Origin of the sequence: Pseudaminobacter soli (ex Li et al. 2025) (assembly GCF_029892515.1) — a bacterium.
GTDB lineage: Bacteria > Pseudomonadota > Alphaproteobacteria > Rhizobiales > Rhizobiaceae > Pseudaminobacter > Pseudaminobacter soli_A.
Genome location: NZ_JARXVF010000001.1, coordinates 1,750,851 through 1,806,596, shown reverse-complemented (window position 1 = coordinate 1,806,596; position 55,746 = coordinate 1,750,851). Strand labels below are relative to the sequence as shown.

The 55,746-nt window shown below is 63.5% G+C and carries 55 protein-coding genes, 1 other RNA gene and 2 pseudogenes (2 of these 58 running past the window's edge); 26 read left to right on the top strand and 32 right to left on the bottom strand.

Translation table 11 applies throughout. From position 1 onward, the window contains the following. A protein-coding gene (locus M2281_RS08665) for a sensor histidine kinase (RefSeq protein ID WP_280820653.1) crosses the window boundary here: on the bottom strand, positions 1–959 show its 5' portion. It extends 397 nt beyond the left edge of the window; only the first 959 of its 1,356 coding nucleotides appear in the window; it begins with the start codon at positions 957–959; the stop codon falls past the left edge of the window. A 313-nt stretch (positions 960–1,272) separates the two neighbouring features. On the opposite strand from M2281_RS08665, the gene M2281_RS08660 reads away from it, so the two are divergent. After that, on the top strand, positions 1,273–1,464 hold the full coding sequence (locus M2281_RS08660) for a DUF1059 domain-containing protein (protein ID WP_280820652.1): 192 nt from the start codon (positions 1,273–1,275) through the stop codon (positions 1,462–1,464). 42 nt (positions 1,465–1,506) lie between these two features. Here M2281_RS08660 and M2281_RS08655 read toward each other — a convergent pair whose 3' ends face one another. The 4 genes from M2281_RS08655 to glmM form a co-directional block, all read right to left on the bottom strand. Further along, positions 1,507–1,704, bottom strand: a complete 198-nt coding sequence (locus tag M2281_RS08655) for a hypothetical protein (RefSeq protein WP_280821185.1) — start codon at positions 1,702–1,704, stop codon at positions 1,507–1,509. 159 nt (positions 1,705–1,863) lie between these two features. Then, entirely contained in the window at positions 1,864–2,562 is a 699-nt protein-coding gene (locus M2281_RS08650; protein ID WP_280820651.1) for an outer membrane protein, read from the bottom strand. Between the two features lie 186 nt (positions 2,563–2,748). Then, positions 2,749–3,525, bottom strand: a complete 777-nt coding sequence (locus tag M2281_RS08645; RefSeq protein ID WP_280820650.1) for an outer membrane protein — start codon at positions 3,523–3,525, stop codon at positions 2,749–2,751. Between the two features lie 276 nt (positions 3,526–3,801). Then, entirely contained in the window at positions 3,802–5,154 is a 1,353-nt protein-coding gene (glmM, locus tag M2281_RS08640; protein ID WP_280820649.1) for a phosphoglucosamine mutase, read from the bottom strand. Positions 5,155–5,584: 430 nt separating this feature from the next. On the opposite strand from glmM, the gene M2281_RS08635 reads away from it, so the two are divergent. After that, positions 5,585–6,415, top strand: a complete 831-nt coding sequence (locus M2281_RS08635) for a hypothetical protein (RefSeq protein ID WP_280820648.1) — start codon at positions 5,585–5,587, stop codon at positions 6,413–6,415. 55 nt (positions 6,416–6,470) lie between these two features. Here the strand turns inward: M2281_RS08635 and M2281_RS08630 are convergent, their stop codons facing one another. The 9 genes from M2281_RS08630 to tolQ all read right to left on the bottom strand — a co-directional run bounded on the left by M2281_RS08630 (position 6,471) and on the right by tolQ (position 16,389). Continuing rightward, positions 6,471–7,166, bottom strand: coding sequence for a class I SAM-dependent methyltransferase (locus M2281_RS08630; RefSeq protein ID WP_280820647.1), 696 nt, complete (start codon positions 7,164–7,166; stop codon positions 6,471–6,473). A 113-nt stretch (positions 7,167–7,279) separates the two neighbouring features. Continuing rightward, positions 7,280–9,220, bottom strand: a complete 1,941-nt coding sequence (gene ftsH / locus M2281_RS08625) for an ATP-dependent zinc metalloprotease FtsH (protein ID WP_280820646.1) — start codon at positions 9,218–9,220, stop codon at positions 7,280–7,282. Positions 9,221–9,324: 104 nt separating this feature from the next. After that, a complete protein-coding gene (gene tilS / locus M2281_RS08620; RefSeq protein ID WP_280820645.1) occupies positions 9,325–10,698 on the bottom strand; it encodes a tRNA lysidine(34) synthetase TilS in 1,374 nt (457 codons plus the stop codon). Next, a complete protein-coding gene (gene ybgF, locus M2281_RS08615) occupies positions 10,692–11,762 on the bottom strand; it encodes a tol-pal system protein YbgF (protein ID WP_280820644.1) in 1,071 nt (356 codons plus the stop codon). Before ybgF ends, tilS begins: the two co-directional genes overlap by 7 nt. A gap of 305 nt (positions 11,763–12,067) precedes the next feature. Continuing rightward, positions 12,068–12,574: a peptidoglycan-associated lipoprotein Pal gene (gene pal, locus M2281_RS08610; RefSeq protein ID WP_280820643.1), complete on the bottom strand. Its 507-nt coding sequence runs from the start codon at positions 12,572–12,574 to the stop codon at positions 12,068–12,070. 206 nt (positions 12,575–12,780) lie between these two features. Next, entirely contained in the window at positions 12,781–14,097 is a 1,317-nt protein-coding gene (tolB, locus tag M2281_RS08605; RefSeq protein ID WP_425537686.1) for a Tol-Pal system beta propeller repeat protein TolB, read from the bottom strand. A gap of 39 nt (positions 14,098–14,136) precedes the next feature. Then, complete coding sequence (locus M2281_RS08600) at positions 14,137–15,207, bottom strand: hypothetical protein (RefSeq protein WP_280820642.1); 1,071 nt, start codon at positions 15,205–15,207, stop codon at positions 14,137–14,139. Between the two features lie 6 nt (positions 15,208–15,213). Continuing rightward, complete coding sequence (gene tolR, locus M2281_RS08595; protein WP_280820641.1) at positions 15,214–15,666, bottom strand: protein TolR; 453 nt, start codon at positions 15,664–15,666, stop codon at positions 15,214–15,216. Positions 15,667–15,678: 12 nt separating this feature from the next. After that, entirely contained in the window at positions 15,679–16,389 is a 711-nt protein-coding gene (tolQ, locus tag M2281_RS08590) for a protein TolQ (protein ID WP_280820640.1), read from the bottom strand. A 352-nt stretch (positions 16,390–16,741) separates the two neighbouring features. Between tolQ and ssrS the strand changes: the two genes are divergently transcribed. From ssrS to M2281_RS08555, 7 genes are all read left to right on the top strand, one after another. Continuing rightward, positions 16,742–16,898: non-coding RNA, 6S RNA (ssrS, locus tag M2281_RS08585), on the top strand. Between the two features lie 114 nt (positions 16,899–17,012). After that, entirely contained in the window at positions 17,013–17,597 is a 585-nt protein-coding gene (locus M2281_RS08580) for a 5-formyltetrahydrofolate cyclo-ligase (protein WP_280820639.1), read from the top strand. Positions 17,598–17,655: 58 nt separating this feature from the next. Next, positions 17,656–18,480 carry a TIGR00282 family metallophosphoesterase gene (locus M2281_RS08575; RefSeq protein WP_280820638.1) on the top strand — a complete coding sequence of 275 codons (825 nt, stop codon included), beginning with the start codon at positions 17,656–17,658 and terminating at the stop codon, positions 18,478–18,480. Positions 18,481–18,549: 69 nt separating this feature from the next. Next, a complete protein-coding gene (locus tag M2281_RS08570; RefSeq protein WP_280820637.1) occupies positions 18,550–19,311 on the top strand; it encodes a TerC family protein in 762 nt (253 codons plus the stop codon). Between the two features lie 125 nt (positions 19,312–19,436). Next, on the top strand, positions 19,437–20,186 hold the full coding sequence (locus tag M2281_RS08565; RefSeq protein ID WP_280820636.1) for a YebC/PmpR family DNA-binding transcriptional regulator: 750 nt from the start codon (positions 19,437–19,439) through the stop codon (positions 20,184–20,186). Next, complete coding sequence (locus M2281_RS08560; protein WP_280820635.1) at positions 20,186–20,488, top strand: SelT/SelW/SelH family protein; 303 nt, start codon at positions 20,186–20,188, stop codon at positions 20,486–20,488. Before M2281_RS08565 ends, M2281_RS08560 begins: the two co-directional genes overlap by 1 nt. Positions 20,489–20,591: 103 nt before the next feature. Next, positions 20,592–21,668 carry a D-alanine--D-alanine ligase family protein gene (locus tag M2281_RS08555; RefSeq protein ID WP_280820634.1) on the top strand — a complete coding sequence of 359 codons (1,077 nt, stop codon included), beginning with the start codon at positions 20,592–20,594 and terminating at the stop codon, positions 21,666–21,668. Between the two features lie 86 nt (positions 21,669–21,754). Here M2281_RS08555 and rpmE read toward each other — a convergent pair whose 3' ends face one another. After that, on the bottom strand, positions 21,755–21,976 hold the full coding sequence (rpmE, locus tag M2281_RS08550; RefSeq protein WP_106723512.1) for a 50S ribosomal protein L31: 222 nt from the start codon (positions 21,974–21,976) through the stop codon (positions 21,755–21,757). Between the two features lie 193 nt (positions 21,977–22,169). Between rpmE and M2281_RS08545 the strand changes: the two genes are divergently transcribed. Then, complete coding sequence (locus M2281_RS08545; protein WP_280820633.1) at positions 22,170–23,972, top strand: ABC transporter transmembrane domain-containing protein; 1,803 nt, start codon at positions 22,170–22,172, stop codon at positions 23,970–23,972. Between the two features lie 154 nt (positions 23,973–24,126). Here the strand turns inward: M2281_RS08545 and M2281_RS08540 are convergent, their stop codons facing one another. The 10 genes and pseudogenes from M2281_RS08540 to M2281_RS08495 form a co-directional block, all read right to left on the bottom strand. After that, a complete protein-coding gene (locus M2281_RS08540; protein ID WP_280820632.1) occupies positions 24,127–24,882 on the bottom strand; it encodes an outer membrane protein in 756 nt (251 codons plus the stop codon). 513 nt (positions 24,883–25,395) lie between these two features. After that, a pseudogene (locus M2281_RS08535) lies at positions 25,396–26,451 on the bottom strand (FAD-binding protein); the annotation flags it as partial. A gap of 197 nt (positions 26,452–26,648) precedes the next feature. Beyond that, on the bottom strand, positions 26,649–28,133 hold the full coding sequence (locus M2281_RS08530) for a carboxypeptidase M32 (RefSeq protein ID WP_280820631.1): 1,485 nt from the start codon (positions 28,131–28,133) through the stop codon (positions 26,649–26,651). A gap of 86 nt (positions 28,134–28,219) precedes the next feature. Next, positions 28,220–29,248, bottom strand: coding sequence for a peptidoglycan -binding protein (locus tag M2281_RS08525; RefSeq protein ID WP_280820630.1), 1,029 nt, complete (start codon positions 29,246–29,248; stop codon positions 28,220–28,222). 1 nt (position 29,249) lies between these two features. Further along, the gene (locus tag M2281_RS08520; protein WP_280820629.1) at positions 29,250–30,272 is read right to left on the bottom strand and encodes a MotA/TolQ/ExbB proton channel family protein; all 1,023 of its coding nucleotides are present in this window, start codon (positions 30,270–30,272) and stop codon (positions 29,250–29,252) included. A 148-nt stretch (positions 30,273–30,420) separates the two neighbouring features. Further along, complete coding sequence (trhA, locus tag M2281_RS08515) at positions 30,421–31,125, bottom strand: PAQR family membrane homeostasis protein TrhA (protein WP_280820628.1); 705 nt, start codon at positions 31,123–31,125, stop codon at positions 30,421–30,423. A 131-nt stretch (positions 31,126–31,256) separates the two neighbouring features. Further along, positions 31,257–32,057 carry an inositol monophosphatase family protein gene (locus M2281_RS08510; protein ID WP_280820627.1) on the bottom strand — a complete coding sequence of 267 codons (801 nt, stop codon included), beginning with the start codon at positions 32,055–32,057 and terminating at the stop codon, positions 31,257–31,259. A 23-nt stretch (positions 32,058–32,080) separates the two neighbouring features. Continuing rightward, the gene (gene efp, locus M2281_RS08505) at positions 32,081–32,647 is read right to left on the bottom strand and encodes an elongation factor P (protein WP_280820626.1); all 567 of its coding nucleotides are present in this window, start codon (positions 32,645–32,647) and stop codon (positions 32,081–32,083) included. 202 nt (positions 32,648–32,849) lie between these two features. After that, entirely contained in the window at positions 32,850–33,944 is a 1,095-nt protein-coding gene (locus M2281_RS08500) for a tetratricopeptide repeat protein (RefSeq protein WP_280820624.1), read from the bottom strand. A 14-nt stretch (positions 33,945–33,958) separates the two neighbouring features. Beyond that, positions 33,959–34,624: a thiamine phosphate synthase gene (locus M2281_RS08495; RefSeq protein ID WP_280820623.1), complete on the bottom strand. Its 666-nt coding sequence runs from the start codon at positions 34,622–34,624 to the stop codon at positions 33,959–33,961. Positions 34,625–34,903: 279 nt separating this feature from the next. Between M2281_RS08495 and M2281_RS08490 the strand changes: the two genes are divergently transcribed. From M2281_RS08490 to M2281_RS08440, 11 genes are all read left to right on the top strand, one after another. Beyond that, on the top strand, positions 34,904–36,106 hold the full coding sequence (locus tag M2281_RS08490; RefSeq protein ID WP_280820622.1) for an OpgC family protein: 1,203 nt from the start codon (positions 34,904–34,906) through the stop codon (positions 36,104–36,106). A gap of 220 nt (positions 36,107–36,326) precedes the next feature. Then, on the top strand, positions 36,327–37,967 hold the full coding sequence (locus M2281_RS08485; protein ID WP_280820621.1) for an acyl-CoA synthetase: 1,641 nt from the start codon (positions 36,327–36,329) through the stop codon (positions 37,965–37,967). A 210-nt stretch (positions 37,968–38,177) separates the two neighbouring features. Then, positions 38,178–38,579, top strand: a complete 402-nt coding sequence (locus tag M2281_RS08480) for a hypothetical protein (protein WP_280820620.1) — start codon at positions 38,178–38,180, stop codon at positions 38,577–38,579. Between the two features lie 448 nt (positions 38,580–39,027). Further along, a complete protein-coding gene (locus M2281_RS08475; RefSeq protein ID WP_280820619.1) occupies positions 39,028–39,555 on the top strand; it encodes a DUF1465 family protein in 528 nt (175 codons plus the stop codon). A 172-nt stretch (positions 39,556–39,727) separates the two neighbouring features. Further along, complete coding sequence (ruvC, locus tag M2281_RS08470) at positions 39,728–40,240, top strand: crossover junction endodeoxyribonuclease RuvC (protein WP_280820618.1); 513 nt, start codon at positions 39,728–39,730, stop codon at positions 40,238–40,240. Positions 40,241–40,301: 61 nt separating this feature from the next. Next, on the top strand, positions 40,302–40,565 hold the full coding sequence (locus M2281_RS08465; protein WP_280820617.1) for an AbrB/MazE/SpoVT family DNA-binding domain-containing protein: 264 nt from the start codon (positions 40,302–40,304) through the stop codon (positions 40,563–40,565). Further along, a complete protein-coding gene (locus M2281_RS08460; RefSeq protein ID WP_280820616.1) occupies positions 40,543–40,977 on the top strand; it encodes a type II toxin-antitoxin system VapC family toxin in 435 nt (144 codons plus the stop codon). Before M2281_RS08465 ends, M2281_RS08460 begins: the two co-directional genes overlap by 23 nt. After that, positions 40,978–41,598: a Holliday junction branch migration protein RuvA gene (gene ruvA, locus M2281_RS08455; RefSeq protein WP_280820615.1), complete on the top strand. Its 621-nt coding sequence runs from the start codon at positions 40,978–40,980 to the stop codon at positions 41,596–41,598. 43 nt (positions 41,599–41,641) lie between these two features. Next, positions 41,642–42,679 (top strand): Holliday junction branch migration DNA helicase RuvB, encoded by a 1,038-nt coding sequence (ruvB, locus tag M2281_RS08450; protein WP_280820614.1) that lies wholly within the window; start codon positions 41,642–41,644, stop codon positions 42,677–42,679. A 194-nt stretch (positions 42,680–42,873) separates the two neighbouring features. Next, complete coding sequence (ybgC, locus tag M2281_RS08445; protein ID WP_280820613.1) at positions 42,874–43,347, top strand: tol-pal system-associated acyl-CoA thioesterase; 474 nt, start codon at positions 42,874–42,876, stop codon at positions 43,345–43,347. A 72-nt stretch (positions 43,348–43,419) separates the two neighbouring features. Then, positions 43,420–44,058, top strand: a complete 639-nt coding sequence (locus M2281_RS08440) for an HAD family hydrolase (protein ID WP_280820612.1) — start codon at positions 43,420–43,422, stop codon at positions 44,056–44,058. 39 nt (positions 44,059–44,097) lie between these two features. On the opposite strand, the gene M2281_RS08435 is transcribed toward M2281_RS08440, so the two are convergent. The 4 genes from M2281_RS08435 to M2281_RS08420 form a co-directional block, all read right to left on the bottom strand. Beyond that, positions 44,098–44,865: a class II aldolase and adducin N-terminal domain-containing protein gene (locus M2281_RS08435; RefSeq protein WP_280820611.1), complete on the bottom strand. Its 768-nt coding sequence runs from the start codon at positions 44,863–44,865 to the stop codon at positions 44,098–44,100. 134 nt (positions 44,866–44,999) lie between these two features. After that, positions 45,000–45,593 carry a hypothetical protein gene (locus M2281_RS08430; RefSeq protein ID WP_280820610.1) on the bottom strand — a complete coding sequence of 198 codons (594 nt, stop codon included), beginning with the start codon at positions 45,591–45,593 and terminating at the stop codon, positions 45,000–45,002. A 123-nt stretch (positions 45,594–45,716) separates the two neighbouring features. Continuing rightward, a complete protein-coding gene (locus tag M2281_RS08425; RefSeq protein ID WP_280820609.1) occupies positions 45,717–46,262 on the bottom strand; it encodes a peroxiredoxin in 546 nt (181 codons plus the stop codon). Positions 46,263–46,469: 207 nt separating this feature from the next. Continuing rightward, complete coding sequence (locus M2281_RS08420) at positions 46,470–47,258, bottom strand: PhzF family phenazine biosynthesis protein (protein ID WP_280820608.1); 789 nt, start codon at positions 47,256–47,258, stop codon at positions 46,470–46,472. A gap of 331 nt (positions 47,259–47,589) precedes the next feature. Here M2281_RS08420 and M2281_RS08415 point away from each other — a divergent pair, with 331 nt between their 5' ends. Beyond that, a complete protein-coding gene (locus M2281_RS08415; protein ID WP_280820607.1) occupies positions 47,590–48,081 on the top strand; it encodes a hypothetical protein in 492 nt (163 codons plus the stop codon). 54 nt (positions 48,082–48,135) lie between these two features. On the opposite strand, the gene M2281_RS08410 is transcribed toward M2281_RS08415, so the two are convergent. Next, entirely contained in the window at positions 48,136–48,396 is a 261-nt protein-coding gene (locus M2281_RS08410; protein WP_280820606.1) for a DUF1272 domain-containing protein, read from the bottom strand. 342 nt (positions 48,397–48,738) lie between these two features. Here M2281_RS08410 and M2281_RS08405 point away from each other — a divergent pair, with 342 nt between their 5' ends. The 3 genes from M2281_RS08405 (at position 48,739) to M2281_RS08395 (ending at position 51,018) form a co-directional block, all read left to right on the top strand. Further along, positions 48,739–48,993, top strand: coding sequence for an acyl carrier protein (locus tag M2281_RS08405; protein WP_280820605.1), 255 nt, complete (start codon positions 48,739–48,741; stop codon positions 48,991–48,993). 1 nt (position 48,994) lies between these two features. Further along, positions 48,995–50,206, top strand: coding sequence for a beta-ketoacyl-[acyl-carrier-protein] synthase family protein (locus M2281_RS08400; RefSeq protein ID WP_280820604.1), 1,212 nt, complete (start codon positions 48,995–48,997; stop codon positions 50,204–50,206). 107 nt (positions 50,207–50,313) lie between these two features. Then, the gene (locus M2281_RS08395) at positions 50,314–51,018 is read left to right on the top strand and encodes a glutathione S-transferase N-terminal domain-containing protein (RefSeq protein WP_280820603.1); all 705 of its coding nucleotides are present in this window, start codon (positions 50,314–50,316) and stop codon (positions 51,016–51,018) included. 9 nt (positions 51,019–51,027) lie between these two features. Here M2281_RS08395 and M2281_RS08390 read toward each other — a convergent pair whose 3' ends face one another. Further along, positions 51,028–51,660, bottom strand: coding sequence for a nucleoside triphosphate hydrolase (locus M2281_RS08390; RefSeq protein ID WP_280820602.1), 633 nt, complete (start codon positions 51,658–51,660; stop codon positions 51,028–51,030). Between the two features lie 195 nt (positions 51,661–51,855). On the opposite strand from M2281_RS08390, the pseudogene M2281_RS08385 reads away from it, so the two are divergent. Continuing rightward, a pseudogene (locus M2281_RS08385) lies at positions 51,856–52,800 on the top strand (D-alanyl-D-alanine carboxypeptidase family protein); the annotation flags it as partial. 46 nt (positions 52,801–52,846) lie between these two features. Here the strand turns inward: M2281_RS08385 and M2281_RS08380 are convergent. Next, a protein-coding gene (locus M2281_RS08380; RefSeq protein ID WP_280820600.1) for an efflux RND transporter permease subunit crosses the window boundary here: on the bottom strand, positions 52,847–55,746 show its 3' portion. Its footprint extends 193 nt past the window's final position; the window shows 2,900 of its 3,093 coding nt (coding positions 194–3,093); its start codon lies beyond the right edge, outside the window; it ends in the stop codon at positions 52,847–52,849.

Here is a 55,746-nt window from a genome sequence, read left to right as displayed (position 1 = left end):
AGCGTCACGCCCCGTCCCTGGTTGCTGACGATGAGGTCGTGGGTCGTGGCAAGCGCATTCAGCCGCGCCGCGAAGGTCGAAAGGAAGCTGTCGAGGGAGGTCGCCTGGTGCGCCGTCTGGCGGGCAAGGGCCTGCACGATCGCGAGAACATTTTTCACGCGATGGTGCATCTCGCGCACGATCTCCTGCTTGCGCTCGTCTTCCCTGAAACGGTCGGTGACATCGAGCGCGAAGCCGTCGAGCCCGACTGGCGTGCCGGTGCTGTCCCGGGTGGCGGTGACGGAAAACTCCAGCCAACGAACCGCCTTGTCCGGTCTGACAACGCGGTAATGGGTCTTGTATGTCTCCGTTTTGGTTGCCAGAGCCTCTTCCAAACTGGTCTGGGCGATATGCCGATCGTCCGGGTGAACGAGCTCCAGCCATTCCGAGAAACTCATGGCAGTCACCGGTTGACCGATCATCTTGGCGAAGGCCGGCGACCAGCGGCCGCGATCTTGCGACAGGTTGTATGAAATGGTTCCGAGGTGACCGGCCTCAAGGGCGCCGCGCAACCTGCGTTCGCCTTCGCGGACATCCTGCAATGTCTGGTCGGCGCGTATCACCGCGGCCTGCAGAACTCTGCCCACAACGATCATTGCAGCACCGCACAGGGCGAACAGCGTCAGGTCGATTACGGCTGCGGCCGTGTCGACCCCGAAGCTGCGGAGTGGCTCGAGAAAGAAGTACCACGCCGACAGGGCGGAAAGCACAAGCGCCAGCGCCCCTGGGCCTGCGCCGCCGAGAACGGCTGCCATCAGCACCGCTGGAAGTAATGTCACGAAGGGCGCGACGTCGGTCGTTATGAGCCCAGCACCTAGGCGCAGGAGAGTGGCGACGGCCACGCAAACTATGGCGAACGCATAGGCATAGGTCCGGTTTGTAATGAAGATGGTGTGGTATGCTCTGATGAGGCGGTCCATTGCCGGTCCTTTGCAATGACAGGTTGCTGATATGCGCCAGAAGCGGCCAACCGGCATTGCTCTCGGGTGCGGGATGAGACCACTCGGGGCAGGCTCAAGCGGGCGTGGTGGACCTGCTACAATTGCGAACTCGGCAGTTTGTTCCGCCGTGTTCTCCGAAGCGCCGTACCAGGCGAAATAGTCCGCACGGGCTGTTGGCGATGCCGCGCGAAGTTTCGATTCCGTGGTATAATTCTGGGGCGACCGGAGAGCGTAGTGGGGGCAGGCGGGAGCAGCGCGCGAGGCGCGTTGCGTCGATCCATGGAGACAAACCATGCGCAGATATATCGACTGCCGCGAGTTCCCGAGCGAAATGAAATGCACTGTCGCGATCGCGGCGGATAGCGAGGAAGAGCTGATCAACGCTGCCGTGCAGCATGCCGTCGCCGTTCATGGCGAACACGACACGCCGGAATTCCGTGCCGAGATCAAGAAAGCCATTCATGAGGGGTCGCCGCACGCCTGACAGCAGCGGTGCGCCGCCTCGGCAAAGCGTTGATGCAGGCGGCTATTGGCGAGGCTGCTTGGGTCGCCCGGGAATGGCGGTGACGATCACGGAAACCGGGTCGCTGCCGGGAAAGGTGTCTTCAAGGCCTTCTTGAAGCTGTTCCTCGAGGGTTGCCCGATCTTCCGCGCGGCCTTCCGTGCGCCGTTTGGCGGTGCGGGTTTCCTTGGCCTCTGGGGCCGGATGTAGCGCACTGGTCATGCTAGTCTCCTGCCCCCCCTTCAGGAAAGGTTGTGCTTCGCGCGACAGTATTCAAGCGTTTGCTGTCGCGAGGCATCGGCGGGGACCGGCGCGGAGGAATAGTCCAAACACAAATGGCGGGCCATGGCCCGCCATTCGCGTCGTTCGAGGATTGCGTTCTTACCAGAGGTCGTAGCGCAGGCCGAGCTTGACCTGGTGATAGTTGACACCCTTCCGGATCGTCTGGGAATCCATGTCGAGATGCTGCAGGTCTGGCGCGCTCAGGAAGCGGTAGGCGAGGTCGACCGAAGTATTCGGGGTGAAGCGGTAGCTCAGGCCGGCGTTCAGTGCATAGGCGAAGCTGTACTTGTGCTCGCTCCAGTCTCCCTTCACGCCGAGGGTTGGAGAATCGATATCGATCTCGCGATGCGCATACAAGAAGCCGAGGCCGGCGCCGAGATAGGGCGTGACACCGGCATAGGTGCCGAGGTCGACATAGCCGTTGGCCAGGCCGCTCCAGACATGGTTCTTGGCCTCAAACCTGTCGGTACGATCATCGAAACTGAACTTGTCGCGAGAGACGAAGCCGCTCGTCAGATCGGCGCGCAGGTAGTCGGTGAAGTGATAGCCGAAGCCGACTTCGCCGCCGAAGCGGCTGTTGTCGGTGTCATGGCCAAGCCAGGAGAACCTGTTGACCGGACGGTTGGTGTTGTAGGTTACATCGCCGCGCAGGTACCAGCTCGAGCCGATTTCGACCGGCACATATTCGGGGCCGCTCTCGACATAGATGGGCGGCTCATAGTCTGCGGCCATGGCCGGTGCCGAATGCCACAGCAGCGCTGCGGCAAGGGGCAGGAAAATACGCGAATGCAGGCTCATGATCACAAACTCCCGAATGCGCTGGCGTAGGGACGGGTCCAGTCATCTTTCGGGGTTTATTGTTAACCATATTGGTTAAGTGCCGGTTAAGGATAACGAAAGGTTTTCGGGCGCTTCGCGGGAGGCTTGAGACGGCAAAAGGCCCCGACGAAGCGGGGCCTTTCTCGATAATTTCGCAGTCTGAGCTCAGTTGAAGGCGTAGCGGATGCCGAGTTTCAGATCATGCGACGTCAGCTTGTGGAACTCCATGCCGTCGCCATTGGTGTTGGGGAAGTTGACCGGATCGTAGTTTACTGCCGGCCCGGTGCGGGCGTTGCCGAGATTGACGTAGCTGTAGCCCAGGTCAATGGTCATGCGATCGGTTGCCTTGATGCCGAGACCGGCGTGCAACGCCCAGGCGAAGTTCCACTGCGAGTCGGTGGAGGCCCAAGCACCGCCACCGTTTATCACATTGACGTCCCGGAAATTCGAAATGGTATTGCGGGATGTACCGATACCGGCGCCGACATAAGGAACGATCGGGCCATATTCGCCGAGATCGACATAGCCATTGGCCAGGAACAGCCATTCGGATTTCTTGGCGTGGAACTCGTTGGTGTAGGCGCTGCTGGTGGTTTCGACCCAATCGAGCGCGTTGAAGTTCGCCCCGCCACGATATTCGATGGTCGCGTCGCCGCGGAACCACTCGTTGAACTGGTAGCCGACGCCGCCGCCGAATAGCGGCGAGGAGGCGAAGCCGCCCTTGTCGTGCCAGCCATAGGCCAAGATGTCCGGATCGTTGTAGAGGTCCGAACGCAGCTCGTCCAGCCGCTGGTTGGTCATGCCCAGATAGCCGCGGAGGTACCAGCCGCCGATAACCGGCGCCACTACGACCGGCTGCTCGACGAGATCGGCCGCCATTGCGGGAACCGACATGCCGCTGGCCATCAGCGCGGCGAGTGTCAGTTTAAGAAACTTACGCATCTTCATCCCCCTTGCCATTCCCCGCACCGGACGGCCGAGGACGATTGAATTTCGCATGGACAATGAACTGGAAAGATTAAGGCCGGCTTAACCACGTTTATTCACCAAGATCGTGAAAAACGTTCAGAGCAATGCTGCTCTAATTGCTGCGGTTAATACTTGCTTATGGATTTGTCTGGGCAGCGCTAGACGCGCTGCGGAGGAGCGCAATCTCAACAAGCCATGCCGAAAAGCCCGCCGTAGGGCAGGCTTTCGCGCATCAATGGCATTTGTGGATCAGGCGGCCGTCTTGACTTCGGCAATCACGCCGACGATCTCGTCGACCACGCTCTCGACCAGCTTGGGGTCGTCGCCTTCGGCCATCACGCGGATCAGCGGCTCGGTGCCGGACGGGCGGATGACGAGGCGTCCCGATTTGCCGAGGCGCCCGCGGGCATCCTCGATCGCGGCCTTGACTGGTTCTGCCTCCAGCGGCTTGCCGCCCGAGAAGCGCACATTCTTTAAAAGCTGTGGCACCGGCTCGAACTTTTGGCACAGCTCGCTCACCGGCTTGTTCTGGCGCTTGACGCAGGCCAGAATTTGCAAGGCCGACACGAGGCCGTCGCCGGTGGTGGAGAAATCCGACAGCACGATGTGGCCCGACTGCTCGCCGCCGACATTGAGGCCGTGCGCGCGCATGTGCTCGACCACGTAGCGGTCGCCCACCTGGGTGCGATGCAGCTGCAGGCCGATGTCGCCCAGGAAGCGCTCCAGGCCGAGATTGGACATCACGGTCGCCACCACGCCGCCGCCGGCGAGGCGGCCGCTCTGGTGCCAGGACTCGCCGATCAGCGCCAGGACCTGGTCGCCTTCGACGACATTGCCGCGTTCGTCGACGATGACCATGCGGTCGGCGTCGCCGTCGAGTGCGATGCCGATGTCCGCGCGCACTTCATGCACCTTCTTGGCGAGGCTCGCCGGATGGGTCGAGCCGCATTCCTCGTTGATGTTGAAGCCGTTGGGGTCGTCGTGGATGGTGATGACCTCGGCGCCGAGTTCCCACAGGGCGGCAGGCGCCACTTTGTAGGCCGCGCCGTTGGCGCAGTCGATCACGATCCTGAGGCCCGTCAGCGACATGGAGCGCGGCAGGGTGCGCTTGGCGAATTCGATGTAGCGGTCATGCACGCCGTCGATACGCTTGGCGCGGCCGAGCGCATCGGCATCCGCCAGGGCGATGTCGATGTCCTGGTCGAGCAGCGCCTCGATGCGCATCTCGATCTCGTCCGAAAGCTTGTAGCCGTCGGGGCCGAACAGCTTGATGCCGTTGTCGTAGTAGGGGTTGTGCGAGGCCGAGATCATGACGCCGATGTCGGCGCGCAGCGAGCGGGCGAGCATGGCGACCGCCGGCGTCGGCACCGGGCCGAGCAGGAAGACGTCCATGCCCGCGGCGCAGAAGCCGGAAACCAGCGCGTTCTCGATCATGTAGCCGGAAAGGCGCGTGTCCTTGCCGAGCACCACGCGGTGGCGATGATTGCCCCGCTGGAAGGAAAGGCCGGCCGCCATGCCCACCTTCATGGCGACCTCGGCAGTCATCGGAAATTTGTTGGCCCGTCCCCGGATTCCATCCGTTCCGAAATAGCGTCTGCTCATACCTATCCAGTTTCCCCAGCCGTGGGCTCGCTCCCGCCACTCAGCTTCTGCCACAGCCAGCCAGCGCGCACAGATCACATTGTGTGATTATTTGTTACGAATCCTTGGAATTATCTTACGTCTCCCTTTATTTTTCTTGAACTTGGCGGATCACGAAAACGCCGGTCACATTTGGCGCCAAGGGAATTTTTCGGCTCAAGCTGGCCTGAAATGATTGTAGCTGGCTCCCATTTTCCTGCCGACGGCGCTTGCCGCGTGGCTACAGCCGCTGAATTCCACGAAATTGCACTAGAAAAGTGACGATAGTCTGCAATTGTTGCGGAACACGTCGCGGTTTTGCGCATTACCAGACATCTGGCGCCTTCGGACGTTGCAGGCACAGTTTTGTGCACGGTGCTTGTGGGGGCGGCAGCAACGGAGAGAAAACGCCATGCTTATCATGCGAATTGCCACCTTGTCGGGCCTCGCTCTTGCAGCCGCGTTGTTCGCGGCGCCGGCGAGCGCGCTCACGATGAAAGAATGCAGCGCCAAATATCATGCAGCCAAAGACGCCGGCACTCTAAACGGACAAACCTGGAAGGAGTTCCGCAAGACCGAATGCGCGGCTGATGCGGGCGCTGCGGCGACCGAACCGACTGCGCCGGAAAAGAAATCTTCGAGGTCCAAGAAGGCAACCGACACCAACGCCACTACCACGGAAGGCGCCAAGGGCCTGTCGATGCAGGAGTGCAGCACCAAGTACAACGCTGCGAAGGATGCAGGCACCCTGGGCGGCAAGACCTGGAACCAGTTCCGCAAGGCCGAATGCGCCCCGGGCGCTGGTGCTGCGGCTGCGACCAAGCCCGAGAACAAGCCGAATACCGCTGCGGCTGCTGGTGGCGGCAAGGGCCTGACCATGAAGGAATGCAGCGCCAAGTACAGCGCCGCCAAGACCGCCGGCAAGCTGAACGGCCAGAACTGGAACCAGTTCCGCAAGGCTGAGTGCAGTGCTGCGGCGGCTGAGGACGAGACCCTGCCGAGCCCCGACCAGGCAACCTACCAGGGTGAGCCGGAGAAGCCCACCACGGTGGCTCCGAGCAGCGTCAAGTTCCCCACCGCGATCTCGCAGAAATATGCCAACGAGACCCCCGGCAAGGCCCGCCTTCACACCTGCCTCGATCAATACTATGCCGCCAAGGACGCCAACCAGCTGGGCGGCCTGAAGTGGATCCAGAAGGGCGGGGGCTACTACAGCCTGTGCAATGCCAAGCTGAAGGGCTGAAACCCGCCTGAACCAAAAACCCGCGAGATATGCCTCGCGGGTTTTTCTTATCTCTTCAGGGCTTGATTGCCGAGAAGAAGAGAAAGCGGGGCGTGGTCGTCAGGCTCCGGTAGGCGTCGGGAAAAAGATCGCGCGCCCGGGGATCCGGTTGCGGCTCGCTCAGCCTTTCAAGGCGAAAACCGACCGTCAGCAAAGCATCGACCATCGCATGCAGCGACCGGTGCCAGAAGCGCATCTTGATCGTCCTGTCGCCCCGCTGCCACTCGTCTTCGAAGCTATAGGTCGCGAAGTAGTCGTCGGCGTCGGTCAGCTGATGATCCATGAAAGGATGGTGGGTGGAAAAGACCAGACGTCCACCGTTCCGCAGCAGGCGGTAGAATTCCGACAGCGGCTGCGACCAATCACGCAGATAGTGCATGACCAGCGCCGACAGGATCAGATCGAAGGACCCACCCTCGAAGGGCAGTGGCTTCTCAAGATCAGCTTGAACGAGACGACCCTGGTCTCCGAGCCTTTCCTTAGCGATGGCTAGAAGACCTGCACTCTTGTCGATGCCGGTCACGACCGCGCCCCGCTCGATGAGCGCCTGCGAATGGGCACCTCCGCCGCAGCCGGCGTCTAGCACGCGCAGGCCCGAAACGTCGCCGGCAAGCTCAAGGATCGCTGGGCGCTCGTAATAGGCATTCCAGGCATTGGTCTCGTTGTCGGCCACGTAGGACGCCGCAAAGGAATCATAGTCGTTCTCGGACATCGCTCCGCTCCTCTCCAATGCAAGTTCGGCCGCAGAAAGGCGGCGCCCCGAACGAAAACACCGCGGCAATGCCGCGGTGTTTGATTGTCAGGAAAACGCTGATTTGTGGAGCCTTAGCCCTGCGGCTGAGGTTCCATTCCGCCTTCGGGCTCTTCGCCGCCCTTCTTGCGGCGGCCGCCGCTGGAGCCGGCCTTCGGCACGGCCGAGCCGCGGCTCGGCGGCGTGTCGTCGCCCATGTCGCGGGCAGGCTTCTGACCAGCGATCAGCTGCTTGATCTCGTCGCCCGACAGCGTCTCGTATTCCAGCAGGCCTTCGGCCAGCGCGACCCAATCCTTCTTCTTCTTGGTCAGGATGGTGCGCGCGGTGGTGTAGGCCTCGTCGATCAGGCGGCGCACTTCGGCGTCGATGATCTGCGCTGTCTCTTCCGAGACGTTCTGGGTGCGTGCCACCGAATGACCCAGGAACACTTCTTCCTGGTTCTCGCCATAGGCAACTTGGCCGAGCTTGTCGGAGAAGCCCCAGCGCGTGACCATGGCCCGGGCGAGCTTGGTCGCCTGGTCGATGTCGGAGGACGCGCCGGAGGTGATGTTCTCCTTGCCGAACTTGATCTCTTCGGCAACGCGGCCACCCATCATGATCGCGAGACGCGAGACCATGTACTTGTAGCTCATCGAGTAGCGGTCGCCTTCCGGCAACTGCATGACCATGCCGAGCGCACGGCCGCGCGGGATGATGGTGGCCTTGTGCAGCGGATCGGCAGACGGAACATTGAGCGCCAGGATGGCGTGGCCGGCCTCGTGATAGGCGGTCAGCTCCTTTTCGGCCTGGGTCATGGCCGAAGAGCGGCGCTCCGCGCCCATCATGATCTTGTCCTTGGCGTCCTCGAACTCGGCCATAGTGACGAGGCGCTTGTTGCGGCGCGCGGCCATCAGGGCAGCTTCGTTGACGAGGTTGGCAAGGTCGGCGCCCGAGAAGCCGGGCGTGCCGCGTGCCAGCACCTTGAGGTCGACATTGGGCGCCAGCGGCACGTTGCGCACATGCACCTTCAGGATCTTCTCTCGGCCGACGATGTCGGGGTTCGGCACCACGACCTGGCGGTCGAAGCGGCCCGGACGCAGCAGCGCGGGGTCGAGCACGTCGGGACGGTTGGTCGCGGCAATGAGGATGATGCTCTCATTGGCTTCAAAACCGTCCATTTCGACCAGAAGCTGATTGAGCGTCTGCTCGCGTTCGTCGTTGCCACCGCCGAGGCCAGCGCCGCGATGACGGCCGACCGCGTCGATTTCGTCGATGAAGATGATGCAGGGCGCGTTCTTCTTGGCCTGCTCGAACATGTCGCGGACGCGGCTGGCGCCGACGCCGACGAACATTTCGACGAAGTCCGAACCAGAGATGGTGAAGAAGGGCACATTGGCTTCACCGGCCACCGAGCGGGCCAGCAAGGTCTTGCCGGTGCCGGGAGGGCCGACGAGCAGCACACCGCGCGGGATCTTGCCGCCCAGGCGCTGGAACTTCTGCGGATCGCGCAGGAACTCGACGATTTCCTCGAGATCCTGCTTGGCCTCGTCCACGCCCGCAACGTCCTGGAAGGTCACGCGGCCATGCGCCTCGGTCAAAAGCTTGGCCTTCGACTTGCCAAAACCCATGGCGCGACCAGAGCCGGACTGCATCTGGCGCATGAAGAATATCCATACGCCGAGGATCAGGATCATGGGCAGCCAAGACAGCAGCATGCCGAAGATCGAGCTCGAGCCGTCGTTTTCAGGGCGGGCATTGATGGTGACGTTCTTGTCCTGCAGGCGCTGGACCAGCGACGAGTCGCCCGGCGAATAGGTCTGGAAGCCGTTCGAGCTGTCGGTATAGGTGCCGGAGATGCGCTCGCCCGAAATCGTCACCGCCTTGACGCGGCCGGCCGCCACATCTTTCAGAAAATCCGAATAGGCGACGTCGCTGGAGGCACCCCGCGTTTGCGGCGTCTGGAACAGGTTGAACAGGGCAATCAGAAGCACTGCTATGATCGCCCAGAGCGCGAGGTTGCGATAATTCGGATTCATCGAGTTTCCCGTTGTGCCCGAGGCCGGGCACCTGTCGTTGTTGGAAGCGTGGACCTAACATAGGCAGCCCCATGGGCTATGCCAAGCAGTAGAGCACGGTTCGGTTAAGCTTTACTCCCAATATGGCTTCGCAATGGCGGCGCAGGCGGTGTTTCCGCCAAGATCAATTCGGCAATGGTCGTAGCCGGCGAAAGATCGAAGCCGGGCAGGAACAGCGCCCAGGGAGCGGCAATCGGCGTCGCCGAAACGCCGTGCGGCTCGGTTTTCGCAGTCAGGACGCCGAGGCATTCGCCGCCGCGCCAAAGCGCCGGCAGGGTCGCTTGGGCGGCGCGGATGAGGCTGGCGGGGGCGTTCACGCCTTCGATTCCGGCCTTTTTTGCCTCGGCCGAGCCCAATGGCGCAACGAGCGCGTCGCCTAGCGGGCCTCGCACGCGAAGGCGGAAGCGTCCATCCCAAGCCACGTTGCCGGCCGGTGCGAGCGGCGCTGGCAGATTGCGCGCCTCGCGACGCAGGAAGATGCCGTCGCGCCTGGCATCCAGCGCCGTCCGCGACAATGTGGCGCAAAAGGATTCCTGGCCGAGCCGCGCAAACAGCGCCTCGGTGCGCGCCGCGTCGGGCAGGTGAGGGGTGCCGCCGACGACGCCGAGCAGAATGCGAAGCGCATAGACGGTTGTCGAGGTTTCGGCTCCCGCGAAGTCCGGATCGAGGCGGATAAGCCCCGGGCAGGGCAGGCTTGCATGTACGCGAATGAGAGCCGCAGCACTCCCGCCCAGGCGCAGGCGCTCCTCGGCGGCTTGCGCAGCCATATCCAGCGCAGTCTCGATGCGCCCGTCCTCGGCGCTTCCGAGTGCTGCGCGGACCCGCGGCCGCTCGAAGAGCTGATTGATGTTGGTGGGGTCGTCCAGCCACGATTCGCCGATGCCGCGCAGATAGTCGCGCAGCTCCTGCCGGCGCGTGCCGAGCAGCGGGCGCACGATCCATACCGTGCCGTCGAACAAGGTGACGGGCGCCATGCCGGCCAGCCCGCGCGCATCGTCATCGGAGGTGCCGCGCTGGCTGCGCATCAGCACGGTTTCGGCCTGATCGTCGGCGGTGTGGCCGGTCAGGATCACGTCGGTGCCCTCGAGCCGTGCAGCCTCGGCAAGCAGGAGATAGCGCGCCATTCGGGCGGCGGCCGGAACGCCGGTCGTCGGCTTGGCGCCGGTCCAGGTCATGGTGCGATGGGCAATGCCGTGCCGGGCGGCAATTTTAGCCACTTCCTCGGCCTCGGCGGCGGAGCCGGGCCGCAGGCCATGATCGACGGTCACCGCCACGAGCTTGGTGCCGGGAGCAATGCGGTCGAGCCAGGATTTGGTGAGAAAGAGAAGAGCGAGTGAGTCGCTGCCGCCGGAAACCGCCGCGACAAGCGCGCGGCGCTCGGCAAAATCAAAGGTTGAGTAGAGCCGAAGGGGGTCGAGATCGGCTCGCTGCGTCAGCACGCCGAACGCGCCTGTTCCTGCTTGACGCGGTCCTTGAGCGCGGAGGTGATGTCGGGGTAGCGCTTGCCGATTTCATTGAAGGTAGCGCAGGCCACGTCGCGCTGGTTCAGGCCGACGAGCGAGATGCCGAGCTTGAGCAGCATTTCGGGGGCCTTCTTGGACTTCGGGTAGGCCTTGTTGGCGGCCAGGAACGTTTCCGCCGCGTCGCGGTACTTCTGCTGGCCGAGCAGGGCCTCGCCGAGCCAGAAATGCGAATCGGGGGTCTTGGGGTCGTTCGGGAACCGCTCGATGTGCTGGCGGAAGCCGGTCTCGGCCGTGCCGTAGTCGCCCGAAAGAATGAACTGGTAGGAATTGCGGTAGAGCTCGTCCGGACTGTTGGTCTCGGGCAGGGCGGCCACGACGGCGCCATTGCTAGCCGGGGCCGTGTTGTTGTCGGCCGGAATGGCTTCGGCGGAACCCGCATCGCCGATGCTGCCGCTCTTGACGTTGCCGTTGGCGTCGAAGGTGATGGTGCCGAAGCTCTTGGGCGGGATGCCCTTGCCGGCCGTGCCGGCGGCGGTCTGCTGGCCGCCATTTTCGGTGATGATTTCGCCCACGCTGGTCGAGGAGCTGCTCGCCGCCTGGCCGGCAGAAGTGGCCAGCGGCTGCTGGGTGGAAGACGCCGCGGAATTATCCGCGACGCTTCTGTTGGTGTGGCCGGACCCGGCGTCCGACTTCTTCTTGTTTTCCAGCTCCTGGAAGCGGAACTCGTTGTCTTCCTGCATCTTGCGCAGCTGTTCCTGCATCTGCAGGACCTGGAAGTTGAGTTCCTCAATGGTGCCGTTCAGGGTGCGGACCTGCTCCTCGAGCGTCTGCACGCGCGGATCGCTGGCCTGGGCGACCTGAATGAGGCCGGCCTGCTGGCCGGTGAACACGCCGGGAAGCCCTGACTTGGGCATCGGAACGGCAATGCCGTGATTGCCGGTGGTTGCCGGTGCCGCGGTCGTTGAAATGTCGCGCGCATAGGCTGCACCCGACAGAAGAAGCGCGGCCAGGGTGCCACTCAGGATTGATCGAAAATACATGTGCCTCTCGCCAATAAAACGGGAATTGCAAATCGCAACGATTGCGCTCTGCCTTTTATCAGCGCCAGAGACTTCGGCCAAATTTTGTTTACATGAGTGGCCGAAGCGGCAGCAAAAATGGCTTCTTGGGTCAGTGATGCAAGAAGGCCACAGTGCCGCATGACGCGTGGTATCGATCGGGCAGATCGCAAGGAAAAGGCGGCCACTTGGGCCGCCTTTTTTGTCTAAGCCATGGACTGGCTGTCGGCTTCTGTGCCTGAAGCATGATCTTGTCCGAAAAGTCTGCAACTTTTCGGTATCATGCTTTAGCTGCCGGCGCCGCCAAGCGTGGTGACGGCGCGACGGTTCTGCGACCAGCAGGAGATGTCGTCGCAGACGGCAACCGGGCGTTCCTTGCCATAGGAGATGGTGCGGATGCGGTTGGCGGGAACGCCGCGGCCGACCAGGTAGTCGCGGGTGGCGGCCGCACGGCGAGCGCCTAGCGCCAGGTTGTACTCGCGGGTGCCGCGCTCGTCGGCGTGGCCTTCGACCACGATCGCATACTGCGAATACTTGTTCAGCCACTGCGCCTGGCGGGCCAGGATGCCCTGGGCGTCAGCGCGGATCGACGTGGAGTCGGTGTCGAAGAAAATGCGGTCGCCGACATTGACGGTGAAGTCCTGTGCCGAGCCGGGGGTTGCCGCACCGGCGCCGCCCAGGCCGAGATCGGCCGCGCTGTTCGGAGTCTTCTTGGAGGCGCAGCCGGCGAGCGCCAGCGACGCTACCAGGGCAACGGCCACGGGGTTGGTTGCAAGTTTAGCGATGCGGCGCATCCCGCCTCTCCTTCGCATTCGAGTGATTTCGTTGATCGACCAGTAACCACATTGAGGTTAACCGGCGTACAAGAAACATGGTTAACGTTTGATTGCGGCCGCCCGTCCGCGACCCTGTGCCTATGTCTCATTTCGCGCGCACCCTAGGCCTAAATGCGGCGGAAGCGCGGCGATTGCGTGAATCGTCGCGCTTCGCAAGCTGGCTGCTACTCGAGCAGCGGCGACCAGGCCGGGTCGGAGGCGAAGTTCGCCGTCGGGACCGGCTGCTCGTTACGACCGGTCAGGTCGATCGAGTAGAGACGCGGTCCGCCCGAGCCGGCGGCCTCGCGGAAGAACATCAGCACGCGGCCGTTCGGCGCCCAGGTCGGGCCTTCCTGCTGGAAACCGCTCGTCAGGATGCGCTCGCCCGAACCATCGGTTTTCATGACGCCGATCTGGAACTGGCCGCCCGACTGCTTGGTGAAGGCGATCAGGTCGCCGCGCGGCGACCACACCGGCGTCGAATAGCTACCTTCGCCGAAGGAGATGCGGGTCTGACCCGAGCCATCTGCGCCCATCACATAGATCTGGGGCCGGCCGCCGCGGTCGGAGGTGAAGACGATCTTGGAGCCGTCCGGCGAATAGGAGGGCGAGGTGTCGATGGCGCTGGAGTTGGTCAGGCGCGTGGTGGTGCGGCTGCGCAGGTCCATCGAGAAGATGTTGGAGTTACCGTCGTCGCGCAGCAGGCTCATGATCACCCGCTGGCCGTCCGGCGAGAAGCGCGGCGCGAACGTCATGCCCGGGAAGTTGCCGACGAGCTCGCGCTGGCCGGTTTCGATCTGCAGCAGGTAGACCTGCGGCTGACCGCTCTCATAGGACATGTAGGTGATTTCCTGGCGCGTCGGCGAGAAGCGCGGCGTCATGGCGATCGCGCGGCCGTCCGACAGGTAGCGCACATTGGCGCCGTCCTGGTCCATGATGGCGAGGCGCCGCTTGCGCTGGGTCTTGGCGCCGGATTCGTCGACAAACACCACGCGCGTATCGAAATAGCCCTTTTCGCCGGTCAGGCGCGCATAGATGGCATCGGCGATGATGTGGGCCACACGGCGCGAATTGGCCTTGGAGGAAAAGAACTGCTCGCCCACCAGCTGCTGGCCGGCAAAAGTGTCCCAGAGGCGGTACTGCGCGCGCAGGCGGCCGTCGGCTTCCTGGGTCACGCGGCCGGTAACCAGCGCCTGGGCATTGATGACCTTCCAGTCCTCGAAGCGCGGCTGGGCGTCGGGGTTTGAGATCTTCTCGATGAAGGCGCCCTTGTCGATCGGCGCAAACAGGCCCGACCGCTTCAGGTCAGCGGAAACGATGCTGGAGATTTCCGCGCCGATGCCGTCACCCGACAGGAAGTCGGTGATGGCGATCGGCAGCGGCTCGACCGTGCCCTTGTTGACGTCGATCTCCACGCGCGCACGCGCCGGCAATGTCGTCACGGCGCTCATCCCGGTGGCCAGCGCCCCCATCAGCATGATCGTTTTCAAAAGATGTTTCATACAGTTCAGCCTCTTTTGTTCAGACGCGCGGACGCGGGATCAGAACATGTCGCTTGGATCGAAATTCACAACCACCTCGGACCAAGTGTCATACTTGTCAGCCGGGAGGTTGAACGGTGCACATTTTTGGACGGCACGGACGGCGGATTCCGCTGCAATACGAGCGGGGCCGGATGCGGCGCCACCGGACACGATTTCCGGGCGGCCTTGCAACATACCGGACCGATCGAGCTGGAACTTAACGGTCACCTTCAGCGCATTCGCATCGTCTACGCCGGCAGGGATGTTCCAGCAGCCAGCGAGACGACCGCGCAGCGCGTCCATCTCGGTCTGGGAGAGTTTGTCGCCCTTGTTGTTGCTCTTGTTGCCGCCCAGTGAAGCCTGTTCGCTCGAGCGCTTGGCGCCGCCGCCGGACGCTTTCTCCTTATTGAGAACAGCCATGATCTCGTCGTCGAAGGACTTATCATCCGACTTCGGGGCGGAAGAGGCCTGCTTGGTCGGCTTGTCGGCCTCCTTGCGGTCCGGCTTCTTCGCGGTCTCGGGCTGTTGCGGCTTAGGCTTGGCCTCCGGTGACGGGGCCGACTTGGGCAACTGCACGGCCTCCGCGTTCGGGCTCTCGGCGGCGATCGCCTCGGCCACCGGGTCGGCCTTGCTCTCTTCCTTGGGCTGCGGCTGCGGCGGCGTCGGCTCCTTGACCGGTTCCGGCTTGGGCTCTGGCTTTGGTTCGGGCTGCTTCACCGGTTCGGGCTTCGGCTGATCCGCGGGCTTGGGCGTCGGCTCGGGGGCCGGCGGCGGCGCATCGGCCGTTTCCACCGGCTTGGGCTTGGCGTCCGGCGTCGGCTTCTTGTCGGTGTCGACGGTGTTGTCGCCGACCTTCTGCGCGTCGGGCACGACGTCGGGCCGCTTGGTCGGCTTGGGCGCGGGCTTGTCCTTCATGGGCGATTTCTTGTCGCCCTGCTGGATCTGGGTAAGCGATTCGATCGGAACGATATCGACGGGCATGGACTCGACGTCCGTCACCTCGAAGGCGCGCGGCGCCGACAAGGTGAACAGGCCGAGGCCCAGCGCCACGGCATGCAAGACAACCGATGTTGTAAGACCGGCTCGCATGCCTGGTTACTTGTCCTGTTCCTGAAGCGTCACCAGGCCGAGATTCTTGTAGCCGGCCGCCGAAATGCGGGCCATCACCTTCATCACGGTGCCATAGTCGGCGCTCTTGTCGCCGCGCACGAAGATGCGCTCTTCATAGCCGGTCTTGGAGATCGCCTCGAGCTTGGCCACGATTTCCTCGAGCTGGATCTCGGTTTCCTGCAGATAGATCTGGCCCTTGTCGTTCACCGAAACGGTGATCGGCTGGGTGTCGGAATTCATCGCCTTGGCCTGTGTGTCGGGCAGGTCGATCGGCACGCCGACAGTCAGCATCGGCGCTGCGACCATGAAGATGATGAGCAGCACCAGCATCACGTCCACCATCGGCGTGACGTTGATTTCGGAGATGGGGCCCTTGCGGCCGCGTCGTCTGCCGCGTCCCCTGCGCCCGGCCCCGCCTGCGCTTACAGACATACCCATGATTGCGTCCCCTTAGGCCTTCGGGCCCACCTTCTCATCGATTTGGCGCGACAGTATGGCGGAGAACTCGTCCGCGAAGCCTTCCATGCGCATGCCGAGCTTGCCTGCGTCCGCCGACAGCTTGTTGTAGGCGATGACCGCCGGGATAGCGGCCAGAAGGCCGATTGCCGTGGCCAGCAGCGCCTCGGCGATACCGGGGGCGACAACGGCAAGGTTGGTCGATTTCGAGCCGGCGATGGCCTGGAACGAGGTCATGATGCCGACCACGGTTCCGAACAGGCCGATGAACGGAGCTGCCGAGCCAATGGTCGCGAGGAAGCCGAGCCGGCCCTCCAGGCGTTCCATCTCGCGGGTCAGCGCCAGGTCCATTGCCTTGTCGATGCGGGTCTGCAGCGCCAGCGGCGACTTGGCGCCCTTCTCAAAGCTCTTCTTCCACTCGCGCATCGCGGACACGAAGATCGCGCCCATGCCGGTCGTCTTGCGGTCGGAGAGGGTGCGGTAAAGCTCCTCCAGCGACTGGCCGGACCAGAAAACCTGCTCGAAGCGGTTCAGCGCCGCGCGCATGCGGTTATAGGCGATGGTCTTGTCGACGATGATGGCCCAGGTCCAGATGGAGGCGCCCAGCAGGCCAAGCATGACCAGCTTGACGACCCAGCCTGCCTGCCAGAAAAGCGCCCAGATAGACAATGATGCGCTCGGTTCGGCGAGTGCGAGATTTTCCATGATTAGACAGTCCTTAATACTTTCCGGGCCCGGCTCGTGGCTTTGCCCATGCGCATCATCCCATGTGTGGTCCGTTCGCGCGAAGCTTCCGGAATTGTCCCCAAATGCGCCGTTATCGGCCTTTTCGGGGCGAAATTTGGTGAAAGGAAGGCGCCAAATCCGCGCAATCCTCGTCAAGTTCTTCATGGACCGTTATGGTTAAGGATGAGTTAGGAATAGGGCGGGGAAGCGTTTCGCCGGTAAGATTATCGGCGTCGCTTGCTGGCCTCATTTGGTTGCCGTTGCGAGACGTCTGTCGATTTCGTGCGGCTTGCTCTGGCGTCGGGCCGCGCGGCATTCTATATTTGCGATTGGCGGTCTGCGCCTCGCGGCAGGAGTAACATTTCCCCGGGGCCTTATCGATCCTTAAGGGAGCTGTCCCTGGGAAGACCCGTGGGTTTTCTCACACGGCGCCCACCTACTTTGTAGGTTCCCGGGATCGACTTCTCCACCGGTTGTGTGGATCGCCTCTTTCCCGAAAATTCGGCGGCGGAATGGATGCAGGGTGTCGCTCTCGCGATGACTTGCGTTGATTACATCTTTTATTCTGTGCCGAAGATTGGCCGACAGGAGTGGATGAAGCAGTGACCGAGATGAAGGCCCTCAAGAAGGAACTGCGCAACCAGGCGCTGGCGCGCCGCGACGCGCTGCCGGTCGATTGGCGCATCGAGGCGTCGCTGCAGATGGCCGAGATGGCCGCCAGTATTCCCGTCGAACCCGGCATGATCGTTTCGGCCTTCTGGCCGATGCGCTCCGAGGTCGATTCCCGCCCGATGATGTTTGCCCTGCGCGACAGGGGCGCGCGCATTTGCTTGCCGGCCATCCTCGACAAGACGACCATCGTGTTTCGCGAACTGGTGCGCGGCGCCGAGATGGTCGAGATGAGCTTTGGCACCGCCGGCCCGGCCGAAGACGCCGAAGTGCTCGACCCGGAACTGATGCTCATTCCGCTTGCCGCCTTCGACAGGCGCGGCCATCGCATCGGCTATGGCGCCGGCTACTACGACCGCGCCATCGCGCGCCTGCATGAAAGGGGCATGCGGCCGCGCATGATCGGCATTGCCTTCGATTGCCAGGAGGTTCCGCTGGTGCCCGATGAGCCGCATGACGTGATCATCCCGGAAATCCTGACCGAAAGCGGGTTGCGCCGTTTCGGCTCCGCCCTATAGAAGGGAGGCCGGCTGCCCGGCAGCGACATTTTCCGCGGGATCAAGGCTTTCAGTTTATATGAGACTTCTCTTTCTGGGTGACATGGTCGGCAAGTCCGGTCGGACGGCGGTGTGGGAAAAGCTGCCGGGACTGATTGTCGACCTCCGGCTGGATTTCGTCATCGTCAACGGCGAGAACGCCGCCGGTGGCTTCGGCATCACCGAGGAGATCTTTCGCGAGACGGTGAATGCCGGCGCCGACGTCGTCACCACCGGCAACCACGTCTGGGACCAGCGCGAGGCGCTGGCCTTCGCCCCGCGCGAGGAGCGCTTCCTGCGCCCGGTCAATTTCCCGAAAGGCACTCCGGGCCGCGGCTCGGGCCTCTACATCGCCAAGAACGGCGCGCGCGTGCTCGTCTCCAACATCATGGGCCGCGTCTTCATGCATCCCGAGCTCGACGACCCGTTCCAGGCGGTCGAGCGCGAGCTTGCAGCCTGCCCGCTCGGCGAACAGGCGGATGCGGTGGTCATCGACTTCCATGCCGAGGCGACCAGCGAGAAGATGTGCTTTGCCCATTTCGTCGACGGACGCGCCAGCCTTGTCGTCGGCACCCATACCCACCAGCCGACTGCCGATCACCAAATCCTCAACGGCGGCACCGCCTATATGACGGATGCCGGCATGTGCGGCGATTACGACTCCTCGCTCGGCATGGACAAGGAGGAGCCGCTCAACCGCTTCCTCTCCAAGGTGCCCAAGGGGCGCTTCGAGGCAGCCAGCGGCCCGGCCACCATCTGCGGCGTGGGCGTCGAGATCTCCGACCGCACCGGCCTTGCCGAAAAGGTCGCGCCTCTGCGCCTCGGACCCCGGCTGGAAGAAACCGTACCTTCCTTCTGGGCCTGACGTTGACGTAAGGCGCGCGCGTTCCTACCTCTGCCGGAAATCTTCACCGGACAGGGGACAATTCCGCAGATGCCGATCGTTGAATTTCTAGCGCCGCACTTCGCCTTCCTGAGCGAGCCTACGGCCTGGGCGGCCCTTGTCACGCTTGTGGTGATGGAGGTCGTGCTCGGCATCGACAACCTGATCTTCATCTCGATCCTGACCAACAAGCTGCCCAAGGAGCAGCAATCGCGCGCCCGCCGGCTCGGCATCAGTGCCGCCCTCGTCATGCGGCTCCTGCTGCTTGCGACGATCTCGTTCATCGTCCAACTCACCACGCCGGTCTTCACCGTGTTCGACCATGGCCTTTCCTGGCGGGACATCATCCTAGTCGCCGGCGGCCTGTTCCTGGTGTGGAAGGCCACCACCGAAATCCATCACTCCATGGACCCCAACCACGAGACGGACGGGGGCCAGGTCAGCGGCACGCTGAAACTGTCGATGGGTGCGGCGATCTTCCAGATCCTGCTGCTCGACCTTGTGTTCTCGGTCGATTCCATCATCACCGCCGTAGGCATGACCGACGAGATCGTCATCATGTATATCGCCGTGATCGCGGCGGTGACCGTCATGCTGGTGGCCGCCGATCCGCTGGCCAAGTTCATCGGCGACAACCCGTCCATCGTCATGCTGGCGCTGGCCTTCCTGTTGATGATCGGCATGACATTGATCGCCGACGGTATGGGCTACCACGTGCCCAAGGGCTATATTTACGCAGCGATGGGCTTCTCGGCGCTGGTCGAGGCGCTCAACATGCTGGCCCGGCGCCGAAGGGCAAGCGGCGAACAGTGACTTTTTTGCCGTTTGCCGGTGTCTTCAAAACGCCGGCAAACCGGTTTTTCTGGACGTTGGACGGCGATTTATCTATAAGCGCGCCCATTCCAGATAGCCAAAATCCTATAGCCAACAGGGGTGCCATGGCCGGCCATTCACAATTTAAGAACATCATGCACCGCAAGGGCCGCCAGGACGCGGTGCGGTCCAAGATGTTTTCCAAGCTCGCGCGCGAAATCACGGTAGCGGCCAAGCAGGGCCTGCCAGACCCGGCGATGAACCCGCGCCTGCGCCTTGCCGTGCAGAACGCCAAGGCCGAGTCGATGCCCAAGGACAACATCCAGCGCGCCATCAACAAGGCCGCGGGCGGCGACGCCGAGAACTATGAAGAAGTGCGCTACGAGGGCTATGGCCCGGGCGGCATCGCCGTCATCGTCGAGGCGCTGACCGACAACCGCAACCGCTCCGCCTCCAATGTTCGCGCCGCCTTCACCAAGGCCGGCGGGGCGCTCGGCGAAACCGGTTCGGTGTCCTTCATGTGGGATCGCGTCGGCGAGATCGTCTATCCGGCCTCGGCCGGCAACCCCGACAAGGTCATGGATGCGGCCATCGAGGCCGGCGCCGAGGACGTCCAGTCGGACGAGAGCGGCCACACCATCCTCTGTGCCTTCGAGGACCTCGGCGACGTCTCCAAGGCGCTCGAAGCCTCGCTGGGCGAAGCCCAGTCGCTCAAGGCGATCTGGAAGCCGCAGAACAACATCCCGGTCGACGAGGACCGCGCCCAGTCGATCCTCAAGCTCATCGCCACCCTCGAAGACGACGACGACGTGCAAAACGTCTACGCCAATTTCGAGGTCGACGAAGCGACCATGGCCAAGCTCAGCGCGGCCTGATGACCTCTGCGCCAAAAGCCCGCATAGCCATCACCTACTGCACGCAGTGCATGTGGATGCTGCGTGCGGGCTGGATGGCGCAGGAACTTCTTTCGACATTCGGCACGGAGCTCGGCGAAGTGGCGCTGGTGCCTGGCACCGGCGGCGTCTTCGAGATCACCTGCAACGGCGAACTCATCTGGGAACGCAAGCGCGACGGCGGTTTCCCGGAGGCCAAGGTGCTCAAGCAGCGCGTTCGGGACATCATCGATCCCGAGCGAGATCTCGGCCACTCCGACCGCAAAGCGGGGGATCAGGCCTGATTTCGCCCCGGGAGCCGCAAACGCCACAGATAAGCGCGAATCGCCGTCCATTCGATGTGCTTCCTGATCATCAGGCAGCACCTTGTCGAGAGCGGAGCCAGGCATGACATCGAGACCACGCGTTGCAGTTCTCTTCGGCGGTCGCTCCGCCGAACACGAAGTTTCCATCCTTTCGGCAAGCAATGTGGTCAAGGCGATCGACCCTGCCCGGTACGAGGTCGTGCCGATCGGCATCACCCGCGACGGCCGCTGGTTCCTGGCCTCGCTCGGCCCGGACGGCGCATTGCCCAAGACGGTGCCCGAAACCGGCCCTGAGGTGAGCCTGCTGCCCGGCGGCAAGGGCCGGCTCGTTGCTGTCCCCGACGCTGGCGCGCCGTTCGAGCTGCCGAAGATCGACGTTCTTTTTCCGGTGCTGCATGGGCCCTTCGGCGAGGACGGCACGGTGCAGGGCCTGGCCGAGGTCGCTAACGTGCCTTACGTCGGCTGCGGCGTGCTGGGCTCTGCCAATGCAATGGACAAGGATGCCGCCAAGCGCCTGATGAAGGAGGCGGGGCTGCCCGTAGCGCGCGCCGTCACAGTCCACGCCGGCGAGCGGCCTTCCTTCGAGGCGGTGAAGGCGGAACTCGGCCTGCCGGTCTTCGTCAAGCCGGCGCGCCAGGGCTCTTCGGTGGGCGTGAGCAAGGTCGAGACGGCCGCGCAATTCGAGGTGGCGCTTGGTGAGGCCTTCAGGCACGACCGCAAGGTGCTGGTCGAGGAATTCGTCGCCGGCCGCGAAGTCGAGTTCGCCGTGCTCGAGCAGGTCGACGGGACGCTGGTCACTTCAGTGCCGGGCGAGATCGCGCCGGCCGCGAGCCATGGCTTCTATACCTATGAGGCCAAATATGTGGATGCCGCGGGGGCTGCCCTGCGCATTCCCGCCGAGCTGACCGAGGCGGCCACCAGGGCGCTGCAAGAGATAGCCCGAAAGGCGTTCCTGGCGCTAGGCTGCGAGGGCATGGCGCGCGTCGACTTCTTCGTCCGCGCTGATGGCAGCGCGCTCGTCAACGAGCTCAACACCATCCCCGGCTTCACCAATATCAGCATGTATCCGAAGACGCTTGCCGCCAGCGGCATCGCCTATCCCGACCTGGTCGGCCGGCTGATCGAGCATGCTGTCGCGCGCTGGCAGAGGCAGGGCTGACACCCCTGCGGTGACGTTCTCGCGGCCAACAAAAAAACCCGCCCTTGGGGGCGGGTTTTGTAATCGTCGGCGCGAAGCAGGTCGGCTTAGATGCCGAGGCCTTCGTAGCGCTTCTTGAACTTCGACAGACGGCCGCCGCGGTCGAGCAGCGTCTGCGTGCCGCCGGTCCAGGCCGGATGGGTCGACGGATCGATGTCGAGGTTCATCGTGTCGCCTTCCTTGCCCCAGGTCGAGCGGGTCGTATACTCGGTGCCATCGGTCATGACGACCTTGATGACGTGGTAGTCGGGATGGATATCGGCCTTCATCGCACTTTTCCTGCTTCTGGTGGCGCGGTTCGCGGCTTGCGCCTGCGGCGATGCGCCTCTTTTGAAAATTCGAAGCCGCAGCTATTGAGGAGCCACGGCTTCTAAAACGGTCGGCGTCGCTATACATCAGGCCGATTTGAATCACAAGGCCGCACCGGCGGTTTCGCGCCGCGCGACCGAAAGGACGGACAAGATGGCTGAGAGCGGGCGCAACACGGAAAAAGACAACCGCCGTTCGCTCAAACCATTGCAGCGTCTTTCGCCCTATATCACGCGTTATCGCGGCCTCGTCGTCGGCGCGGGCGTGTCGCTGGTGGTGGCGGCGGTGACCACACTAACGCTGCCGATCGCGGTGCGCCGAATGATCGACCACGGCTTTTCCAATTCCGATTCCGGCTTCATCGCCAACTACTTCTCGATGCTGGTGATCATGGCCGCGCTTCTGGCGGCGGCCTCGGCCGGCCGTTACTATTTCGTCATCACGCTCGGCGAACGCGTGGTGGCCGATATCCGCCGCGACGTCTTTTCCCACGTTACCAAGCTGTCGCCGGCCTTCTTCGACACCGCCCAGTCGGGTGAGATCGTGTCGCGGCTGACCGCCGACACCACCCAAGTGAAATCGGCCGTCGGCGCCACGGCCTCGGTGGCGTTGCGCAACGTCATCCTTTGCATCGGCGCCATCGGCATGATGGTGGTGACCAGCCTGAAACTGTCCGGCCTGGTGCTTATCGCGATTCCGCTGGTGGTATTGCCGCTGGTCGCCTTCGGCCGCTCGGTGCGCCGCAAGTCGCGCGCAGCACAGGACACGCTTGCCAACGCCACGGCCTATGCCAGCGAGCAGATCGGCGCCATGCGCATCCTGCAGGCCTTCACCAATGAGAAGCTGGTGACGGGACGTTTCGCCCGCGCGGTGGATATCTCCTTTGAGGCGGCACGCTCATCGATCCTGGCGCGGTCCATCCTCACCTTCGTCGCCATCTTCATCATCTTTGGCTCGGTGGTGGCTGTGCTGTGGTTCGGCTCGCGCGATGTGCTCTCCGGCGCGCTTTCGGCCGGCACGCTCGGACAGTTCCTCCTCTATTCGGTTTTCGCCGCTGGCGCGCTCGGCGCGCTGTCGGAAGTCTGGGGCGATCTCAGCCAGGCAGCCGGCGCCGCCGAGCGGCTGACCGAGATTCTGGCCGAAAGGCCGCAGATCACCGCGCCCGCAAATCCGCTGCCGCTACCGGCGAAGCCCGAGGGCAGGGTGGAGTTCCGCGATGTCTCCTTCGCCTATCCGGCGCGGCCCGACAGGCCGACGCTCCACAATGTCAGCTTTGCCATCGAGCCGGGCGAAACCGTAGCCATCGTCGGCCCTTCGGGAGCGGGCAAGAGCACCATCTTCTCGCTGCTCCTGCGCTTTTACGATCCCGAATCGGGATCGGTGCTGGTTGACGGTGTCGATGTCACCAAGGCTGACCCGCAGGATGTGCGCGGCCGCATGGCCATCGTGCCGCAGGACATCACGATTTTCGCCGCGACCGCAGGCGAAAACATCGCCTTTGGCAGGCCCGGCGCCTCGCAGGACGAAATCCGCGCGGCGGCGCACGATGCGCTGGCCGACGAGTTCATCGAAAAGCTCGCGAACGGCTACGACACCGAAGTGGGCGAGCGCGGCGTCATGCTGTCGGGGGGGCAGCGTCAGCGCATGGCAATTGCCCGCGCCATTCTGCGCGATGCGCCGATCCTGCTGCTCGACGAAGCGACTTCCGCGCTCGATGCCCAGAGCGAAACGGCGGTGCAGACCGCGCTCGAACGGTTGATGAAGGGCCGCACCACCATCGTCATCGCCCACCGCCTTGCGACGGTGCTCAAGGCCGACCGCATCCTGGTCATGGATGGCGGCCAAATCGTTGAAGAGGGCACCCACGCCACGCTGGTGCGCAAGGGCGGCGTCTATGCCGAACTCGCCCGGCTGCAGTTCGAAAACGGCGCGACGGCTTTCCAGGCGGCGGAGTAGGGCGGGCGCTCTTCGAGCCTTAGGCAACGTGCCGGCCAAGTTCAAACGGCGGACCGCGCAAGACAGGGGCGAAGACTCAGAGCTTCGCAATGGAGTCATATTAATAATAAAAGAAGCCCCGGTCGCCCGGGGCTTTTTTTGACCTGCCGATCGATCAGAACTTGTAGTTCAGGCCAGCTCTAACGGTGTTGAACTTGAACTTCCTATCAATACTTAGATGAGTGCCTTCGGCGATGTCGCCATCGAAGACGTTGGAATTGCCCAGATCGGTGTAGAGATATTCGGTTTTGAAGGTGAGGTGGTCGGTGATGGCATATTCCGCGCCGGCACCAATCGTCCAGCCAGCTTTGGTCTTCGAACGGCTCTCATGAAAGTTGAAGCCAGGAGCGTCTACGTCGATGAAGCTCTTGGTTCGACCGTAGGCGAGACCGCCAGTTGCATACACCAAGAAGCGTTCGGTCGCGAGAACGCCGGCCCGAGCGCGCAGGGTGCCATACCAGTCGAGCTTGGTACCGACGCTGCCGCTAATCGAGTTGCCGAAGTCGTCGGACAAATCGAACGAGCCCTCACCCTTGATATTGGCGCCCTGGAAGTCCGTTTCCACGCCGAGGACCCACTGGTCCATCTGCCAGTTGTAGCCGGCCTGGACGCCGCCCAGGAAGCCGCTGGATCTAAAGTCGAGATTGCCGTTCATGTGATCGGTATGGCTGATCTCGCCTTCCCACCAAGTTTGAGAAATGTCGAATGAATGCTTGGCCTTGTCGCCACCGTAGCCGAGATTCACGCCGACATAGGCACCGGTCCAGCTGAACACCGGAATGACTTCCGGAACCACGACGTCAGCCGCAAAGGCCGCAGACGAAAAAAGAGTTGCGGCGATAGCAATGCCGCCAACGTACTTCAGCTTCATTATTCTAGCCCTCCAGGAAACAGATATACTGTTCTTATACGCGACGTCTGGTGAGTCGGATGTAGTAAAAGTGCAACAAATTGGAAATTGGTGAGAGTCTAGGGGGTTTGGCGTGCTTGATTGCCTTTGGTTTCGATTCGATAGCAAGAGATAAATCGTAGGTGAGGGTGGATTAGAAAGTACTTTTTTTATCTAGTTGCTTTACAATTCTTGTATATGCAAGCATTGAAATCACGCAAAGGAATCAAGTGCTTACGAGCGCGCTCACGACTCTGTGATCGAAAGGTGATGCGTAAAGCAATGCGCTGAAAGAGTTGCCATTTTCGGCAGAACCAATGCATCCTGGCGGTCAATTATGATGCCGCCCAATGATGCTTGTTTTTTTGAAACCTAACGTTCAGATCGGCCTTGAACCCGCCATGTAGGCGCAGCTGAACAGATAGTCGGCGCAAAAAGAGGCCGAGGTTGCGGTCGGCTGAGTCGGAAATTCGGACCAGCCGGGCCGCGATCCAGTCACCGCCCCGCGGCGTGGCGGCCGGCGGCGCGGCCCGAAAATATGCAACCGCCGAGAAAAGTGCCTTCGAGCGCGTTGTAACCGTGATAGCCGCCGCCGAAGCCGGCCATTTCGCCCGCAGCATATAGGCCCTGGATGGGCTCGCCGCTGTCGTCCAGAACCTGTGCGTTCACATTGGTGTGCAGGCCGCCCAGCATCTTGCGGGTGAGGATATTGAGCCGCACGGCGATCAGGGGGCCGTTGGCCGGATCGACTGGGTCAGCACGAACCAGGAATAGTCGTAGCGGGAGGCCAAAATCGTCTTCAGCGTCGAGAGCGTGTCGAAGCCGGGCAGGCAGGGTACCGGCAGCCGGTTGCCACGCGCATCGAACCACAGCGAGGATGGCCCGGGCAGAATGTGGATGCCGTGGTTCGGCCAGATCGGCGCCCAGTTTTTCACGCCCTCCGTATAGTGCCACATGCGGTCGCCATTGATGACCACCGCGCCGGCTTGCTGAGCGATCGCCACCATGCGCCCGTCGACGTGGTGCGGCACGCTGGCAACCATGTTTTTCGGCGGCGGGCCGAGGCGATCCCGCGGCCAGTTCTTGCGTACCAGCTCGAAATTGCCGCCGATGCCGCCGGAAGTGACCAGCACCGCGCCAGCGCTAACTTCGGAATCGCCGACGACTGCGCGTCCGGATTTCTGGCCGCGCTCAACGGTCGAGGGCTCCAATATTTCGCCGGCAACGCCGGTAATTCGGCCGTTGATCCTTATCAGCCGGCTTGCCTGATGGCGGAATTTCAGCTCGATCCGTCCCGCCGAGACGTGTTCGCGCACGCGTCGCAAAAAGAGTTCCAGCACGCCGAGCCCGGTGCCTCAGGTGATGTGGAAACGCGGCACGGAATTGCCGTGGCCTGTGGCGAGGCCCCACCGCGCTCGGCCCAGCCTACGACCGGAAACCAGCGCATGCCCTGCGCATGAAGCCAGGGGCGCATTTCGCCGGCCGCAAAGTCGATGAAGGCTTCAGCTACCTTGCGCGGCCAATATTCTCGGGGCGGTCGAACTGTGCCGATCGAGGTGAGGGCAGTTTCGGCGAAAGGCGGGGGAGATCAAGCGGGAAATTCGGGAGAACTATGGCCTCGCCCGTGCAACAGCCCCCTCCGGTTTGCCCGGCAAGCCACCTCTCCCCCGTTTGGCAGGGGAGAGGTGCCGACGAAGCGAGGCGGAGAGGGGGGATTTTCCACCGCGCGGACAAATGCCGTGGAAGGATCAAGCCCCGTAGCGCTGCTTCAGATGCTCCGTGAAATACCGCGCATTGAGCTTTTCGCCAGTCGCGCGCTCCAGCATCTCAGGCGTCGAATAGCGCGAGCCCTGCGACCAGATATTGTTGCGGCGCCAGGCGTTCACCGTCTCGAAATCGCCCTTGGTGATGTCGTCGTCCACCGCCGGATGCTGCCGCTTCAGCGCCGCCCATTGCTGCGCGGCCATCATGGCGCCGAGCGTATAGGACGGGAAATAGCCCAAGGCGGCGCTCGGCCAGTGCACATCCTGCATCGGTCCGTCGGCGGGGTTGTCGATAGTGGAAAGGCCGAGATAGTCGCGCATCTTGGCGTCCCACGCCTCCGGCAGGTCGACCGGACTCAGCTTGCCGCTCACCAGCTCCTGCTCAAGCTCGAAGCGCAGGATGACGTGCAGCGGATAGGTCACCTCATCGGCGTCGACGCGGATCAGGCCGGGCTCCACCCGGTGGACATGGGCAAGGATGTCGGCCTTGTTCCAGTGTTCGCCCAGATGCTGCTCGACCAGCGGCAGGGCCCAGTCCCAGAAGGCGGGGTTGCGGCCGAGCTGCTTTTCCACGAACAGGCTCTGGCTTTCGTGCACCGCCATGCCGCGCGCCTTGCCGAGCGGCCAGTGCGCCCATTCCTGCGGCAGGTTCTGCTCGTAGAGCGCGTGGCCGGTTTCATGCAGCACGCCCATCAGCGAGGACAGGAAATCGGTGGTCTTGTAGCGGGTGGTGATGCGCACATCGGTCGGCACGCCGCCGCAGAACGGATGGTGCGAGACCGAGAGGCTGCCGCGCGTCAGGTCGAATCCGACGGCCGCCATCATGGCAAGGCCCAGCTCGCGCTGCCGCTCGATCGGATAGACGCCCGAAAGCGGTTTGAGTGGCGTTTTCGCCAGCCGCTGTGCCTGCGCTTCCAGCGCCTCCGGCACGAAGCCTTTCAGGAAGGCCTTCAGCTCGTCGAACACGGGCGCGATGTCGGCCGCGCGGTTGCCTGGATCATACTGCTCCATCAGCGCGTCATAGGGCTGAAGCTTCAGCGCGTCGGCGCGCATGGCAGCTTCCTCGCGCACCAGCGCGATCACGCCTTCCAGTGCCGGTAGAAAACCCGCCCAGTCGTTCTTGGCGCGCAGGTCGCGCCACAGCTGCTCGCAGCGCATGCGCGCCACCGTCTGCCGCTCGACAAATTCGGAAGGCAGGCAGGTCATGTTGGTGTATTGCCGCCTGAATTCGCGCAGTGCGGCCTTCTGGTCAGCATCCAGGGCCTCGCCTTCGGCGGCGCTTATCCAGTCGGCGATTTCGGGCGCGGTCGCCTGCCGGTGATGCATGCCCGCGAGGGCCGCAATCGCCTCGGCGCGCTTTTCGCCGCCGCCAACGGCCATGTGTGTCGCCTCGTCGGCACCGAGGATTGCGAGCGCGTGCTCCAGCGCCTCCAGCTTGCGGCCGAGCTGGTCGAGTTTAGCGAATGACATGGTGCCTCCGGATATCGTTGCAGGCCGGCGAGAGGACACGAATGCGCCCTCGCTGGCAAGCCCTTCGCCGGCGCCGGTGGGGCGCCTCAGCGCTCGGTCAGCTTCAGCTCGATGCGGCGGTTGCGTGAGCGCGCCTCGTCGGTGCCGGCGGTGTCGAGCGGCTGGTATTCGCCGAAGCCGGCGGCCACGAGCCGGTTGGCCGGCACGCCGTTCTCGATCAGGAATTTCACCACCGAGGTCGCGCGCGCCGAGGAAAGCTCCCAGTTGTCGCGGTAGCGGCCGGTGCCGGAAAGCGGCCGGTCGTCGGTGTGGCCATCGACGCGCAGCACCCAGTTGATCTCCGGCGGGATTTCCTTCTGCAATTCGATGATGGCGTCGGCCAGCTTCTTCATCTCGGTGCGGCCGGCGTCGTTGATCACGTCCGAGCCGATCGGGAACAGAACTTCCGACTGGAATACAAAGCGGTCGCCGACGATGCGGATGTTTTCGCGGTCGGAGAGGATTTCGCGCAGCCGGCCGAAGAAGTCGGAGCGGTAGCGGTTCAGTTCCTGCACGCGCTGGGCCAGCGCCACATTCAGCCGCCGCCCGAGATCAGCGATCTTGGTGTTGGATTCACGGTCCTTGGCCTCGGAGGCGCCCAGCGCATCCTCCAGCGCGGCGATCTGCTTGCGCAACGCGGAGATCTGCTGGTTGAGCAGTTCGACCTGCGACAGCGCGCGCTGGCTGATCTGGCGCTGGTTGTCGAGTTCGCCGCTCAGCGTGCCGATGCGCGCATCGGCAGCCGCGCCGGCGCCGGCGCCCTGGGACAGAAGCTGCTCCAGCCGGCTCTTCTCGGCTTCGGCGGCCGAAAGCGAGGCCTGCAGGTTGGCGAGCGAATCCTGCGCGTCCTGGGTGTTGGATTTTTCGAGCGCCAGAAGCTGCGTCAGCTCGTTAATCTGCGAGTTGAGGCGGTTCAGTACCTGGTCCTTGCCGGTGATCTCGCGGCTGAGCAGGAACTGCGCCAGCACGAAGACCGACAGCAGGAACATGATGGCCAGAAGCAGCGTCGACAGCGCGTCGACGAAGCCCGGCCAGTAATCGATGCGGCGGTCGCTGCGCCGGCGGCTCAGCGCCATCTCAGCTGTGCTCCCGCTTCTTCAGTGCATCGGCGATCTTGTCGAGCGTCACGCGGATCGCTTTCTGCTCCTGCGCCTGTGCCTCCACCCAATCGCGCATGATCTGCTGCTCGCTGCGCATGTTCTTGACCAGACCGGAAATGCCGTCGGCCAGATTGGCCATGGCGGTGGCCACGCGCGGGCTGGCGCCGCCGCTCTCCTGAAGGCTGCGCAGCCGCTCGGTCAACACCTTCAGCTCCTCGGACGAGCTCGTATTGGCGGGGTCGATGGTCTGGACGGGCTGGATGTCGGAGGAAAGATCGGTCACCGAGGACAGCCAGTCTTCAAGCTCGGTGTAGAAGCGGGTCTGAGCGCGGCCCGCCTGCAGGTCGAGGAAGCCCAGAACCAGCGAGCCGGCAAGACCGAACAGCGAGGACGAAAACGCCGTGCCCATGCCCGCCAGCGGGGCCGCAAGGCCGGCCTTCAGCGCTTCCAGCACCGCGGCGGTGTCGCCGGTTCCGGGGTCGAGCGACTGGATGGTATCGCCGATCGAACCGATCGTGTGCAGCAGGCCCCAGAAGGTGCCGAGCAGGCCAAGGAACACCAGAAGCCCGATGAGGTAGCGCGAGATGTCGCGCGTCTCGTCAAGGCGCGTAGCGATGGAGTCGAGCATGGTGCGCATCGAGCTGGTCGAGAACGCCATGGACGAAGAGCGGCTGAGCAGTGCCTTCATCGGCGCCAGCAGCACGGGTTCGGTCGTCTCCTCGCCGGCGCGGAAGGAATTCACCCAGCGCACTTCGCGGAACAGTCGCGTCACCTGCAGAAAAGCGAGCAGGATGCCGATCAGCAGCACGCCGAGGATCAGGCCGTTGAGGCCGGGATTGGTGGAGAATGCAGACGTGATCTGGCGGGTCAGGATCGCCGCGACGAAGCCGGCGATCGCCAGGAAGATCAGCATCGAGAGAAGGAAGACCTGCGGGCTCGATAGCTTGTGCGGATCATAATCCGTATCACCGCCAGCCCTTAATTGTCTCATAAATGCCATTCGCACCCCGGTTTGTCCGATGCGCCCGCGCGCCCACGCCTTATTGCCCCGTGACTCTAAACGGAAATGTGACGAAATTGAAAGACGCTTGCTGGCATTGCCGGGCAACAAGCGAAACTTAGCGCAAATCGGGACCGGATCGACCGCTCTAGAGCCGGTTCACCACCAGGCAGTCGATCAGCGCGGCGAAATGCAGGCCCGCGCCCGTCACCACGAAGCCGTGCCAGACCGCGTTCTGGAAGCGCAGGCTTTGCCAGGCGAAGAACACCACGCCGCAGGAATAGACGATACCACCGGCCAAAAGCAGGCCGAGCGTCACCGGCGGCAGCGTTTCGAGCATGGTCTGCGCCACCATCACCCCGCTCCAGCCGATGGCGAGGTAGAAGACGACGGCAAGGCGGTCGAAACGGCCGGGAAAGAACATTTTCAGCGCAACGCCGACAGCCGCGGCCGACCAGACCAGCACGATCATGCGGGTGGCCAGGCTCGTGTCGGCAAGCTGGGTGAGAAACGGCGTATAGGTGGCGGCGATCAGCATGAAGATTGCCGCGTGGTCGAAGCGGCGCAGGATCCATTTCACCGGCGAGATCGGCCACAGATTGTAGGTCAGCGAAATCGACAGCACCGCAAGCAGCGACACGACGTAGAAGATTGCGGCGATATATTCGCCTGGGCCGGTAAGGAAGGCCGCCAGTGCCAGCATGGCCGAACCGGCTGCGATCGCCAGCACGATGCCGACCGCGTGCACGATGCCGTCGGCGATCAGTTCGGCGCGCGAATAGTGGAAGCGTCCTCCAAAGGAGGCGCCGGCATGGGCCGTCGGGCGCTGGCTCGGTTGGGGTTCGGCTTCCATGGCCGCCGACTATGCCTCGGCCTTGGACTTTTTCAAGGCATTACAGCGCCGCGCGCCCGATCGGGCGCGCAAAGGACGCTGTAACACTTTGAATCGTGCCGGATGCGCCGGCACGTCGCGCTAGAAACCGATCAGCGCGAGGTCACCGGCTTCTTCAGCGTCTTCAGCAGCGCGCGGTGGATCAGCTCGTTACCGGCCACGATGGTGCCGTTCTCGAGCATGTTGTTGCCGCCCTGCTTGTCGGAAACGAAGCCGCCGGCCTCGCGGATCATCAGGATGCCCGCTGCCATGTCCCAGGGCGACAGCGGCTCTTCCCAAAAACCGTCCATGCGGCCGGCCGCGACATAGGCGAGGTCCAGCGCCGCCGAGCCGAGGCGGCGGACGCCCGCGGTCTCGCCCATCACATTGCGCAGCTCGACCAGGAAATTGCCGTGGTGGCCGCGGCCAAGATGCGGGATGCCGGTGCCGATGACGGCGTCGGAAAGCTTGCTGCGGGCGGCCACGCGAAGACGGCGGTCGTTGAGGAAGGCGCCGCCGCCGCGCTCGGCAGTGTAGAGCTCGTCCATAGCCGGGTTGTAGATGACGCCGGCGACGAGCTGGCCCTGACGTTCCAGCGCAATCGAGATCGAGAAGATCGGCAGGCCGTGCAGGAAGTTGGTGGTGCCGTCGAGCGGATCGACGATCCAGCGGTGCTGGTCGTCCTCGCCTTCAACGGCGCCGCGCTCTTCCATCAGGAAGGAGTAGCCCGGGCGTGCCCGCGACAGCTCGGTGTAGATGATCTCTTCGGCCTTGCGGTCGGCCTGGCTGACATAGTCGCCGGGGCCTTTCAGCGAGACCTGAAGGTTCTGCACCTCGCCGAAATCGCGCGCCAGCGAACGCCCGGCCTTCATGGCGGCCTGAACCATGACATTGAGGATCGCTGAACGCGCCATTTGTGAGACTCCAGAGGCCGCGCTTAGTCGGCGCGGCGGATATAGGTGATTTCGTTGGTGTCGACGATGATACGCTCGCCGGATGCGATGAACGGCGGCACCAGGACGCGGATGCCATTCTCGAGCACCGCCGGCTTGTAGGACGAAGCGGCCGTCTGGCCCTTCACCACCGGGTCGGCCTCGGTGATCAGCAGCGTCACCTGGTCGGGCAGCGCAATGCCGATCGGCTTCTCTTCATAGAGCTCGACGGTGACCATCATGCCGTCCTGCAGGAAGGCAGCGCGCTCGCCGACGAAATCCTTGTTGAGCTCGAGCTGCTCGTAGCTCTCGGTGTCCATGAACACCAGCGATTCGCCCTGCTCGTAGAGGAACGAGAAGTCCTTCTGCTCAAGGCGCACCTTTTCGACCGTTTCGGCCGAGCGGAAGCGTTCGTTGAGCTTGGTGCCGTTGATCAGGTTCTTCAGTTCGACCTGATTGTAGGCGCCGCCCTTGCCGGGCTTCACGTGGTTCGTCCTGACCGCTACCCAGAGACCGCCGTCATGCTCGATGACGTTGCCGGGACGGATTTCATTGCCGTTGATTTTGGCCATAGTCCTACTGTTCCGGAGAGTTTGCCCGCCCGAGCGGCGGTTTCGGAGCTTCCAAGACCACAAAACGCCGGTTGAGGCAAGAGAGGGGCGCCCCGCCGCGGCTTGCTTCGGCGCAAAAAGACGCCGGATCGAGGTCAATCCGGCAAACGTTTTTTATCAGCCGGTATGGTGCCGCGAGGGCGAGGGGAAGCTCGCCCGGGCGTCAGCGCAATCTGTTGGCCTTCTGCAGGGCCTGTTTCAGCTGATCGCTATCGAGGCCGTCGAGGAAGCTGTCCATGACGGGATCCTTCAGCCCCGCGCGCCGCGCCACGATGTACCAGGCGGCGGCGCTGATCAGGTCGGGATCGGTCCCGAGGCCGTTCATGTAGAGCTTGGCGAGCCGGTTCTGGGCGGCGACATTGCCGCCGGCGGCGGCCTGCATCATCCAGGCGAAGCCGCCTTTCTCGTCCTTGGGGCCGCCGCGTCCCTGGACCAGCCAGGTGCCCAGATCCAGCTCGGCGGTGTCAAAACCCTGACGCGCGGCCAGAAGCAGCCAGCGCCGCGCCTCGACGTCGTCCTTGTTCTTGCCGCCAACGCCATTGGCATAGATCTGCGACATCGCATATTGCGCGTCGGCCAGCCCGGATTGGGCGGCGCGCTCGTAATAGACGGCTGCCTTTTCGAGCCCCTTGTCGCCCGGGTTCACCTCGATCAGCATCTGCGCGTAGTTGAACTGCGCAAGCTGATTGCCCGCTTCGGCGGCCGATTGCATCAGGGCGTAGGCGGCCTTGCGGTCCTTGGGTGCGAGTTCCCCGTCGAGCAGAATGAGCGCGTATTGGAATTGGGCCTCTGGCACGCCCTGTTCGGCGGCCTTGGCGTACCATTTGGCCGCTTCCTTGTCGTTGCGGGCCACGCCGAGGCCGCGCGACAAAATCTCGGCGATCAGCGTCTGTGCTGCGGCGTCGCCCGCCTCGGCCCGCGGCAGTGCCAGATTATAGGCGGTCTTGTAGAGCCCGCGCTGGAAGGCGCCATAGGCTGGGTCCGTCTTCGGGCCGCCGAAGCGGTCGGCGTCGGGCTGGCCGTCCTTCGAATTGCTGCCGCCGAAGCGCTGTGGGTCGAAGCCATCGGTAGGCGCCGGCAGGTGCTTCATCTCGGACGGCATCGGCGTCGTCGTGGGCAGCGGCGCTGCGCCCTGTTCCGGCTTGGCGGCCTCCGGGGCCGGCGCCTGCGGATCGGCCGCCGCATGAGCTGCCGCCGGCGCAAACACAATTGCCAGCGCCAGATAGAAAGCAGAGCGGGAGTTTTGCGAAGCCGTCACGAAAATTCCCTCGGTTACTCTTCGTAGTCGAAGATGGGCGCGGTTTCGTCGAGGATGGCATTGGCGCGCTCGATCGCCTCGCGGGGATCAACGCCTTCGCCGAAGATCGCGCTCGACAGGGCCACGAATTCGGCGCCGGTTTGCGCCACTGCCTCCACCGAGGCGATATCGGATCCGGCCATGACGATGCAGGGGATCTCGACTACCTCGGCCCACCAGCGTCCGAGCGTCAGGTTGCGGTTGTGCGGCTCGGGCTTGGTGTCGTAGCCGAAGCGGCCGAAGAACATGTAGTCGGGCCGCGTCTCGCCAAGATCGAGGGCGTCGTCGCGCGTCTTGGCGCCGCCGGCACCCACCATCATCTTGGACTGATAACGCTCGATCGCTTCCTCGAGGCCGCTGACATTGGTTTCGAGATGGATGCCGTCGGCGCCGATGCGGCCCGCAATGCGCGTGTCGTCGGCGACGATGACGGCGATGCCGGCATTTTGCGCGACCTTCGCCACGCGCTCGGCGAAAGCCTGGAAGGAGGCTTCGTCGCGCCCATAAGGCGGCAGGATCAGCGAGGCGATGTCGCCGCCGGCAATGGCCTGGCGAAGGCGTTCCTCGAACCGATTAGGCGTTTCGCCATCGGGGGCGATCAAAACGATGCGGCAGCGATTGGGCGTCTTGGCTTCGGTCATCATGGCGTTCCGGTGTTCAAACCCATGCAGGGCGATCATGGTTGGATTTGGGCATAGAGGAAGACGAAGGCCTTGAACAGCCTTGGCAGAGCTCGCGTGGCATCACGGCAACAGGGCCTCATTGTTTCAGCCGGATAACATATTTTGACGGCAAAAAGCCGAACTTTGCCTTCTTCTCGGCGTTTGACCGCCTTAGAGCCTAGGCCCGATTGGCATGCATTATCGCCGCGCGCGTTGGGCTGTCTGACTTTTTTGTACGTAGCGAACTTCAAGGCTGCCATGACAACCACGAATGCACCATCTCAGCGGGACACCCGCATCGACGTGTTTCGGGCGCTGTCGCTGCTGACGATCTTCATCAATCACGTGCCGGGCACCATCTACGAGTATGTCACGCACAAGAACTTCGGCTTTTCCGATTCGGCCGAGGCTTTCGTCCTCATTTCGGGCATTGCCATAGGCATTGCATATGGGCCCAAGTTCAAGCCCGGCAACCGCCTGCTGATGACGCTGAAGGCCTGGCGCCGCGCCGGCGTGCTCTATGTCACCCACATCATGACGACCGCCGGCACGTTGGGCATCTTCGCGGCCGCGGCGATCTATTTCGCTCGGCCCGACCTCTTGAACATGATCAACATCGAGACGGTGATGGCCGACACGCCGCGCGCATTGGTCGGCATCGCCACGCTCGGCCATCAACTCGGCTACAACAACATATTGTCGATGTATGCCGCCGTGCTCCTGATGCTGCCGCTGTTCCTGCTGCTCGGCAATGTCAGCCTCAAGCTGACGGTGGCGATTTCCGGCCTCATCTGGCTGGTGGCCGGCATCTGGCAGATCGCGCCGATCAATTACCCGACGCCCGGCTACTGGTTCCTCAACCCGCTATCCTGGCAGTTCCTGTTCGTCATCGGCTTTGCCGCGATGCTGCATGTGAAGCGCGGCGGCGAGATCGCCTTCAAGCCCTGGCTCGCCGGCCTGGCCGCCGCTTATCTGGTTCTTTCGCTGTTGTGGGTGCGTGTCCCGCTGTGGGGCGTGGACGTCTCGTTCGGCCTGCCGTCAGTCCTGACCGGCTTCGACAAGACCTTCCTGTCACTGCCGCGTCTCGCCCATGTGCTAGCGCTCGCCTATCTCATCGCGGTGATCCCCGCACTTTCCAACATGGCGCGCACCCGCGCGGACAATCCGCTGGCCGTGCTGGGCAAGCATTCGCTGCCGGTCTTCATCGCCGGCACGCTGCTGGCCATGATCGGCCAGGTGATGAAGACGGTCAGCCCCGGCGGCTTGGTCTACGACACGGTGCTGATCTCCACCGGCGTGGCGCTGCAGTTCGCCCTTGCCTACTATCTGGAATGGCTGCCGAAGATCGGCTGGGGTGGGCGCAAGCCCGCCGCGCCGGAACCGACCAGGACCATGACCGGCCCGAGACCGCTCGGCGGCAAGTCGCCAAGCCCGCTTCCTGCGCGTTCGCCGGTCCGCTAGAGCATTTTGCAGCGAGGTGGAAACACGTCGCGTCGCACAAATGCGGCACAATCTATTAGATAGACCATGATGTCGGCCGAAAACCGATTTCCACTTTTCGGCATCATGGTCTAGCCGCAGGCCACCCAATGGTTGCCGAATGCCGCAGGCTGCTCAATTGAGGTGACGGCGGTGATTGCTGCCGTTAAAGTCCCGGAAAACATTGCTTCCGGGAGTCATCGTGCCCAGCATTTATGACGGCGGCCTTGACCGCAATCCAGCCAATTACCAGCCCCTGACGCCGCTCACCTATCTCGAACGCGCCGCCGCCACCTATCCCGACCAGGTCGCCATCATCCACGGCTCCAGCCACGTGACCTATCGCGACTTCTGGCGCCGCTCGCGCCAGCTTGCCTCGGCGCTGGCCGCTGAGGGCATCGGCAAGGGCGACACCGTGACGGTGATGCTCTCCAACACGCCGCCCATGCTCGAGGCGCATTTCGGCGTGCCGATGGTGAAAGCGGTGCTGCATTCGCTGAACACGCGGCTCGACGCGGCCATCATCGCCTTCCAGATCGACCATGCCGAAAGCAAGATCGTCATCGTCGACCGCGAGTTTGCCGGCGTGATGAAGCAGGCGCTGGCAATCGCGAAGCACAAGCCGCTGGTCATCGACTATGACGACCTCGAATATCCCGACGATGCGCCCTACCCGAAGAGCGAGCGCATCGGCACGCTCGACTATGAGGACTTCATTGCCGCCGGCGATCCGGATTTCGCCTGGTCGATGCCCGACGACGAGTGGGATGCGATCGCGCTCAACTACACCTCCGGCACCACCGGCAACCCCAAGGGCGTCGTCTACCATCATCGCGGCGCAGCACTGATGGCCTACACCAACACCATGCATGCCGGCATGGGCAAGTTCCCGGTCTATCTCTGGACGCTGCCGATGTTCCACTGCAACGGCTGGTGTTTTCCGTGGACGCTCGCCGTCCAGGCTGGCACGCATGTCTGCCTGCGCTGGGTCCGCTCCAAGGCGATGTATGACGCGATCGCCGACCATGTCGTGACGCATCTGTGCGGCGCGCCCGTCGTCATGTCGCTGCTGATCAACGCCAAGGACGACGAGAAGCGCGAGTTCCCGCAGACGGTCACCTTCAACACCGCCGCTGCCCCGCCGCCCGAGGCGGTTCTGGCCGGCATGGCCGAGGCCGGCTTTGCCGTCACCCATCTCTATGGCCTCACCGAGACCTACGGCCCGGCCGTGGTCAATGAGTGGCACAGCGAGTGGGATGCTCTTCCCGCCGCCGAGCGGACGGCGAAGAAGGCGCGCCAGGGCGTGCGCTATGCTGCGCTCGAAGGCCTTGCCGTCATGGACCCCGAGACCATGCAGCGCACTCCGGCCGACGGCACGACGATCGGCGAGGTCATGTTCCGCGGCAACATCGTCATGAAGGGCTATCTGAAGAACAAGCCGGCCAGCGACGAGGCCTTCGCCGGCGGTTGGTTCCATTCAGGCGACCTCGGCGTCATGCACCCCGACGGCTACATCCAGCTCAAGGATCGCTCCAAGGACATCATCATTTCCGGCGGCGAGAACATCTCCTCCATCGAAGTGGAAGATGCGCTCTACAAGCATCCGGCCGTCGCCTCCTGCGGCGTTGTCGCTCGTCCCGACGAGAAATGGGGCGAAACGCCGGTGGCCTATGTCGAGCTGAAGCCCGGACGCAGCGCGACCGAGGAAGAAATTCTCGAGCATTGCCGCGCGTTGCTTGCGCGTTTCAAGGTTCCCAAGGCGATCATCTTCGCCGAAATCCCGAAAACCTCGACCGGAAAGATCCAGAAATTCAGGCTTCGGGAAATGGCCAAGAATCCGTAAGGCGTTTCTTTAGCTGGGATCGCAGAAACTCCTTGAACTGATGCCAAAATCATCTGCATCGGAGCAACGAAAGCCTCTGCCGCGCGAACTTGCGTGCGGCTCTATTCGACAATTTCTGTCTGTGCTAATTTAGACCTGTGCCGGAGGGGCATTTCTCCGGGCGCTTGGCTGTTTCCCTGTCTGGGGGAAGCAAAGAGAGAGGGGATGAATATGCAAGGCGTAGCACGCAATTTCTTCATACTGGCAATCATCTACGCACTCTGCGGGATGTTGCTTGGACTGGTCATGTCGATCAGCGGTGATCATACGGAAATGCCGGTGCATGCGCACATCATGGTGGCGGGCTGGCTGATGTCGGCGGTGTTTGCGTTCTTCTATCATCTGTTCCCGGTCGCGCGTGCCTCGCGGCTTGCGCCGGCGCATTTCTGGCTGACGGCCGTCAGCGGCATCTTGCTGCTGGTGGGGCTCTTCTTCCTGCTGGCCGGCAACCCGGCAATCGAGCCGGTCGTGGCGCTGGGCTCGCTCGGCTTCTTCGCGGGCATGCTGCTGTTCGCCTGGATCGCGGTCCCGGCAACCCGCGCATATCAGGTCCAGCCTGCCCCTGCGGAATGAGAGGGCTTGAGCCGGATCCCGAAAAGCGGAGGCCGCTTTTCATGCTCCACCAAACAGCTGGGCCGTGAGGACGATTCAACGAAGCGGCATCATGGCCCAGGCGTCCCTTTTTGAGACAGGAAGGTCGAAAAAAAGCGGCTTCTTAACCAAGCATTAAGGTTTACGGGTGTTTACTATAACCGTCCAGTGATCTGGATTCTTACCGAGTGGCTGGAGCCACTTCGTTTGACGCCTCCCTGTTAACTCCCGAGAGCCGCTTTTCCAGCGGCTCTTTTTTTATGTGCGGTTGACGAGCATGTTACTGGCGCTCGCCGTTAACCTTCCGTTAAACATGTGCTTGCCTTCGGGCCGCCGTGGGCCCATTTTCCACACCTATCAAACAGGGGGTAGGCGACCGGCCGGTGTCGATGTGGCACCAGTGCGGTTTCTGCGTGCAGGGGCGTAAAGGATGAGCGAACCTTCGATGGGAAGCGGCAACATGATCAGATTGGCGGAGCGGCGGGTTTTCTCGCACTCTTTCAAGCCGCTTTACGATGAGGGCATGGGCCTGGTCGAGGAAACGGCCGAGTATCTCGACGGCCCGGGCCGCATCGACGCCAAGCAGCTGTCGCGGCTTGCAGCCACCCTCTATGCCGCCGAATCCATGCGACTGACCACGCGACTCATGCAGGTTGCCTCGTGGCTGCTGCTGCAGCGCGCCGCAAATTCCGGCGAAATGACCCGCGACCAGGTGGCCTCCGAAAAATCCAAGGTGAGGCTCGACACGGCCTCGGCCCGCGAGGACGCCGCCGGCTGGGGCGAACTGCCCGACTGCTTCCTCGATCTCGTCAACCGCTCGCTCAGCCTGCAGTCGCTGGTGCGCCGCATGGACGACGAGATTTATGGCGAGCACGCCGATGGTGCGGTTGTCGCTCGCCGCAGCAATCCGGTCTCCGACCAGATCATGCTGCTCAACACCGCTTTCGCGCGCGGCTGACCTTCGGTATTTTGCAGCCAAGCGGAATCGCTTGGGGTGGCACAAATGCGGCCAAAGCAATGGGATAGAGCGGAAAGGGGCATCCGTCAGGAAGCCTGCCGCTCTGGTCGAATCGTTTCCGGTTTGTTCACATATTCCTGACACATAGGTCCGGCGGAGGTACAGTCGCCGGATGAACCAAGCGATTCGCATTATCGGTATCGACCCGGGGCTTCGGCGCACCGGCTGGGGCATTGTCGAGTCGCTCGGCAATTCGCTGCGCTTCGTCGCGGCCGGCACGGTGCGCTCCGACGACAAGACCACGCTTGCCACACGGCTCTGCCAGCTGCATGACGGCCTTGCCGAGGTGCTGCATCGCCAGATGCCGGACGAGGCGGCGGTCGAAATTACCTTCGCCAACAAGGACGCCACCGCCACCATCAAGCTCGGCCAGGCGCGCGGCATTGCCATGCTGGTGCCGGCCCGCGCCGGCCTGCCTGTCGCCGAATATGCGCCCAATGCGGTCAAGAAGGCGGTGATCGGCGTCGGCCACGGCGACAAGAAGCAGATCCAGATGATGGTGAAGGTGCTGATGCCGAAGGCGATCTTCGACGGCGCCGATTCGGCCGATGCGCTGGCCATCGCCATCTGCCATGCCCATCACCGGCAAAGCGTGACCTCGCGACTCGCTGCCCTGGCCAGCTGATCCCTCGATGTTCTTGACTTGTTCCGGTGTCGCGAGTAAGTAATACCGCAGAGGTATTACCATGCGCGTCACCGAAAAAGGCCAGGTCACCATTCCGAAGGAAATCCGCGATCGGCTGGGCATTGGCCCCGGCAGCGAAGTCGACTTCGTGGAACGTGATTCCGTCGTGGTCCTCGAAAAACGGGAGGCATCGGCCGAGCAGAGGGAGCAGACATTCGAGGAATGGGCTGCGAGCGTAGCAGGCACTTTCGACACCATGGGGATGGACGGAAAGGCCTATGTGGATTGGCTGCGGGGACCGCGTGAAGATCTCGACCCTCATTGATACCAACATTCTGATCGACGTTCTCGGCCCGGCGGAACTGGAAACGCGGCGTTGGTCGCTCGACGCTCTGAAGCGGACCTTTTCCGAAGGGCCTGTTGTGTTCAGCGCGATCGTCTGGGCCGAGCTGTCGAAGCCAACGCTCGGCGAGGAGGCGTTGTTCCGCGCCTTTGCCTGGCTGCAGCCTGTCCGCGAGGATTTTCCATTCGATGCCGCTTTTCCGGCCGGCGCAGCTCACACGCTCTATCGCCTCCGAGGCGGAAGGCGGGAAAGAACCTTGCCGGATTTTCTCATCGGCGCGCACGCCACTGCTGCTGGCCATCGCCTGTTGACGCGCGATCCGGGCCGATACCGTTCTTACTTCCCCAGTCTCAACATATTGAGCCCCGAAACCTATCCGCTGGAGAACGACTAGATGATCGGCAAGCTCAAGGGCACGGTGGACGAGATCGCCGAGGACCACTGTGTCATCGACGTCCACGGCGTCGGCTATGTGGCCTATTGCTCGGCGCGCACGCTGGCTTCGCTTGCGGGGCCGGGCGAGGCGGCGGTGCTGTTCATCGAAACCTATGTCCGCGAGGACATGATCCGGCTCTACGGCTTCCAGACCACGCTGGAGCGCGAATGGTTCCGCCTTCTGCAGGCCAATGTGCAGGGCGTCGGCGCCAAGGTGGCGCTGGCCGTGCTCTCGACGCTGACACCGAGCGATCTCGCCAATGCGATTGCGCTGCGCGACATCGCCATGGTCAGCCGCGCGCCGGGCGTGGGCAAGAAGGTGGCCGAGCGCATCGTCACCGAGCTCAAGAACAAGGCGCCCGCCTTTGCCGGCGAGGCCGTGGGCACCATCGGCCTCAAGCAGGAACTGGGCGAGGGCGTCGCGCCGGCGCCGATCGCCGATGCCGTCTCGGCGCTGGTCAATCTCGGCTATTCACGCGACATTGCCGCCAATGCCGTTTCCGCAGCGCTGAAGACAGCGGGCGAGGAGGCCGATTCCTCAAAGCTTATCCGGCTTGGCCTGAAGGAACTGGCGCGGTGAGGCCCGGCTTGCCTGCAAGTGCTGCCCATGCGAGGAGGGGCGCATGAACACCCCATCCCGTCTCATCTCGGCCGACAAGCGCGGCGAAGACGTCGATTCCACGCTGCGCCCGCAAAACCTCGACGAATTCGTCGGCCAGGCGGCCGCGCGCGCCAATCTCAAGATCTTCATCGAGGCGGCCAAGGGTCGTGGCGAAGCGCTCGACCATGTGCTTTTCGTCGGCCCGCCCGGTCTCGGCAAGACCACGCTGGCGCAGATCATGGCGCGCGAGCTCGGCGTCAATTTCCGTTCCACCTCCGGCCCGGTCATCGCCAAGGCCGGCGATCTTGCGGCGCTGCTCACCAATCTGGAAGAGCGCGACGTGCTCTTCATCGACGAGATCCATCGTCTCAGCCCGGCGGTGGAAGAAATTCTCTATCCGGCGATGGAGGACTACCAACTCGACCTCATCATCGGCGAGGGGCCGGCGGCCCGCTCGGTCAAGATCGACCTTGCCAAGTTCACGTTGGTCGCCGCCACCACCCGGCTCGGCCTGCTCACCAATCCGCTGCGCGACCGTTTCGGCATTCCGGTCCGTCTCAACTTCTACACCGTCGAGGAGTTGGAACTGATCGTGCGGCGCGGCGCGCGCATCCTCGGCCTGCCCATGGGCGACGACGGCGCGGTCGAGATCGCCCGCCGCTCGCGTGGCACGCCGCGTATCGCCGGCCGACTTCTGCGCCGCGTGCGCGATTTTGCCAGCGTTGCCGGCGCCGAGATCGTCAACCGCAGGATTGCCGATGAGGCGCTGTCGCGGCTGGAGGTCGACGCGCTCGGGCTCGACCAGCTCGACCGGCGCTATCTCTCCATGATCGCGATGAACTTTGGTGGCGGCCCGGTTGGTATCGAAACCATCGCAGCCGGCCTGTCGGAGCCGCGCGACGCCATCGAGGACATCATCGAGCCCTATCTCATCCAGCAGGGCTTTATCCAGCGCACGCCGCGCGGTCGCATGCTGACGGCAAATGCCTGGAAGCATCTCGGGCTGGAGGCGCCGAGGGAAGTAGCGCAGCAGCAGATCGGCCTGTTCCAGGAGGATTGAGGCGCAGCGCACGTTGTGAGTGAAATGCAGAGCCCAAAGCGCCTTGGTTGCTCACTAATGTGTCTAGCCCGATAGCCCCCGGTCAATCCGCTGCCTTGAGCATCGCCGCCAACCTCCGCGATGCATCGATCTGCCCTCTCGACGGAGCCGCAACGGAGCAGTACCTCTGGCGAGACGCGCAGAAGGAAAGCAAGATGCACGATCATGGTGAACGCGAACGGCTGATGGCCGGCATTGCGGGCGAGTTGACCCCCTTCGGCCACCGCATCATGGCGCGGGTCTATTATGCCGACACCGACTTCTCCGGCGTCGTCTATCACGCCCGCTATCTGGAATTCTTCGAGCGCGGCCGCTCGGACTTTTTACGGCTTGCCGGCGTGCACCATACTGAGCTTGCTGACGGCAAGCATGGCGAAAAGCTGGTCTGGATCGTCCGCCGCATGGAGATCGATTTCCGCTCGCCGGCCCGGATAGACGACATCCTCACCATCGACACGCGGACCGAGGACATTTCCGGCGCGCGCATCCGAATGGGCCAGCAGCTGAAGCGCGGCGAGGAAGTGCTGGTCGAAGCCAAGGTCGAGGCGGCGATCATCGGCGAAAACGGCCGCCCGCGCCGTTTTCCGCGCGAGTGGATCGAGGCTTTCATGCCGCGCGAGCAAGCATAGCGGCGGCCCTTCTCTTCTTGCGGTTTATCTCGCGGCGTAAAGTCGTTATGACCGTGCCGTAAGGAGCAAGGCATGACACCGAAAGCCGTATACTGGGACATGGACGGAACGCTGATCGACAGCGAGCCGCTGCACGAAAGAGCCTTGAGGACGGTGCTGCTCAGTCTCGGCATCACTCCGCCGGTCGACCTGCACGACCGGGTCGTCGGCGTTGCCGCAATGCCGGTCTACGAGATGATGCGCGACGAGCTCGGGCTCAAACTGCCCTTCGACGACTGGATCCTGCGCAAATATGTCTACTACATGGAGCATGTCGCGTCGCTGAAGCCGCGCGACGGCGCCGTGGAAGTCTATCGCGATCTCTGGGCGCAGGGCACGCCGCAGGCGGTGGTGTCGAACTCCGACAGGCTGATCGTCGAAGCCAATCTGCGCGTGCTGGGCATCGACCGGCCGGGCATGAAGAGCGTCACCCGCAACGATGTGCGCAACGGCAAGCCGGATCCTGAGCCGTTCTTGCGCGCGGCCTGGCTCACCGGTGTCGACCCGGCCGAAACTTGTGTCATCGAGGACAGCCATGCCGGCGCCACTGCGGGCGTCGCGGCTGGCATGAAAGCGCTGTTCTGGCCGCAGCAGCCGGTCGACTATGTGCCGAGCGGCGCCATCCTCGTCTCGAGCCTTGCGGAACTGCGCAGCCATCTCGGCCTTTATTGAGAGGGCGGGCGGCGTCTCCGCCCGCAGCTCGTGTCGCCCTCAGTTCCGATAGGCGGGTTCCTGCTCGTCGAGGATCGCCTTCAGCTCGGCCAGATGCTTGTCGGCCTGGCCCGGATAATCATCCATCTCGCTCGCCGCCTTCTCGGCGATCTCGTCCGAGAGTACGCGCAGCGGCTGGCCCGTCCAAAGCGCTTTGATGTAGGTCTCGGCGGCCCGTTCGAAGTAATAGAGCTGGTTGAAGGCGTCGGCGACATTCTTGCCGATGACCATCACGCCGTGATTGCCCATCACCATCACCTTGACCTTGGGGTCGGACAGAAGCTTCGAGCAGCGCTCGCCCTCTTCCTCGAAGGCAAGGCCGCCATAATGCGCGTCGACCACATGGCGGTTGAAGAACATGGCCGAGTTCTGGTCGATCGGCGGCAGGCGCGAATCCGCCAGCGAGGCCAGCACGGTGGCGTGGATCGAGTGCACATGCAGCGCGCAGCGCGCATGGGGGCAGTTGCGGTGGATGGCGCCATGCAGGCCCCAGGCGGTCGGATCCGGCGCATCCGGCCGGTTCATCGTCTCGGGGTCGTTGGCGTCGATCAGCAGCATGTCGCTCGCCTTGATGCGCGAGAAATGAACCTGATTGGGGTTCATCAGGAACTGCGTGCCCTCGTCGTTCACTGCGAGGGAGAAATGGTTGGCCACCGCCTCGTGCATGTTCAGCCGCGCCGTCCAGCGGAAGGCGCAGGCCAGATCCACGCGCTCTTCATAATAGGGCAGGTTGCTGCGGCTCTTGGTCGACAGTTGCGTAACACTCATGGTTTCTCCCCTCGGAGTCTTCGTTCCGTTTGAGAGGAGGATGCCCTGCCGGTTGCCTCGCCGCAACCGGATTTGCGCCCTGCCTCAAGCGCTGCGCTGCTGCTGGTCCACAGCGAGCCCGCCGCGCCGGCCGTTCACGCAATGGTGTCGAACAGGCGCAGGATCCAGGAAACCTGGTAGGCCAGCGCAGCCGAGACGAACAGGATGTGGAACGTCCTGCTGGTGGTGAAGATCGCCGCAACGCAGAGCGCCAGGAAGATCGGTGTGCGAAGGAGATATTCGTAGCCAAAGTGTGCGAAATGCGCCTCGCCCTTGAGCAGGGTGTCGATGACGTCGAGCACGAAGGTCGCCGCCAAGAGCCCGAAGAACCACGTCCTGCGCGAAATGAAGAACTCCTCATAGCTCTTGTAGTCCAGCATGCTGTCGGGAAACAGCAGAGCGCACATGAGGAAGAGGGCCGTCGAATAGCCGATCAGGAAGAGATATTTTCCGAAAGTCCAGTTTTCGATGTGGTACAGGCCGAATTCCCACCACCAGAAATGCACCAGCATCAAAAACACCATGCCGACCCAGGCAAGGTGCACCGGATAGAGCGCGTAGCCGCGCGGGTGCTGCACGATGCGGGCGATGCCGGACAGGAGCCGGGTGAGACCGAGGCCCACCACCATGCCCATGACGATGCGGATATGCGGAAACACTTCCGCGACGCTGTGAGTGGCTTGATCCATGGAACTATGCGTAGGTCATCAAATGGCTTTTGCGGCAGGCTAGGCCAAGCGCCTCGCGATGGCAAAGAAAAACCCCGGCGCGCGGGTCGCGGCCGGGGTTGGTGTCGAACCTACTGCCGATGATCAGGCAGCTTCGGCGACGTCGCCCTTCTTGAGCGCCTCGAGGATGTTCTGCGGCGAGGAGACGCCATACGGATCGCTCTCGCAGTTGTCGGAGTAGCCTTCTTCCTCGAACCACTTCTCGACGACGCCGTCATTGATGACGGCGGCATAGCGCCACGAGCGCATGCCGAAGCCGAGATTGTCCTTGGCAACGAGCATGCCCATCTTGCGGGTGAACTCGCCCGAGCCGTCCGGGATAAGCTTGACGTTCTCGAGGTTCTGCGACTTGCCCCAGGCGTTCATGACGAAGGCGTCGTTGACCGAGATGCAGTAGATCTCGTCGACGCCCAGATCCTTGAACTCGCCGTGCAGCTTCTCGAAATCCGGCAGCTGGTAGGTCGAGCAGGTCGGGGTGAAGGCGCCCGGCAGCGAGAACAGGATGACGCGCTTGCCGCCGAAATAGTCGGCCGAGGTCTTGTCTTCCCAGCGGAACGGGTTCGGGCCGCCAACGGACTCGTCGCGAACGCGCGTGCGGAAGGTGACGGAGGGAACTTTTTTCCCGAGCATGCAGAACTCCTCGAAATGATTGGGCAATCCCGCGCCTTGTCGGAGGTGCAAGGGGGTCTGCCTTACGGATTTTAGGTGCGGCGCGAAGATAACAATTGCAAAAGGGCTGTCCAGCTTCGGCGGCGTGGCATCAGGTCGCGGTCCACAGATACCGGGACATAACGCCAGGGGAGGCGAGTGTCCCTGCTCTGCCGCTTCGCAAGCGCTTCACGGGATGTGGATCTGCGCATCCATGAAAATCACAGCATCGCCCGTGAGGTAGACGCGTTCGGCTGCAACCTCGCAGGCAAGCGTGCCGCCGCGCGCAGAAAGCTGCCGCGCGGCCAGATGCGTCTTGCCGAGCTTCTGCGCCCAATAGGGCGCAAGCGTTGCATGGGTCGATCCCGTCACCGGGTCTTCGGGGATGCCCGCGCCCGGCGCGAAATAGCGCGAAACGAAATCGCTCGTCTCGCCGCGCGCCGTGATGCAGAAGCCGAAGGAGCCGAGTTCGGCAATGCGCGGCAGGTCGGGCCGGAAGGCCAGCACGTCGGCCTCCGAAGCGAGTTCCGCAAAGAAGTTCTCGCGGTTGCGGAAGGTCTGCACCCAGGCATCCGTCCGCATGTCGTTGATCAGCGCATCTGCCGGAATGTCGAAATCCGGATCGAACCTTGGAATGTCCATCCGGTAGCTGCCGCCCTCGGGCGTGACGACGAGGTCGCCGACCTGCCGCGTCGAAAACCGCATTGCGCGCTCGATGCCCTTGCGGCGATGCAGGGCGCAGGCCGAGGCAAGTGTTGCGTGGCCGCAGAAGGGAACCTCCTCGGCGGGCGTGAACCAGCGGATTTCCCACTGCTCGCCCTTCGGCTTCAAAAATGCCGTCTCGGCCAGATTGTTCTCAAGCGCGATGCCTTGCAGCACCGCGTCGGGCAGCCAGTCGTCGAGAAGCACGACGGCGGCCGAATGGCCGGAAAACACCTTGTCGGTGAAGGCATCCACCTGGAACATTTCGAGCTTCATGCTTACCTCCCACGATCAATCCGCTGCTTTCCTAGAACAAGAAATAGCGTTGCGCCATCGGCAGCACCGTCGCCGGCTCGCAGGTCAGAAGCTCGCCATCGGCGCGCGAGAGTCGCTGGCATGGTCTTCAGGCTCCGTAGCTGGCGACGGCATCGAAGCTGTCGCGCAAGGCGCGGAGGCCTCTTGCCTTCGATGCCGAATTCGTGAGACGGGCAGCCCCCAAATCGGATCAACCGTCCGGTTTGGGGGAACTTGACCCCGATAGCGTTCGTTTGGTTCGGTAGGTGCGCAAGCCGCCAGCTTCACAATGACAGCTTACGAGGAACGATTGATGACGATCTCGATGAGCCGCGACGCGATATGGACGCGTATGGTCGCGGTGTTTGCCTTCCTTGTCGCCCTGACGCCCAGCGTGGCGCTGATGGCGCAAGGCCTGGAAAACCAGAAGGCCATCGACAAGATCATAGGGTCGCAAGTTCAGGAAGAGCAGGCGCAGGCCGAGGTCGACGCCGATCGCATCATCGCGGCGATCGAGAATTCGGCCGCCGCCAGCAGCGAGGTGCGCAAGACCTCCGACCTCGAAAAGGTCGAGATCGTCTTCCTGCCGGACGTCGTCAAAAAGGGACTGCCGCCCAAGATCGACGCCAAGCTCAAGGAGCATGAGAAAGAGGTCGGCGCCCTGCGCAAGGATCTCGAGGGCAACGCGATGCTCTTCCACGCCATCGATTCGCATGCGGTGCTGATGCGGGATGTGCTGGCCGTCGAGTTCAACGGCCAGAAGAGCGTCATCATCTACGCAGCCGCCGCCAAGCCCGCCAAGTGAAAGGGCAGGCTCGAAGGGACGAGCGGCGGCACTGGCTTATATCTCAGAGAGCCCTCAGGTCGCCTTGCTGCCCTTCGGGCTGCAGCCTTCTGCCTTCAACACGCGGCGGGTCGAGGCGGGGTGTTTTGCCAGCAGCGCGGCGGGCCGGATCGGCCGTTGCGTGAAGTTGCCGCCGCAATTGGGGCAGGTGCCGCCGAGCACGCCTTCGACGCAATCGGCGCAGAAGGTGCATTCGAAGGTGCAGATCATGGCATCCGTCGCCTCGGGCGGCAGATCCTTGTCGCAGCATTCGCAGTTGGGGCGCAGTTCCAGCATGTCGTTCTCCTCCCTCAGCGCACGGGTTGATGCGCGGTCACCAGCTTTGCCGCACCGACAGCTGTCCGCCTCCCGATACGCGCTGCATGCGCGGCTGGAGGGCGGTTGACGGGTCGGTAGGCACGGCGATGATCTCCTCTACTTTCATTTCAGTTTCCATGCTGCTTTTGACGGACGCCCCGGTTGCCTCCCGCCATTTCGCTTTCTATAGATAAACATCAGCTTCTTGCCGTCATCGCTTGGTTTATTTCGAGTAGATGTGGCTGCGGTTGGTCGTTGCGAAGCGCACGAGAAACATGGCGGCGTTCGAATTGAGAACGCCCAACGTCTGGGGGAGGCCGTATGGCGGATCAGCTTTCGCAGGAAATCATCGAGAAGATCAAGGCCCATGCCGACATGGACGGCGGTGAGCTCACGCCGGAAACGGAGCTCACTGCGCTGGGCATCCACTCGCTCGAGCTGACCGAAATCATCTTCGACATCGAGGAGGCCTATGGCATCGAGATCGAGATGAACACCGTCGAGGCCTGGAGCAATCTCAAGAATGTCGGCGACATGGTCGCCGCCGTGCGCGACCTGATCAGCGCCAAGGCCTGACATGGCCCGCACGCGTATCGTCATCACCGGGCTCGGCGGCTTGTGCGGGCTCGGCACCAGCGCCCCTGCGATCTGGGAAGCCATGCGCGCCGGTCGTTCCAGCATCGGCGAGATCACCACCGCACCTCTGTACGAACTGAAGGTGCGCGTCGGCGGAGAGATCAAGCAGCTGCCGGAACACGGCATCGAGAAGAAGCGCCTGGTCACCATGGACCGCTACGCCCTCCTTGCGATCCTTGCGGCCGGCGAGGCCATCGCCCAGGCCGGCGTGAAGGTCGACGAAAGCAACACCTCGCGGATCGGCGCGGCCATCGGCACGGGCATCTTCGGCGCCGAAACCATCGAGGACAATTACCGCGGCCTGTTCATCGAGGGCCGCACGCGCGCCAATATCTTCGCCGTGCCGCGCATCATGCCGAGCGCGCCGGCAGGTCAGGTCAGCATGGCGCATGGCCTGCGCGGTCCTGTTTTCGGCGTCACCTCGGCCTGCGCCTCGTCCAATCATGCGATAGCGCTCGCTGCCGACCAGATTCGCCTCGGCCGCGCAGACGTGATGGTGGCCGGCGGCACCGACGCGCCGCTGGCCTATGGCGTCCTCAAGGGCTGGGAAGCGCTGCGCGCTCTCGCCCGCGAGACCTGCCGGCCGTTCTCGGCCGACCGCGACGGGCTGGTAATCGGCGAGGGCGCTGGCGTGGCCGTGCTCGAAACCTACGAGCATGCGATGGCGCGCGGCGCCACGATCCTGGCCGAGCTTGCCGGCTCGGGCATGTCGGCCGACGCCTCCGACATCGTCTCGCCCACCGTCGAGGGCCCCGCGGCCGCCATGCAGGCGTGCCTTGCCGAAGCGGGCTTGAGGCCCGAGGACGTCGACTATGTCAACGCCCACGGCACCGGCACCAAGGCCAATGACGAGATCGAGACGGCGGCGATCCGCCGGGTGTTCGGCGCCCATGCCGACCGGCTGTCGGTTTCCTCGACCAAGTCGATGCATGCCCATTGCATGGGCGCTTCGGGCGGGCTGGAGATGATCGCCTGCGTCATGGCGATCCGCGAGGGGCTGGTGCCGCCGACCGCGAACTATCGCGAGAAGGACGCCGCCTGCGATCTCGACGTTACGCCCAATGTCGCCCGCTCGCGCGAGGTGCGCGCCGCCATCAGCAATGGCTTTGCCTTCGGCGGCACCAATGCGGTGCTCGCTTTCAAGGCTATGTGATCGGTCTGGATGCCGGCGTGGCAAGTCCGCGCCGGCATGGTAGAAAGCGGTTCGCGCAGCGCCGCCCGGCGCGATTACCCCATCCTCCCAACCGATCAGGGAATTCCATGACCGATCTTTCCGCCTTTCCGATCACCACCCGCTGGCCGGCCACGCACCCCGACCGGCTGCAGCTCTACTTCTTCCCGACGCCCAACGGCGTGAAGGTGTCGATTGCGCTGGAGGAGATGGGCCTGCCTTACGAGGCGCATACGGTGAACATCGGCAAGGACGAATCCTGGACGCCGGAATTCCTGTCGCTCAACCCCAACGGCAAGATCCCCGCGATCCTCGATCCCAACGGCCCCGACGGCAAGCCGCTTGTCTTGTTCGAATCGGGCGCCATCCTGGTCTATCTCGCCGAAAAGACCGGCAAACTCATCCCGGCGGATGCGGCGCGTCGCTACGAGACCATCCAGTGGGTGTTCTTCCAGATGGCAAATGTCGGGCCGATGTTCGGCCAGCTCGGCTTCTTCCACAAATTCGCCGGCCGCAGCATCGAGGACAAGCGGCCGCTGGAGCGCTATCGCGATGAATCCCGCCGCCTGATCGGCGTTCTGGACAAGCGGCTCGCCGGCCGCCAGTGGATCATGGATGACGAGTTCACCATCGCCGACGTTTCGCTGCTCGGCTGGATGCGCAATCTGATCGGCTTCTATGAGGCGCGCGAACTCGTCGGCTTCGACAGCTTCGCCAATGTCGCCCGCTGGCTCGAACAGGGCCTTGCCCGCCCGGCTGTGCAGCGCGGTCTGGAGATCCCCCCGCGCGGGTGAAACCCCGCTCTAAGCTTCCGTCAGCGCGATGCTCTGGATGACCAGGTCGGCGGGGCGTCGCTTCTCCATCACCCGCTCGATATTGGGCGCGTCATTGGTGGCGATCCAGTGGCGTGCCTCGTCGTCGGTTTTGCCGTGCTCGAGCCAGCGCAGCATCAGCCGCCGCTCGAGTTCGTTGCGCGGCAGGTCGAGAAAGATGGCGAAGTCGAAGAAGGACGACAGCTCGTTCCACGGCTCTTCGTCGAGAAGCAGGTAGTTGCCTTCCACTAGAACGAACTTCACGTCCGAATCGATGATCGAGGCGCCGGCGCGCGAGAGCTCCATGCCGCGGTCGAAGACCGGCACCGCGATCTCCGGCTCCATGGAGCGGATGCGCCTGAGCAGCGCGGCAAAGCCGGCATAGTCGAAAGTCTCGGGCGCTCCCTTGCGCGCTCGCAGGCCGCGCTTGTGCAGGATCACGTCGTCGAAATGAAACCCGTCCATCGGCACGATCGCCGCCGAGCCCTCGGGAAAGAGGTCGAGGAGGTGGTGCGACAATGTGGATTTGCCGGCGCCGGGCGCCCCGGCGATGGCAACGACAAAGCGCCGCCCCTTGCCGGCGCGCTTGAAGATCGTGGCGGCAATGCTGGCGATTTCAGACATCGTTGCTCCATCCCCTGGCGGTGCGCCATCTTGCGGCGACATTCGACAAAATTCAAACCCCCGCCCGGGCATTCAATGCGGACCATCCCGGCCCGGTTCCAAAGCATGAATCCTTAAGGGACCGGAAACCGGATTGTGGTAATTTTACCGAGCTATGGCCGCAACGCCGGTCGTCAAAGCCAGTAGGATACTTTCTTGCGTTTCGTCTCCTTCCTTCGCACCGCCTTTTCCCAGGTTGCCTGCCTGTTGTTCCTCCTGGGTGCCGTTGCCGGCTGCACCACCACAGGCACTCTGAGCACGGTCCGGGCCCTGCAGCCGTCGGGCGACTCGACCCGGCACGCGGTGATCGTGGTCGACGGCAGCAACGGCAAGGTTCTCTACCAGGCCAATGCGGATGCCGCGCGCTACCCCGCCTCGCTCACCAAGATGATGACGCTCTACATGACGTTCGAGGCGATGGATGCGGGCCGTCTTTCCAAGACGACGCATATTCCGGTCTCGGCCTATGCCGCCTCGCGTCCGCCGACCAAGATCGGCTTCCGCGCGGGCGAGACCATCGACGTCGATTCGGCGATCTACGCGCTGGTCACCAAGTCGGCCAACGACGTGGCGGTCGCGCTGGGTGAGACGATTGGCGGCTCGGAAGAGCGCTTCGCGCAGATGATGACGGCCAAGGCGCGCCAGATCGGCATGCGCAACACCGTGTTCCGCAACGCTTCCGGCCTGCCTGACGACGAGCAGATGACCACGGCGCGCGACATGGCGGTGCTGGGGCTGTCGCTGCGCAAGCGCTTCCCGCACTACTATAACTATTTCTCGGCTCGGTCCTTCGACTTCAACGGCCGGACCATCCGCGGCCACAATGACCTGCTGGGCCGCGTGCAGGGCGTCGACGGCATCAAGACCGGCTATATCCGCGCGTCGGGCTTCAACATCGTCACCTCGGTCAGCGCCGATGGGCGCAAGCTGGTGGTGGTGGTCATGGGCGGCGACACCGCGCGCAGCCGCAATGCCGAGGTCGAGCAGCTGATCGAGCGCTATCTGCCCCAGGCAAGCCGTGGGGCGGCTCCGATAGCGACGACGCCCGCCGTCTCCATGCCCGCACCTTCGCCCGAGATGGCGCTGGCGGCAGCCCCCGTCCGTCCGGAAATGCCGGTCGAGTAAGGCCGCTCATTTCGAGCGGCCGTCAGGCCGGCGCGCCGTTTGCTTCGGCCGCCGGGTCTCGTCCGCCTTCATCAGGCTCCGGCTCCTCGAGGCGGAACCAAGCGACGTAAAGCGCGGGCAGGAACAGCAGCGTGATCGCCGTGCCGGCGATGATGCCGCCCATCATGGCATAGGCCATCGGCCCCCAGAACACCTCGCGGGCGATCGGGATCAGCGCCAGGCTTGCCGCTGCCGCGGTCAGCGCGATCGGGCGCATGCGGTGCTCGCTCGCCTCGATCACCGCCGACCAGCGATCGGTGCCTTCCGCGACCAGCTCCTCGATCTGCACGATCAGGATCACCGAGTTGCGAATGAGAATGCCGATCAGCGCCAGAACACCGAGAATGGCAACGAAGCCGAGAGGCGCGCCGCTGGGCACCAGGGCGGCAACGACGCCGATCAGTCCGAGCGGCGCCACCGCGACCACCATGAACAGCCGCTGGAAGCTCTGCAGCTGGACCATCAGGATCGTCACCATGATGAACAGCATCAGCGGCACCACCGCCGCAATCGGCGCCTGGCTGTTGTTGCTTTCCTCCACCGTGCCGGCGATCGCCACGCCATAGCCGTCGGGCAGCTTGTCGGTGAAGGCCTTCACGGCCGGTTCCAGCTGCTTGACCACCGTTGCCGGCTGGGCGTTGCCTACGATGCCGGCCTTGACGGTGATGGTTGGGATGCGGCTGCGGCGAATGATCGTCGGCTGCTCCTGGTCGTAGTGGAAGTTCGCCACCGCCGCGAGCGGGATCGGCTCGCCCTTTCCGGTCGGGATCTGCAGACTCTGCAGCGTCTCGATCGAGCCGCGCTCGGCCTCGCGCGATCGGCCGATGACGTTGACGAGGTAGGTCGCATCGCGCACCTGGGTGACGGTGGTGCCGCCGACCACGCTGTTCAGCGAGCTGGCGATGTCCTGCGAGGTGATGCCGAGTTGGCGCGCCTTGTCCTGCAGCACATCCACCTTGAGCACGCGGCCCGGTTCGTTCCAGTCATAGGTCGGCGAGGTGAGGCTGCGGTTCTGGGCGATGACGCCGGCGAACTCCATGGCAAAGGCGCGCAGCGTCTGGATGTCGGGGCCGCTGATCCGGTACTGCACCGGCCGGCCCACGGGCGGTCCGAGTTCCAGCAGCTTCACATAGGTGTCGGTACCGACGAACTGCTCGCGCAGTGTCTTTTCGATCGAGGCCTTGACCCGATCGCGTGCCTCCACGTCCTTCGGCACGATGACGATCTGGCCAAAATAGGGATTGGCCGGCTGCACGTCGAAGGCCAGCACGAAGCGCACCGCACCCTGGCCGATATAGGAGCTCCAGCTGGTGAGGTCCGGATTGCCCGCCAGCGCCAGCTTCTCGAAGCGTTCGATCTCGGCGGTCGTCTCGGCAATCGAGCTATTCTGCGGCAGGTTCCAGTCGACGATCAGTTCGGGGCGGTCCGAGGGCGGGAAGAACTGCTGCTGGATGAAGCGGAAACCGGCGAGCGAAAGCGCAAACAACAGGATGGTGGCGCCGATGGTGACCCAGTGGCGGCGCACCGAGGCGCGCAGGATGCGCGAAAAGCCACGGGCGAAGCGGCCTTGCCCTTCATGTTTCTGCTTCATCGCGGCCGGCAGGATGGTGACGCCCAGCAACGGCGCGAACAGCACCGCCACGATCCACGACACTAGAAGCGACACGGCGATGACGACGAAAAGGGTGAAGGTGTATTCGCCGGCCGAGCTGTTGTTGAGCCCGATCGGGATGAAGCCCGCGACTGTCACCAGCGTTCCGGTCAGCATCGGAAAGGCGGTCGAGGTGTAGACGAAGGTGGCGGCCTTGCGCAGTGAATCGCCCACCTCCAGCCGCGCCACCATCATCTCCACCGCGATCATCGCGTCGTCGACCAAGAGACCGAGCGCGATGATCAACGCGCCGAGCGAGATGCGCTGCAGCGAGATGCCGAGATAGGCCATGACCACGAAAGTGATTGCCAGCACCAGTGGGATCGACAGCGCCACCACGAGTCCGGCGCGCAGGCCCAGGCTGACGAAGCTGACGAGCAGCACGATGATCACCGCCTCGAACAGAGCGCGGGTGAAGCCCGACACCGCCTCCTTCACGATCACCGGCTGGTCGGCGACCAGATGGATGCCGACGCCGATGGGAAGCTCCGCGGTCACCTTCTGCATCTCGTTGCGCAGCGCCTGACCGAAGTCGAGCAGGTTGGCATTTGGCTTCATGCCGATCGCAAGGCCGATGGCGTCCTGGCCGTTGACCCTGAAAAGCGAGGTCGGCGGATCGACATAGCCGCGCACTACGGTCGCCACGTCGGTCAGGCGAAAGAAGCGGTCATTCACGCGCAGATTGATCTGCTTGAGGCTTTCTTCCGAGGTGAACTGGCCGGTGACGCGCACGCTGACGCGTTCGGGCCCGGCCTGGACGACGCCGGACGGCGTGATGGCGTTCTGCGCCCGCAGGCTCTGGATGATCGCCTGCTGGTCGAGCCCCAGTGCTGCAATCTCGCGCGTGGAGAATTCGAGATAGATCGCCTCGTCCTGAGCGCCGATCAGCTCGACCTTACCTGCGTCGGGCACGGTCAGCACGCGCGAGCGCACCAGCTCCACATAGTCGCGCAGCTGGCGCAACGTCAGCCCGTCTGAGGTGAAGGCGTAGATGTTGCCGAACACGTCGCCGAAGCGATCGTTGAAGAACGGCCCCTGCACACCCTCGGGGAAGGTGCTGCGGATGTCATTCATCATGTTGCGAACCTCGACCCAGGTCGGCTCGACGAGGCGGGCCTTGGTGGTGGGCTTGAGGTTCACGAAAACGATGGTCTGGCCGGCGGTGGTTATGCTGCGCGTGTAGTCGAGGCTGTCGAGCTCCTCCAGCTTTTTCTCGATGCGATCGGTGACCT

Excerpts from the sequence above, each read along its gene's own strand:
- ybgF (WP_280820644.1), bottom strand. The coding sequence starts at position 11,762 with ATGTATTTTCGATCAATCCTGAGTGGCACCCTGGCCGCGCTTCTTCTG.
- M2281_RS08425 (WP_280820609.1), bottom strand. The coding sequence starts at position 46,262 with ATGCTCGGGAAAAAAGTTCCCTCCGTCACCTTCCGCACGCGCGTTCGC.
- ruvA (WP_280820615.1), top strand. The coding sequence starts at position 40,978 with ATGATCGGCAAGCTCAAGGGCACGGTGGACGAGATCGCCGAGGACCAC.
- M2281_RS08520 (WP_280820629.1), bottom strand. The coding sequence starts at position 30,272 with ATGGCATTTATGAGACAATTAAGGGCTGGCGGTGATACGGATTATGAT.
- pal (WP_280820643.1), bottom strand. The coding sequence starts at position 12,574 with ATGCGCCGCATCGCTAAACTTGCAACCAACCCCGTGGCCGTTGCCCTG.
- M2281_RS08410 (WP_280820606.1), bottom strand. The coding sequence starts at position 48,396 with ATGCTGGAACTGCGCCCCAACTGCGAATGCTGCGACAAGGATCTGCCG.
- ftsH (WP_280820646.1), bottom strand. The coding sequence starts at position 9,220 with ATGAATCCGAATTATCGCAACCTCGCGCTCTGGGCGATCATAGCAGTG.
- M2281_RS08525 (WP_280820630.1), bottom strand. The coding sequence starts at position 29,248 with ATGGCGCTGAGCCGCCGGCGCAGCGACCGCCGCATCGATTACTGGCCG.
- M2281_RS08480 (WP_280820620.1), top strand. The coding sequence starts at position 38,178 with ATGCAAGGCGTAGCACGCAATTTCTTCATACTGGCAATCATCTACGCA.
- efp (WP_280820626.1), bottom strand. The coding sequence starts at position 32,647 with ATGGCCAAAATCAACGGCAATGAAATCCGTCCCGGCAACGTCATCGAG.
- M2281_RS08415 (WP_280820607.1), top strand. The coding sequence starts at position 47,590 with ATGACGATCTCGATGAGCCGCGACGCGATATGGACGCGTATGGTCGCG.
- M2281_RS08510 (WP_280820627.1), bottom strand. The coding sequence starts at position 32,057 with ATGGCGCGTTCAGCGATCCTCAATGTCATGGTTCAGGCCGCCATGAAG.
- M2281_RS08565 (WP_280820636.1), top strand. The coding sequence starts at position 19,437 with ATGGCCGGCCATTCACAATTTAAGAACATCATGCACCGCAAGGGCCGC.
- M2281_RS08490 (WP_280820622.1), top strand. The coding sequence starts at position 34,904 with ATGACAACCACGAATGCACCATCTCAGCGGGACACCCGCATCGACGTG.
- M2281_RS08655 (WP_280821185.1), bottom strand. The coding sequence starts at position 1,704 with ATGACCAGTGCGCTACATCCGGCCCCAGAGGCCAAGGAAACCCGCACC.
- tolR (WP_280820641.1), bottom strand. The coding sequence starts at position 15,666 with ATGGGTATGTCTGTAAGCGCAGGCGGGGCCGGGCGCAGGGGACGCGGC.
- M2281_RS08430 (WP_280820610.1), bottom strand. The coding sequence starts at position 45,593 with ATGGATCAAGCCACTCACAGCGTCGCGGAAGTGTTTCCGCATATCCGC.
- M2281_RS08555 (WP_280820634.1), top strand. The coding sequence starts at position 20,592 with ATGACATCGAGACCACGCGTTGCAGTTCTCTTCGGCGGTCGCTCCGCC.
- M2281_RS08420 (WP_280820608.1), bottom strand. The coding sequence starts at position 47,258 with ATGAAGCTCGAAATGTTCCAGGTGGATGCCTTCACCGACAAGGTGTTT.
- ruvC (WP_280820618.1), top strand. The coding sequence starts at position 39,728 with ATGAACCAAGCGATTCGCATTATCGGTATCGACCCGGGGCTTCGGCGC.
- M2281_RS08545 (WP_280820633.1), top strand. The coding sequence starts at position 22,170 with ATGGCTGAGAGCGGGCGCAACACGGAAAAAGACAACCGCCGTTCGCTC.
- M2281_RS08635 (WP_280820648.1), top strand. The coding sequence starts at position 5,585 with ATGCTTATCATGCGAATTGCCACCTTGTCGGGCCTCGCTCTTGCAGCC.
- M2281_RS08390 (WP_280820602.1), bottom strand. The coding sequence starts at position 51,660 with ATGTCTGAAATCGCCAGCATTGCCGCCACGATCTTCAAGCGCGCCGGC.
- M2281_RS08465 (WP_280820617.1), top strand. The coding sequence starts at position 40,302 with ATGCGCGTCACCGAAAAAGGCCAGGTCACCATTCCGAAGGAAATCCGC.
- M2281_RS08405 (WP_280820605.1), top strand. The coding sequence starts at position 48,739 with ATGGCGGATCAGCTTTCGCAGGAAATCATCGAGAAGATCAAGGCCCAT.
- M2281_RS08530 (WP_280820631.1), bottom strand. The coding sequence starts at position 28,133 with ATGTCATTCGCTAAACTCGACCAGCTCGGCCGCAAGCTGGAGGCGCTG.
- M2281_RS08540 (WP_280820632.1), bottom strand. The coding sequence starts at position 24,882 with ATGAAGCTGAAGTACGTTGGCGGCATTGCTATCGCCGCAACTCTTTTT.
- ybgC (WP_280820613.1), top strand. The coding sequence starts at position 42,874 with ATGCACGATCATGGTGAACGCGAACGGCTGATGGCCGGCATTGCGGGC.
- M2281_RS08575 (WP_280820638.1), top strand. The coding sequence starts at position 17,656 with ATGAGACTTCTCTTTCTGGGTGACATGGTCGGCAAGTCCGGTCGGACG.
- tolB (WP_425537686.1), bottom strand. The coding sequence starts at position 14,097 with ATGAAACATCTTTTGAAAACGATCATGCTGATGGGGGCGCTGGCCACC.
- ruvB (WP_280820614.1), top strand. The coding sequence starts at position 41,642 with ATGAACACCCCATCCCGTCTCATCTCGGCCGACAAGCGCGGCGAAGAC.
- M2281_RS08570 (WP_280820637.1), top strand. The coding sequence starts at position 18,550 with ATGCCGATCGTTGAATTTCTAGCGCCGCACTTCGCCTTCCTGAGCGAG.
- M2281_RS08660 (WP_280820652.1), top strand. The coding sequence starts at position 1,273 with ATGCGCAGATATATCGACTGCCGCGAGTTCCCGAGCGAAATGAAATGC.
- M2281_RS08435 (WP_280820611.1), bottom strand. The coding sequence starts at position 44,865 with ATGAGTGTTACGCAACTGTCGACCAAGAGCCGCAGCAACCTGCCCTAT.
- M2281_RS08475 (WP_280820619.1), top strand. The coding sequence starts at position 39,028 with ATGAGCGAACCTTCGATGGGAAGCGGCAACATGATCAGATTGGCGGAG.
- M2281_RS08600 (WP_280820642.1), bottom strand. The coding sequence starts at position 15,207 with ATGCGAGCCGGTCTTACAACATCGGTTGTCTTGCATGCCGTGGCGCTG.
- M2281_RS08645 (WP_280820650.1), bottom strand. The coding sequence starts at position 3,525 with ATGCGTAAGTTTCTTAAACTGACACTCGCCGCGCTGATGGCCAGCGGC.
- M2281_RS08630 (WP_280820647.1), bottom strand. The coding sequence starts at position 7,166 with ATGTCCGAGAACGACTATGATTCCTTTGCGGCGTCCTACGTGGCCGAC.
- M2281_RS08440 (WP_280820612.1), top strand. The coding sequence starts at position 43,420 with ATGACACCGAAAGCCGTATACTGGGACATGGACGGAACGCTGATCGAC.
- glmM (WP_280820649.1), bottom strand. The coding sequence starts at position 5,154 with ATGAGCAGACGCTATTTCGGAACGGATGGAATCCGGGGACGGGCCAAC.
- trhA (WP_280820628.1), bottom strand. The coding sequence starts at position 31,125 with ATGGAAGCCGAACCCCAACCGAGCCAGCGCCCGACGGCCCATGCCGGC.
- rpmE (WP_106723512.1), bottom strand. The coding sequence starts at position 21,976 with ATGAAGGCCGATATCCATCCCGACTACCACGTCATCAAGGTCGTCATG.
- M2281_RS08400 (WP_280820604.1), top strand. The coding sequence starts at position 48,995 with ATGGCCCGCACGCGTATCGTCATCACCGGGCTCGGCGGCTTGTGCGGG.
- M2281_RS08395 (WP_280820603.1), top strand. The coding sequence starts at position 50,314 with ATGACCGATCTTTCCGCCTTTCCGATCACCACCCGCTGGCCGGCCACG.
- M2281_RS08560 (WP_280820635.1), top strand. The coding sequence starts at position 20,186 with ATGACCTCTGCGCCAAAAGCCCGCATAGCCATCACCTACTGCACGCAG.
- M2281_RS08650 (WP_280820651.1), bottom strand. The coding sequence starts at position 2,562 with ATGAGCCTGCATTCGCGTATTTTCCTGCCCCTTGCCGCAGCGCTGCTG.
- tolQ (WP_280820640.1), bottom strand. The coding sequence starts at position 16,389 with ATGGAAAATCTCGCACTCGCCGAACCGAGCGCATCATTGTCTATCTGG.
- M2281_RS08495 (WP_280820623.1), bottom strand. The coding sequence starts at position 34,624 with ATGACCGAAGCCAAGACGCCCAATCGCTGCCGCATCGTTTTGATCGCC.